Raw genomic sequence first — 57,671 nt, forward strand, 5'->3', positions numbered from 1 at the left:
ACGTCATAATGAATTTCATTATGTGTTCACTCGTGAGGCTTTGATATTTTTTTGCGTCCGGAGACGCGGATATCAATCCTGCGAGTGCCCACACAGATTGTCTGATAAATTGTTAAAGAGCATGCCGCGATTTCTCTAGCGGCGCGGGATGCGTATATTACGCTTTCCGCATTCTCAGTCAAGCATTTATTTTTGCTTTTCTGAAGGTTGCCTTGAAGACCACCTCCTGAACACTTCGCTTCGTAAGCCGTTGTTCCGTGTCAGTGGAGGCGCAGTATAGGGATTTCTTCGGAGCTGACAAGCGCTAATTTCAAATTAATTTCCGAGTGCTGATTTTTTCGTCGAAACGCCACTAAACTGCTAATTTTTCCAGCAACGGGAAGCCATAACGCTGCAAAATCGGTGACAATTTCGTCACTTCATCATCTATACGCGTACAGAACGCTAAATTCTGACCGGATGAAACCGCCTGCGGTGCTTCATGCTCTAATAACCAAACGGTACGACGCGCAATCGCCGCGCCCGAATCCACCAGCCTTGTCCCTTCCGGTAGCACCAATTGCAGCTCATCACGTAGTAAAGGGAAATGCGTACATCCGAGAACCACGGTATCAGGTGGCTCTTTCATCCGTAGCCAGGGTTGCACAGCACGGCGTACATCAGCGAGCTCAACATCTTCGCCATGCAGCTTGGCTTCCGCCAGCTCCACCAGCTCAGCAGAGCCGAGCATTTCGATTTTGCAGTCACGGGCAAATTGCGCCACTAACTCATGGGTATAAGGACGTTTCACCGTGCCGCGCGTGGCCAGCAATCCCACTACGCCGTTACGCGTCAGACGCGCAGCAGGTTTTATCGCAGGCACCACACCCACAACCGGGAATTCGAAACGTTCACGCAGAGCCGGCAAAGAGATGGTGCTGGCCGAGTTACAAGCAATGATCACCAACGCAAGCGGGAAACGCTGAGTGATAGCCGTCACCACCGCCACCACGCGCTCGACAATAAAGGCTTCGGATTTTTCGCCGTACGGGAACCCTTCATTATCAAAGGCGTAGAGATAGTGAAGATCCGGCAGTAAATGCCGGACCTCATCATAAACGGAGAGCCCACCCACGCCGGAGTCAAACACCAGCACGGTGGGACGCAGATCAGAAGCTGTAGCTGGCGCTGAGGTAGTACTCCGTTCCTGGAGTTGGATAGCCATACGCTGTCTCATAATCTTTATCGAACAAGTTGGCAATTCTACCACGAACGGTGAGCTGTGATGTGACCGGATACGAGACCGCGAGATCTACCGTGCTGTAACTCGATAAACGACGCTGCTCGCTGGCATATTCGCTGGTGTTGTTATCGTAGCGCTTACCGAAGTACTGGTAGATGACATCAATATCAAAGTCATACACCGTCATACCCAGCTGATATTTGGCCTGCTCACGCGCACGACGCGCCAGCGTTTCACCATCTGAATCACGACGCGCATCCAGATAACCCAAGGTGATCTGGTGATGAAGGAAGCGGGTATCAAAATCAGCGGTGGCTTCAATACCTTTCAGCGTAACGGCTTTTTCATTGTAATAGCCGCCCTCAAAAGTCACAGGATCAGAAGCATAGGTAATGAGATTGCTGACTTTATTGTGATACGCAGCAACACGCCAATTAACCGGACCGGTTAAACCTTCCAGCGCGGCTTCCCACTGTTTTGATTTCTCAGGATTGAGATCGGGATTAGAGCTAATACCAAAGCGCTTCAGACCATATAGCTGGCCTAACGTCGGCGCCTGGAAACCCGTGCCGTAAGAGAGTGATGCCTTGTAACCCGGCACAAACTCCCAACCCGCAGCCGTTTGCCAGGTGCCATGACGGCCAAAGTCCTGGTTATCATCGCCACGCGCCGAACCTTCAAGCGTAACATTGCCAAACTGCTGCTGAGCCGTCAGGTAAGCACCGGTGTTGTCTTGCTTGTAAACATCTTTATCACGCGGTGCGCCAGAATAGAGTTGTCCAATCGAACTCAATTTCTGCTGCTGCCAATCCAGACCGGCGCTGACCATGCCATGCCCCACCGCAAAGGTGTTGCCCCATTGCAGGTTGCGCTGCTCCATGTCATCCAGACTATTGGAATCTGCATAGCGGCTGTCAGACCCAACGTAGTTATAGATTTTGTACTTTTGATAACTGGCGGTCAGCTGCGAGGAGTATTCCTCTTTATTAAAGCGCAGACCGGTATCAAACGAGTGATTATAGATCTGTTGCTCATCCTGACCACCGACATAACCCGCGTCGTAATCTGAGTTCGCGGCGTAACCGTAACCCCGGAAGAAGCCAGAAAACGCCTCGTTAAACTTGTGGTCAACGCCAGCCCAGAACGCCTTATTGCGCCAGCCATCACGATCGCGATCGGTCGGAGACGTTGAGCCCGGCTGAACGTTGTAGCCGTTGGTGGCCTGATAAGAGCCCGCCACCGTTACGCGCGTCTGGTCCGTGACATTTTGATTGATGCCGCCGCTGTATTCCTGATAGCCCTTCGAACCAAAGCCAGCCGTCAGCGAGTTTTGATTATTCGGGTTTTGCGTAATGACATTCACCACGCCGCCAATCGCATCTGCGCCGTAAACCGCAGAGCGCGGGCCACGAATGAACTCAACGCGCTGGATGATGGAAACAGGGATTTGGTTGAAGTCAGCAACGCCGGTAATGCCAGGTTTAGAGAACGGCACACCGTCAACCAGAATTAGCGTATGGCGCGCTTCCGAACCACGTACATACATAGAAGCGCTTTGCCCAATGCCGCCGCTTTGCGCGATATCCACGCCCGGCAAGCGGCGTAACACTTCCAGTAGGTTCTTGGATTGCCACTGATCGATCTCATCACGGGTGACAACAGAAGTCGAAGCCAGCACCGACGAGACCGGCTGCGCGAAGCGGTTAGCGGTAACGATTTGCGTATCATCATTCTGCTGCGCGTAGCCAAATTGCGCCCAGAGAGACAACGCCGTTGCACTGAAGGCAAACAGCGAAGCGTGTGTTTTTTTCATTGTTATAGCATCCAAAAGACGAAGCAGGATGCCGCACGACTACGACCAATAGCTCGCGATGGTCGTATGTATTGCGACGTCACACCGGCAGGTCTTCGGGCTGAGAATCATAAATGGTGAAAAAACTTCCCATCCGGCAGGACAGTGTTTGTAATTGCCATCACCACGACATTCTTTACCGCTGCGCGTCAGCTCCAGATTCACACTGGATTCCCTTTTAACTCAAGGAGGCCGGCAGGCGCAGTCTACGGCCAGGAAGGCCGGAAATCCAGACTTCCAGCCATCTTGTTTTCCGCAGGGCTGGACATCAGCAGTTGAATGCCTACAATCGCCCGGCAAGCCAGCTTATTACCAGGATTAAAGATGACACCCGAACAGCTCCCGATTGAACAATACGACGCGCAACTGGCGGAAAAAGTCAGCCGCTTACAGGCGATGATGGTGCCCTTTGCCGCGCCCGACGTGGAGGTGTTCCGTTCGCCGGTCAGCCACTATCGGATGCGTGCCGAATTCCGCATCTGGCACGACGGAGACGATCTTTACCACATCATCTTTGATCAACAGACCAAGCAACGAATCCGCGTCGATCAATTCCCGGCGGCCAGTGAATTGATCAACCAGCTGATGCCAAAACTGATCGCGGCGATCCGTGACAACCGCGCGCTGCGTTTCAAACTGTTCCAGATCGATTACCTGTCGACGATGAGCCACCAGATTGTTATCTCGCTGCTCTACCACCGTAAGCTGGAAGAGGAGTGGACCGCCGCCGCCAGCGCCCTGCGCGACAGCCTGCGTGCCGAAGGCTTTGACGTGCAGCTGATCGGCCGCGCCACCAAAACCAAAATCTGCCTCGATCGCGATTACGTGGATGAGCGCCTGCCGGTCGCGGGGAAAGAGATGATTTATCGTCAGGTGGAAAACAGCTTCACCCAGCCAAACGCGGCGATGAATATTCAGATGCTGGAGTGGGCGCTGGACGTCACGCAGGATTCGCAAGGCGATCTGCTGGAACTCTATTGCGGTAACGGCAACTTCTCGCTGGCGCTGGCGCGTAACTTCCGCAGCGTGTTGGCCACGGAGATTGCCAAGCCGTCGGTCGCGTCCGCGCAATACAACATTGCCGCCAACCATATTGATAACGTGCAGATTATTCGTATGGCCGCTGAAGAGTTTACCCAGGCGATGACGGGCGTACGTAGCTTCAATCGTTTAGAAGGCATCGACCTGAAGAGCTACCAATGCGAAACCATTTTTGTTGATCCGCCACGTAGCGGGCTGGATGAGGAAACTGTGAAGATGGTGCAGGCCTATCCGCGCATCATTTATATCTCCTGCAACCCGCAAACGCTGTGCGACAACCTCGCGGTGCTGGGAGAAACGCATGACGTCACGCGTCTGGCGCTGTTCGATCAGTTCCCGTATACCCATCATATGGAATGCGGCGTGCTGCTGACGCGCAAGGCCTAAACAACAACGGGAACCCCAAGGTTCCCGTTTTTTCACTGCTTGCTCTTCGCGCGGCGAAAACGCATACCAATCCAGAACACCAGCGCCACCATCAGAATCGTCGGGATGAAGTTAGAGCCGATATCCGGATATTCAGCCCGCACCAGCGCGCTATAAACCAAAATACCCAGCAGGAAGAACGCCGCCGCCAGTGAAGGCATGCCGTCTGGCATATTGCGGTTGAGGTAACGCTGATGCAAACACCAGGCCGCGAGGCCAAGCGCAATCAGCGGGAATATCGAAAAGGGGACAAACGTGCTGAACAGCACCGAAAAGGAGCCGTTGATCGCTAAACCGGTGATAAAAGCCAATAAAAGCGTTCCTTTATCGCGTGGGTTTTGCTCAATCATTTCATTATCCTTATCACATTACTCTTCGGGTTTTTCCAGGGTAACCGCCAGACGCTCTTGCTCCCGGCGATACCAGTAATAAGCGCCTTTGGCGATCATGCGCAGCTGCAGCACTAATCGATCCTCAAGCTTACGGCGCTGCTCAATATCAACGTCCAGCGCTTCGGCACCCGCGCTAAACACAATCGTCACCATGGCTTCGGCCTGCGCTTCGGTGAAGCTGCGCGGCATGCGATTTTCTAATTCAAGATAATCGGCCAGTTCGGCGATGAAGTGCTGAATCTCACGCGCGACTGCGGCACGAAAGGCCGCCGAGGTTCCGGAGCGCTCGCGTAGTAAGAGCCGAAAAGCGTTGGGATTGTTCCCGATGAACTCCATAAAAGTTGCCACCGAGGTTTTAATAATGCTGCCACCCTTGGCAATACGCTGGCGCGCCTGACGCATTAACTGGCGCAGCATCAAGCCGCTTTCGTCCACCATGGTCAGGCCCAGCTCATCGACATCGCGGAAGTGACGATAAAATGAGGTCGGCGCAATCCCCGCTTCGCGTGCAACTTCGCGCAAACTCAGGCTGGCAAAACTCCTTTCTGCACTTAACTGACTGAAGGCAGCTTCAATCAGTGAACGTCGTGTACGTTCTTTTTGTAGCGCTCTGACGCCCATTTTCCCGGCCTTTTAGGTGATTTGGCAGGCACTATAACAAACTTTTCAGCGTACAGCGGTGCAAACTTTGTGAACGCCTGTGAACCTCACGCTTTGTCAAACTTCAGCAATTTACGCTGTTAGAATTCAGATGTGCGCGGCGAGATGTTAGAATCTCGTTGTAAAAATGTGATAAAAAAATAGGACGTACTGGTATGCAAAAGTCTTACGATTACGATGCCATTGTGATTGGCTCCGGTCCGGGCGGCGAAGGTGCGGCGATGGGGCTGGTGAAGCAGGGAGCGCGTATTGCAGTGATCGAACGCTACCACAACATCGGCGGCGGTTGTACACACTGGGGAACCATCCCTTCCAAAGCCCTGCGTCACGCTGTTAGCCGTATCATCGAGTTCAATCAAAACCCACTTTACAGCGATCACACTCGCCTCCTGCGCTCCTCATTCGCCGACATTCTCAACCACACCGAGAACGTGATCAGTCAGCAAACCGCGATGCGTCAGGGCTTCTACGAGCGCAACCGCTGTGAACTTTATCAGGGCGATGCCCGATTTGTTGATGCCAACACCATCGAAGTGGAACAACCCGACGGCACCCGCGAGCGATTAACCGCGGCGAAATTCGTGATCGCCTGCGGTTCTCGTCCGTATCATCCCGCAGATGTCGATTTCACCCATCCGCGCGTTTACGATTCCGACTCCATCCTCAACCTGCATCATGAACCTGGTCACGTCATCATTTATGGCGCCGGCGTAATTGGCTGTGAATATGCCTCGATTTTCCGCGGCCTGAACGTCAAGGTTGACCTGATCAACACCCGCGACCGTCTGCTGGCATTCCTCGATCAAGAGATGTCAGATTCCCTCTCCTATCACTTCTGGAACAGCGGCGTGGTGATTCGTCACAACGAAGAGTTCGAGAAGATTGAAGGCGTTGATGACGGGGTGATAATTCACCTTAAATCGGGCAAAAAAGTGAAAGCCGATTGCCTGCTGTACGCAAACGGTCGAACCGGTAACACCGATTCACTGGCGCTGGAAAACGTCGGACTGGAAGCGGATGGTCGTGGCCTGCTGAAGGTGAACAGCATGTATCAAACCGCGCTGCCGCATATCTACGCGGTTGGCGACGTGATTGGTTATCCAAGCCTGGCTTCTGCTGCTTACGATCAGGGCCGCATTGCCGCGCAGGCGATCATCAAAGGTGAAGCCACCGCGCATCTGATCGAAGATATTCCAACCGGGATTTACACCATTCCGGAGATCAGCTCAGTGGGTAAAACCGAACAGCAGCTGACGGCGATGAAAGTGCCGTATGAAGTGGGTCGTGCGCAGTTTAAACATCTGGCGCGTGCGCAGATTGTTGGCATGCACGTCGGCAGCCTGAAGATTCTGTTCCACCGCGAAACCAAAGAGATTTTAGGGATTCACTGCTTTGGCGAGCGTGCTGCGGAGATCATTCACATCGGCCAGGCCATCATGGAACAGAAGAACGGCGGCAACACGATTGAGTACTTCGTGAATACCACCTTCAACTATCCCACCATGGCCGAAGCCTATCGCGTGGCAGCGTTAAACGGCTTAAACCGCCTGTTTTAACGAGGTATCCAGATAACCCTTCATGTGGGTTTTGATTGCTTCTGCCAACTGCTCATAGCGGCTGCGCAGAGGCGATCCTGGACGATAGACCAACGCGATGGTGCGCTGCGGCACCGGCTTGTAACACGGTAAATAGCGGACGCCATCACGTTCGCGTTCATTCGGCACGGACAACGCAGGTAACAAGGTAATGCCGCTACCAGCGGCAACCATGTTGCGCAGCGTTTCCAGGCTGGTGGCGCGGAAGTGCGTATCTTCATCGGCACCGGCTTCGAAGCAGAAGCCCATCGCCTGATCGCGCAGGCAGTGCCCATCTTCCAGCATCAGTAATTTCTCACCGGCCAGATCCGACATCGGCACGCGATCGCGATCGCGCCACGGATGATCGGCATACACCGCCAGCGTCATTGGCTCATCAAACAGCGGCACCTCAATAAAGGCTTCACTCTCTTTCACCAATGCCACGATGGCGCAATCCAGCTTGCCGCTGTCGAGCTGTGCCAGCAGTTGCTGCGTCTGCGCTTCATGCAGGTACATTTCGAGTTTGGGGAAGGTTTTGTGCAGCATCGGAATGATGTGCGGCAGCAGATACGGCCCGGTGGTTGGAATCAAACCAATGTGCAGCGGTCCAGACATCGCTTCGCCTTGCTGGCTCGCCATCTCCTTCAGCACTTTCACTTCGCGCAGCACGGTTCGCGCTTGATCCACCAGCAACAGTCCAGCCTGAGTAAACAACACCTTACGGCTGGTTCGCTCCAGCAGCATCACGCCAAGTTCATCTTCCAGCTTACGAATCTGTCCACTTAAGGTAGGTTGGCTGACATGACATGCGTCAGCTGCACGCCGGAAATGGCGATGCTCTGCAAGTGAAACCAGGTATTCGAGATCACGAATATTCATTGAAATCCTCCAAACCACGATAGCCCGTGGCGATAGATAGAATAGCAATGAACGATTGGCCCTATCAAGGCGTGAGCGGGAATAATGCGCGCATCAAATGATCTGGAGCAGAACCTGCAAACTGCTTAAAACCAATCACTGTGCTGGCCGGGAGTGGCCTGCCCTTGATGATGTGCCTATAACAAAATGTAATTCCGAAGCTAGAGGTTGGCGGGCTACCGAAGAGGTGCCCGCTTTTTTTTGCTTGTCGCTCGCCTGCTGGATATCAACAGAGCGCGATAAATCGCGCCGCTACGCATTCCTGCTCATACCGCAGCGGCGCAATCCAATGCGCATAGCTTTTAACCCAAACGCTTCTGCGCTTCGCTGATGGCGAAGGCGACCTGTTGAGGAGCGACACCACCTTGCGCATTACGCTTATCCAGGCAAGATTGCAGCGACAGAATTGGATACACGTCATCCTCAATCACCGCGCTGAACTGCTTCAACTGCGCCAGAGTGAGCGCTTCCAGCGCCACGCCTTGCTTGATCGCTTCCACCACGGTTTCACCCACAATGTGGTGGGCTTCGCGGAACGGAACGCCTTTTGCCACCAGATAATCGGCCAGCTCGGTCGAGTTGGCGTAGCCCTGCTCAGCGGCTTCCTGGCAACGCGGACGTTTTACCTGAATGCCGTCCAGCACCAGCACCGACATATGCAGGCAGTCGAGCCAGGTATCCAGCGCATCGAACAGCCCTTCTTTGTCTTCCTGCATATCTTTGTTGTACGCCAGCGGCAGGCCTTTCAGCGTCATCATCATGCCGGTCAGCGCACCTTGCACACGGCCACATTTGCCACGGATCAGCTCCAGCGCATCCGGGTTTTTCTTCTGCGGCATCAACGACGATCCGGAAGTGACTTTATCCGACAGCTCAAGGAAGCCCGCTTCACCGGTGTTGAAGAAGATCAGGTCTTCAGCAAAGCGCGACAGATGCACCATGCCAATCGAGGCGTCTGACAGCAGCTCGAGCACGTGATCGCGATCGGAAACGGTATCGAGGCTGTTACGCGTGGCAGAGGCAAAACCTAACCAGCCGGCCAGCTGTTGACGATCGATCTCGTAGGCGGTACCCGCCAGCGCGCCGCAACCCAGCGGACTGACATCCATACGCTTCAGTGCATCCTGCAGACGGCTCTCGTCACGCGCCAGCATCTCAACGTACGCCAGGCACCAATGCGCGAACGTCACCGGTTGCGCACGCTGCAGGTGCGTGTAACCCGGCATCACCGCGTCCTGATTGGCTTGTGCCGTGGCGACCAGCGCCGATTGCAGCTCACGCGTCGCCTCCAGCAGCACGGCAACCTGCTCTTTGCACCACAGTTTTAGATCGGTCGCGACCTGATCGTTACGGCTACGGCCGGTGTGCAATTTCTTGCCCAGCGCGCCGACTTTGTCGATCAGCTTGCCTTCCACCCAGCTGTGAATATCTTCCGCATCGCTTTGCAGAATCTGCTCAGGATTGGCGCGTACCTCGGCCAGCAGTTCATTCAACGCGCTTTCCAGCTGTTGCTGCTCTTCATTGGTCAGCACGTTGACCGTCACCAGCGCTTTTGACCAGGCAATCGAGCCGGTAATGTCCTGCTCGGCCAGGCGATAGTCAAAACGCAGCGAGTCGTTGAACTGTTTGAACCGTTGGTCTGCTGCCTGCGAAAAACGTCCGCCCCAAAGTGCCATCTGCATTACTCCTGAATCTGTTATAGAAAAGGCGGCCCGAAGCCGCCCTTGCAAAATAGGTCGATTGCCGCGGTATTACTTCTTCTGCTCGTTCAGCGCGCGAATGCGTGAAGAGAGTGAGAACAAGCGGATAAAGCCGCCCGCGTGACGGTGATCGTAAACTTCGTCTTCGCCAAAGGTGGCGAACTCTTCTGAGTACAGGCTGTTAGCAGAGGTTTTCTGAATCGCCGTGGCCTGGCCTTTATACAGCTGCAGTACCACTTCGCCATTCACCTCTTCTGCCAATGATTCAGCTGCGGCCTGGATAGATTTACGCAGCGGCGCGAACCAGCGACCATCGTAAACCACGTAAGACATTTCATGGCCCAGCTGCTCACGCCATTTGAAGCTATCGCGATCCAGCACCAGCTGTTCAACCGCACGCAGCGCGTTAACCATGATGGTGCCGCCTGGAGTTTCGTAGCAGCCGCGGGACTTGATGCCTACCAGACGGTTTTCCACGATGTCGATACGGCCGACGCCGTGTTTGGCGCCCAGCACGTTGAGTTTTTCCAGGCACTGGAACGGGCTCAGCGTCTCGCCATTCACCGCCACCACACGACCTTTCTCCACGGTGACCGTGACATTTTCTGGCTGATCGGGCGCTTCCAGCGGATCAACGGTCCACACCCAGCAATCTTTGTTCGGTGCATTGGCTGGGCTTTCCAGCACGCCGCCTTCGGTAGAGATGTGCCATGCGTTCTCGTCACGGCTGTAGATTTTTTCCAGCGACGCGGTGGTCGGGATATTGCGCTCTTTCAGGTAATCCAGCAGCGCTTCACGTGAACGCAGGTCCCACTCACGCCATGGCGCAACCACTTTCAGTTGTGGAGCCAGCGCGGTGTAGGTGGTTTCGAAACGCACCTGATCGTTACCTTTACCGGTTGCGCCGTGGCACAGCGCATCTGCGCCCACTTTCAGCGCCAGCTCAACCTGGGCTTTAGCGATAATCGGACGCGCCATAGACGTACCCAGCAGATAAGTGCCTTCGTACAGGGCGCCAGTCTGCAGAACCGGATACACGTATTCGCTGATGAACGCTTCACGCAGATCAACCACGTGGCACTCAGACGCACCTGACTGCAGCGCTTTCTTCTCAACGCCTTCCAGATCGGCGGGATCCTGGCCAATGTTCGCCACGAACGCCACCACTTCACAGCCGCCATAGTTCTCTTTCAACCATGGAATGATGGCTGAAGTATCCAGACCGCCGGAGTAGGCCAGAACGATTTTTTTGATGTTTTGCGTGCTCATGTCTTAATCCTTGATTATGCGAGAATCCGGGTGCCAATCGACACGCCGTTGAAAAGGGTTGGCAGTTGTTCAGCATGACGCCAGCTGGCGATATCGACCGGGCGACCGAGCGTGCGGGCGGCATCAAGCGCCGCGTTCACTTTCACGATCATGCCATCGGTGATGATGCCCTGCGCAATCAGCTGCTCCGCTTTCGCGGCGGTCATCTCTTCGATGCGCTGACCTTTGCCGTCGAGAATACCGCTGACATCAGACAACAGCACCAAATTGGCACCGATGGTCGCAGCCAGCGCGGTTGCCGCCTGGTCAGCGTTGACGTTCATCAACTCGCCGCCATCGGTGATACCGATTGAGCTGATCACCGGCATATAGCCTGCACTCAGCAGCGTGTTCACCAGCGCCGGGTTGCCTGGCGTCGCGTTGCCAACGTGTCCCAGCTCTTCATCGAACTGCGCCACGTTGACCAGACCGGCATCGCCGAGGCACAAACCCACCGCGCCGATGCCATATTTCTTCGCCCACGCCAGCAGCGTTTTGTTGGCTGTACCGGCTAACGCACCGGTAATAATGTCAATCTGATCGGCTGGCGTCACGCGCAAACCGTTCTTCTTTTTCACCGGCAGCGCGAGCTTCTTCATCAGCTCGTCCACCACGCAACCACCGCCGTGCACAATGATCAGCGGACGCTGATGTTCATTGCGGTACGCCAGCAGGGCATCAAACAGACGGGCCAGCGCTTCTTCGCTATCCAGCAGCACGCCACCCAGTTTAATGATTAATGGATTCATTGCGTTATCCGTTCGTTAAATCAGAGACAGCGTTTCGGGGAAGCCGAAACGAATGTTTAAACACTGAACCGCCTGCGATGAGGCGCCTTTCAGCAGGTTATCTTCGGCAGCCACCACAATCAGGTGCTGGCCTTGCATGGCGAAGCCGATGTCGCAGAACGGCAAACCGACCACCGCTTTCAGCGCCGGTACGCCTTTGTCATAGACGCGCACCAGCGGTTTGTCGTGGTAAGCGTTATGGAAGGCATCCGCCACATCCTGCTGCGTCACGCCCGCTTTCAGGCGGCAAGTGGTGGTCGATAAAATCCCGCGTGGGAAGCTGCCCAGATGTGGCGTGAAGATCACCGGCGTACCGAGATGCGCCACAATTTCCGGGTGATGACGATGATTAAACAGGCCGTACGGCTGCAAGCTCACTTCACAGAAGCTGGTGCCAACGTTGGCTTTGCGCCCTGCGCCGCTCACGCCGCTGGTGGCGTTAATCACCGGCCACTGTGCATCGTTAAGCAGGCCCGCTGCGATCAGCGGTTTCAGCGAAAGTTGGGCTGCGGTTGGGTAGCAACCCGGCACCGCAACCAGCTCCGCATCTTTAATTTTGTCGTGCTGCCATTCGGCCAGGCCGTAAACCGCCTTGTCCAGCCAATCCTGATGCTGATGACTGAAACCGTAATATTGCGTATAGAACGCATCGTCGTTTACGCGGAACGCGCCGGAGAGATCGAACACCACGCAACCAGCTTTGAGGAATTCAGGTGCCAGATCGTGGCTGACTTCGTGGGCAGTGGCGAGGAACACCACATCCACTTTGTCGGCCCATTCGGCGGCGTCGCTCAGCGGCTGCAGCGGCAAATCGACAATGCCTTTGAGCTGCGGATGCAAATCCGACAATAACTTTCCAGCATCCGGGCTTTGCGCTGAAACCGCCAAAGCGGTTATGTTCATATGCGGATGGCGATTCAGGTAGGTGGCAAGCTCTACGCCAGCGTAACCACTGGCACCAACGATCAGCGTATTCAACATCAGGCTGTATACCTTATTACAGTCACACGTATCGGGTCGCGGCCTTGCCCCGTTGCCCAGAATGCCGTTTGCAGAAGATTTGATGCTTCACATGCAAGCGACGTTATTGTATTTTTATTCACTATTAATGCATGAATATTGATACATCCTAACCCAAGGACCGTCAACAGTGAAGACAAAATTACCACCTTTTATCGAACTCTACCGCCAGTTGATTGCCACGCCATCAATCAGCGCAACCGATAGCGCACTGGATCAGAGTAATGAAACTTTAATCAATTTGCTGGCCGGCTGGTTCCGCGATATTGGCTTCAGTGTAGAAGTGCAGCCGGTGCCTGGCACGCGGCATAAATTCAACATGCTGGCGCGCAGCGGATTGGGCGCAGGCGGCTTGTTATTGGCGGGCCATACCGACACCGTACCGTACGACGACGGCCGCTGGACGCGCGATCCGTTCACGCTGACCGAACACGACAACAAGCTGTACGGCCTCGGCACCGCCGATATGAAAGGCTTCTTCGCCTTTATTCTGGACGCGCTGCGTGACGTTGACGTGACCAAACTCAGCAAGCCGCTCTACGTCCTCGCCACCGCCGATGAAGAGACCACCATGGCGGGCGCGAAATATTTCTCTGAATCCACCCAATTGCGTCCGGATTGCGCCATCATCGGCGAGCCCACCTCACTTAAGCCGGTGCGCGCGCATAAAGGTCATCTGTCGAATGTGATTCGTATTCAGGGACAATCAGGCCACTCCAGCGATCCGTCACGCGGCGTCAACGCTATTGAACTGATGCATGAATCCATTACCCAGCTGATGCAGCTGCGTAACACGCTGAAAGAGCGTTACAACCACGATGGTTTTGCCATTCCTTATCCAACCATGAACTTTGGGCATATTCACGGTGGCGACGCCGCCAACCGCATCTGCGCCTGCTGTGAATTGCACATGGATATTCGTCCGCTGCCGGGCTTAACCCTGAGCGATTTGGATGGTCTGCTAAATGACGCGCTGGCGCCGGTAAGTGCGCGCTGGCCGGGACGTCTCACCGTAGGCGAGCTGCATCCGCCGATTCCAGGCTACGAATGTCCGGCCGATCATGAGCTGGTGCAAGTGGTGGAGAAGCTGCTGGGCGTGCCAACCGAAGTGGTGAACTATTGCACTGAAGCGCCTTTTATCCAGCAGTTGTGCCCAACGCTGGTATTAGGCCCGGGATCTATCAATCAAGCCCATCAACCTGATGAGTTTATTGATACCGCATTTATCAAGCCGACTCATGCGCTTATCACCCAAGTCGTACAGCATTTTTGTCATTGATGAACAACAAATGGGGCATTTCACTGTTAAATCAGCAAATTGCCCCGTCATTGTTCGGGATTTGATAATAAGAATAACTTATCTCGCTTCGCTGCAAGCAAATTCTTTGAATTTCCGCCATTTAGCAGCACATTTACGTAGATTTAAGGCAATTGACGCGCAGGAAGATACGTGGCTAGATAAAAGACGATGTTATGCCCGTTGGGCGTAAGAGTATTAAAAAAGACGATAAGGGTGTCAGGGTCCAATGAACGAACAATATTCCGCAATGCGAAGTAATGTCAGTATGCTCGGCAAACTGCTCGGGGATACGATTAAGGATGCACTAGGAGAGAACATCCTCGACCAGGTGGAGACCATCCGTAAACTCTCTAAGTCATCCCGCGCGGGAAATGACACTCATCGTCAGGAACTGCTGACCACGCTGCAAAATCTCTCGAACGACGAGCTGCTGCCGGTGGCGCGTGCGTTTAGCCAGTTCCTTAATCTCACCAACGTCGCTGAACAGTATCAAACCATTTCGCGTAGCGGCGATGGCGCGAACCATCCTGAACTGCTGAAAAAGACTTTCGAACGTCTGAAACAGCAAGGCGATATCAGCGAAGCGGCGATCCGCCAGTCGATTGAAGAGCTGTCGCTGGAGCTGGTGCTGACTGCGCACCCCACCGAAATTACCCGCCGCACGCTGATCCATATGCTGGGCGAAGTGAACAGCTGTTTGCAGCAACTCGATCATAGCGATATCTCTGACTACGAACGCACCCAGGTGATGCGCCGTCTGCGCCAGCTGGTGGCACAAGCGTGGCATACCGACGAAATTCGCAAATATCGTCCAACGCCGATCGATGAAGCCAAATGGGGCTTTGCCGTGGTCGAAAACAGCCTGTGGCAAGGCGTGCCAGCCTTCCTGCGTGAGCTGAATGAGCAAGTGGAAGAGACTTTTGGCATTAAGCTGCCGGTCGATTTCGTGCCGATTAAATTTACCTCGTGGATGGGCGGCGACCGTGACGGCAACCCGAACGTCACTGCACCGATTACCCGCCACGCGATGCAGCTGAGCCGCTGGAAGGCCGCGGACCTGTTCCTGCGCGATATCGGCGTGCTGATTTCCGAGCTGTCGATGTCCGAATGCAGCGACGAAGTGCGCGAGCTGTGCGGCGATGCGGAAGCGCTGGAGCCGTACCGCATGGTGCTGAAGCGCCTTCGCGGCCAGCTGATGACCACGCAGGCTTATCTTGGCCGTCGTCTTAAAGGCGAGCGCCTGCCGCGTCCGGCCGATTTGCTGGTCTCTAACGATCAGCTGTGGGATCCGCTGTTCGCTATCTATCAATCTCTGCAGCAGTGCGGCATGGGCATCATCGCCAATGGTCAGCTGCTGGACACGCTGCGCCGCGTGAAGTGTTTCGGCGTGCCGCTGGTGCGCATCGATATCCGTCAGGAGAGCACCCGCCATACCCAGGCGATTGCCGAAGTAACGCGCTATCTCGGCCTCGGTGATTACGAAAGCTGGTCAGAAGCGGATAAACAAGCCTTCCTGATTCGCGAACTGAATTCCAAGCGTCCGCTGTTGCCGCATCAGTGGGAACCAGGCGATGAGACGCGCGAAGTGCTGGATACCTGCAAAGTGGTGGCCGAAGCGCCGCAGGGTTCAATTGCTTCCTACGTGATCTCCATGGCGAAAACGCCGTCGGACGTGCTGGCCGTGCATCTGCTGCTGAAAGAAGCCGGCATTCCTTACGCCATGCCGGTTGCGCCGCTGTTTGAAACCCTTGATGACCTGAACAATGCCAACGACGTGATGACACAGTTGCTGAACATCGACTGGTATCGCGGCTTTATCAATGGCAAACAGATGGTGATGATTGGCTATTCCGACTCGGCGAAAGATGCCGGCGTGATGGCCGCCAGCTGGGCGCAATATCAGGCGCAGGACGCACTGATCAAAACCTGTGAAAGCGCGGGCATCACGCTGACGCTGTTCCACGGACGCGGCGGCTCAATCGGTCGTGGCGGCGCGCCAGCCCATGCGGCGCTGTTGTCACAACCGCCGGGCAGCCTGAAAGGTGGCCTGCGCGTGACCGAACAGGGCGAGATGATTCGCTTCAAATACGGTTTGCCCGAAGTCACCATCGCCAGCCTGTCGCTGTACACCGGTGCGATTCTGGAAGCCAACCTGCTGCCACCGCCGGAACCCAAGCGCGAATGGCAGGAGATCATGAATGGTCTGTCGGCGCACTCCTGCGCGATGTATCGCGGCTATGTGCGTGAGAATCCGGACTTCGTGCCCTATTTCCGCTCAGCCACGCCAGAGCAGGAGCTGGGCAAATTGCCGCTGGGTTCACGTCCGGCTAAACGTCGCCCAACCGGCGGTGTGGAATCGCTGCGTGCCATTCCGTGGATCTTCGCCTGGACGCAGAACCGCCTGATGCTGCCAGCCTGGCTGGGCGCGGGTGCCGCGTTGCAGAAAGCGATGGATGAAGGTCATCAGGATGAGCTGGAGAACATGTGCCGCGAGTGGCCATTCTTCGCCACACGTCTTGGCATGCTGGAGATGGTGTTCTCGAAAGCCGATCTGTGGCTGGCGGAGTACTACGACCAGCGTCTGGTGGATAAATCACTGTGGTCGCTCGGCAAGCAGCTGCGCGATCAGCTGGATGCGGATATCAAAGCGGTGCTGACTATCGCCAACGATGCGCATCTGATGGCTGACCAACCGTGGATTGCTGAGTCCATCGCGCTGCGTAACGTTTATACCGATCCACTGAACGTGTTGCAGGCTGAACTGCTGCATCGTTCACGTGCGCAGGAAGAGCGCGGTGATGAGCCAGATGCGCGTGTAGAACAAGCGCTGATGGTGACGATCGCGGGTGTTGCAGCGGGTATGCGTAATACCGGTTAATCGAGTGACATGATGTGAAAAAGGAGCCAACTGGCTCCTTTTTTATTGGATTTTGTAAGGCCGCCATTCATGGCGACCGCCAATCTTAACCTCCCATCGCCGGACGCACACCCAGCGTGTGGCAAATGGCGTAACTCAACTCGGCGCGGTTCAGCGTATAGAAATGGAAATCCTTCACCCCTTCCCGCGACAGGATTTTCACCATGTCCATCGCGACGCTGGCACCGACCATTTTGCGCGTCTCCGGATCGTTATCCAGACCTTCAAACATTGCACTCATCCAGCCCGGCACCCGCACATTGGTCATGGTAGCGAAGCGTTGTAGCTGTTTGAAGTTAGAGACCGGCAAAATACCCGGCACGATCTCCACGTCGATACCGGTTGCGACACAGCGATCGCGGAAGCGCAGGTAGCTTTCCACATCGAAGAAAAACTGGGTGATAGCGCGGTTAGCACCGGCATCAATTTTGCGTTTCAGGTTAATCAGATCGGCCTGCGCGCTTTTCGCTTCGGGATGCACTTCCGGATAGGCCGCCACCGAGATATCGAAATCGCCAACGTCTTTCAGCAGCGCCACCAAATCCGAGCCGTACATCTCCGGCTTGCCGCTGCCCGGCGGTAAATCACCGCGCAGGGCCACGATATGACGAATGCCGCTATCCCAGTAATCACGCGCGATGCTGCGTAGCTCATCACGCGTGGCATCGATACAGGTTAGATGCGGTGCGGCTTCCAGACCGGTACGATCTTTGATGCCTTTGATGATGCTGTGCGTACGATCGCGCTCGCCCGAGTTGGCACCGTAGGTGACGGAGACGAATTTTGGCTTCAGGCTGCTCAGTCGATCGATTGAGCTCCACAGGGTTTCTTCCATTTCGCTGGTACGTGGCGGGAAAAATTCGAAAGAGACATTAATTTGCCCGTTCAGCTCAGCCAGGCTCTGGTTCAACGCTTCGCGTTGATTGGCGTGAAAGAAACTCATCCTAATACCTCGTCATCACATATCGATTGTTTTGCGGCCTTCGAACATCCATACGTTTAGACGTCCAGATGCACAAAATGAACGATTCGCACGCTATCGTCAACTGAAAATTAATGAACAGGCGTGACAAATTTTCACTCAAGGTGAAAGCGTTTCATGATGCGCGAGGGGAAGGTGAAGAATGCAGACGGACGATGCCGTCTGCAAAGTGAGGCAGTTTACAGCAGCTGTGCGAGGCGGTTGATATCCGATTGCAACGCGCCGGCCGTAACGTCACGGCCTGCGCCCGGTCCGCGAATCACCAGCGGATTATCACGATACCAGCGGCTTTCGATGGCAAACACGTTATCGCACGGCAGTAACGCAGCCAGCGGATGCTCTGGTCGCACCGCTTCCACGCCGACGCGCGCTTTGCCATTGGCATCGAAACGCGCCACGTAACGCAGCACTAAGCCCATCTCTTGCGCCGCTTCCAGACGCTGCAGCATCTGATCATTCAGCTCGTCGGCGTTTTCGAAGAAGTGATCAATCGACTCACCGTCGCAAATTGCCGGCACCAACGACTCGACACGCACTTGATCCGGCTCGATGTCGTAGCCCGCTTCACGCGCCAGAATCACCAGCTTGCGCATTACGTCCTGCCCGGACAAATCCACGCGCGGGTCTGGTTCGGTCAGGCCTTGCTGCCACGCCTGATCAACCAGCTCGCTAAACGGCACCGTGCCATCAAATTGCAGGAACAGCCACGACAGCGTGCCGGAGAAGATGCCGCTGATGGCCAGAATGCTATCGCCGCTTTCGCGTAAATCGCGCACCGTATGATTGACCGGCAAACCGGCACCGACGGTGGCGTTATACAGCCAGTGACGACCGGTTTTGGCGAAAGCATCGCGCACCTGACGCCAGCTCTGACCGCTCGACGCACCGGCAACCTTGTTGGCGCTGATAACATGGAAACCGTGACTGGCGAAATCATGATACTGCTGCGCCAGCTGCTCGCTGGCGGTGACGTCCAGCACCACTAAATCATCGAACGGGTGCGCACGCATCCACAGGAACAGCGACTCTTCATCGCGCTCGACCGCTTCATCATCAAAGAACGCCAATGCGCGGCTGGCTTCCAGACCGTCGTAGCTCAGCAAACTGCGGCTGCTGTCTGCCACGCCCGCCAGCACATACTCAAATCCCGTACGCGCCGACAGCGTTTCCTGCTCGCGGGCAAACAGCTCCAGCCAGCGTGAACCGATGTTGCCTTTGCCGAACAACATCAAACCGATGCGTTTTTCTGCGCGGAACAGCGACTGATGCAGTCCCTGAATCAGGTGCTGCGTCGGGCCGACGCGCAGTACCGCCACGATGCTGATGTGATCTTCCGATTGCCAGACAAACTCCACCGGCTGATCTTTGATCTGCTGCCAGAAGCGGTGGCTGTGCAGCGGATTACGCGTCACGCCCGCGCCCACCAGCGCCACCAGCGCCAAGCCGTCGCGCAGCTGCAGATGGCCCGGCAGTGCGGCGTCCTGCAACAGGTTGAAGGCGCTATTCACCACTTCCGAGGTGTAACACAGCTGCAGCAGGCGACGATCGGGATGCACGCCGATTGCCAGCGGACGCAGCTGCGCGCGCTTCAGCAGCAGATCGATCTCTTTCTGCTGGGTTTTGAAATCGTGATTGTCGGGAATTTGAATCTCCACCAGACACACATCATCGTGGCTGGTGACGATTCGCGCGCCGGTGCCGGAGGCTAGCACGCGTTCAATACGCGTCGAGCCTTGCTCAGGTTGATAGCTGCAACGCAGCTGCAAATCGATGTCGCTGTTGGAAACCGGCTGCAAGGTGCGGGTGTGCAGCACCGGCGCAGCCAGACGCGCCAGCTCGCTGGCTTCATCAAGACGCAGCAGCGGCAGCAGGCACGCATCAGAGACTTTACGCGGATCGGCGCTGTAAACGCCTGCCACATCGCTCCAGATGGTCACGCGACCGACGCCCGCCAGCGCACCAATCTGCGTTGCCGAGTAGTCCGAGCCGTTACGGCCGAGCAGCACGGTTTCACCCGCTTCGCTGCGGCTGATAAAGCCGGTCACCACCAAACGCTTATGCGGATGCTGTGTTAACAGCTCCTGCAGCAGCGGCCAGGATTTGCCTTCATCAACCTGCGGCTGCGCGGCACGTTCAGCACGCAAGAAGTCACGCGCATCCAGCCAGGCGGCTTCGATCTCGCGCTGGCTCAAAACCGCAGCCATCAAGCGCGCTGACCAGATTTCGCCATGCCCCACCACTTCGGCATACACCGCGTCGGTGATGGTGCCATCGAGCAGCGCCGCCAGTCTTTCCAGATCGCGTATAAAGGAAGACGTCAGGGTTTCGGCATATTCAGCAGGCAGCAGCGCAGCAATTAATTCGCTGTGAAAACGCCGTAAAGCCTGTTGCACCTGATGGGCAGATAAGCGATCGCTCTGGCTCAATTTCAGCCAGCTGATCAACTGGTTAGTGGTGCTGCCTGCGGCAGAGACCACCATTAAGTCGCCTGGCTGGCTGTAATCCGCCATGATGCTGGCCACGCGCTGATAGCAACGTGCGTCGGCCAGGCTACTGCCACCAAATTTATGCAACTGCTTGATCGGCGTTCCCGCGCCCACTGAACTCGTCATGATTACTCCTCGGCTGCGATCCGGAATGCATTATCCAGATCGGCGATTAAATCTTCGTGATCTTCAATCCCAACAGAAATACGCAGCAGTGTTTCCGAAATTCCCGCTGCCGCGCGCGCTTCTGCAGACATGCCGGCATGCGTCATGGTCGCGGTATGCGAAATCAAACTCTCTACGCCGCCCAGCGATTCGGCCAGTGTGAACAGCTGCAGCGCTTTCAGGAAGCGGCGCAGGCGAGCCTCATCGGCATCGATTTCGAAACTCAGCATGGCACCAAAACCACGCTGCTGACGTACCGCAAACTCATGACCGGCATTTTCCGGCAGGGACGGATGATACAGTTTTTTCACCAGCGGTTGTTGCTTCAGGTAATCAACTATCGCCAATGCATTGCGTTGTGCGGCGGCGATGCGCGGTGACAGCGTGCGCAAACCTCGCAGCAGCAGGTAGCTATCAAACGCCGCGCCGGTTACACCAATATTATTCGCCCACCACGCCAGATCGGTGGCCATCGCTGGATCTTTCGCAATCACCGCGCCCGCCACCACATCAGAGTGACCATTGAGGTATTTGGTGCAGGAGTGAACAACCAAGTCGGCACCCAGCGCCAGCGGGTTTTGCAGCGCCGGGCTGAGGAAGGTGTTGTCTACCACGCTAATGGCGCCAGCTTCACGCGCGGCGGCGCAGATGCTGGCGATATCGACCACACGCAGCAGTGGATTACTTGGGCTTTCAACCAGCACCAGTTTTGGCTTCTCGGCCAGAGCAGCGGCCAGCGCCGCTTTGTCGCCCTGATCGACAAACTTCACGCGATAGGCGCCGCGCTTGCTCAGGCTATCGAACAGGCGATAGCTGCCGCCGTAACAGTCGTGTGGCGCCACCAGCAGATCGCCCGGCTTCAGGAACACGGTTGTCACCAGATGAATCGCTGACATGCCGGTATTGGTCAATACCGCGCCTGCGCCACCTTCCAGCTCTGCCAGCGCGCGCTGAACCACATCGCGCGTTGGATTACCACGACGTGAATAGTCATGCGCACGCGGCTCATTGAAGTCGAGGAAGTTATAGGTGCTGGAGAGATGAATCGGTGGGACAACGCAGCCATATTGCTCGTCATCATTCAAACCGCTACGTACTGCGATGGTTGCCTGTTTACGCGTCATGGTGCTTACTGTTCCTGAAGAAAAAGAAGAGCAACAGGATAACATTCCGCACATAGACGTCAATACATCTGGACATCTAAATGTCTTTGCGTATAGATTGAGCAAATCATCAATAACCGCTAAAATTGTCCGTCATCGCCTGGTGTTCAGCGCGCTTTCCTTTGCAGAAGCGGTGCTCAAGCATAAAACCTGCGGTTTAAGGGGTCAGGCATCGAAAAATCGGGCATAATCAACGGATTTCCCCATATTCAACTTTTATTGATTAAGGTAACCCATGGCTGAATGGAACGGCGAATATATCAGCCCTTACGCTGAACATGGCAAGAAGAGCGAGCAGGTTAAGAAAATCACAGTTTCTATCCCGCTAAAAGTGCTGAAGATTTTAACGGACGAGCGCACCCGCCGTCAGGTGAACAACCTGCGTCACGCCACCAACAGCGAACTGCTGTGTGAAGCCTTTTTGCATGCTTTCACCGGGCAGCCTCTGCCGAACGATGTCGATTTGCGTAAAGAACGCAGCGATGAGATTCCGGAAGAAGCGAAACAGATTATGCGTGAAATGGGCATCGATCCCGATAGTTGGGAATACTGAAGCCAGAAATAAAAAAACCCAGCCGAGGCTGGGTTTTTTCTTGCTGCCGAATCGCGAAGATTCGACGGCCAAAAATCTTATTTCTTGCTTGCTGGAACGCTGAAACGCTTGTTGAAGCGATCTACACGGCCACCGGTGTCAGCAATACGCTGCTTACCAGTGTAGAACGGGTGGCATTTGCCGCACACGTCCAGGTTCAGACCAGAAGCCATGGTTGAACGGGTGTTGATCACGTTACCGCAAGAGCAAGTCATGGTTACTGCTTCGTACTTAGGGTGAATACCTTGTTTCATGGGAGAACCTCATAAAAGGCCGTGTCGCTCTCCGTGCCAGGCTCAGCCTGCACAGCACCACACGCGGTTGAACATTAAGTGTATGCTCCGACAAGTGTTCTCATCGAAGGCGGCATAGTATACAGAAATTAACCGGTTTTAGCAAATAGCCGCTTCCTAATTAGCCGTGTACACTACTTCTCCTTAATTCAGAACCGGATAGAGATTCAGATGCCCGTTGTTCAGGTTGCCCTGCCCGTTCCGCTACCTCGCCTGTTTGATTACTTGCTGCCTGCCGATGCGCCGCAGCCGGTGGCGGGCGCACGCGTGAATGTGCCGTTCGGCAATCGCAAAATGATCGGCATTGTGATCGGTACGCGTGAGACCAGCGATCTGCCGCTGACGCAGCTCAAGCAGATAGAGAGCGTGCTCGACGATCAAAGTCTGTTCTCGCCCGCGCTGTGGCGCATTTTGCATTGGGCCGCCAACTATTATCATTCGCCGCTCGGCGAAGTGCTGAGCCATGCGCTGCCGGTGCTGCTGCGTCAGGGCAAACCCGCGCAGGAAGCGCCGCTGTGGCAATGGGTGATTAATGATGCTGGCCGTGAAGTGGCGATGGAGAGCCTGAAGCGCGCGCCGAAACAGCAGCAAGCGCTGGCGATGCTACGTCAGCGACCGCTCTATCGTCATCAGGTCAGCGAACACGATTTTACCGATGCCGCGCTGCAAGCGTTGCGCGCAAAAGGCTTGTGCGAACTGCGTGAACACACGCCGCAGATGCACGACTGGCGTACCAGCTTTGCCGTCAAAGGGGATCGCCTGCGCCTGAATACCGATCAGGCGATGGCGGTGGGCGCGATGCGCAGTGAAGACGATCACTATGCGCCGTGGCTGCTGGCTGGCATTACCGGCTCGGGTAAAACTGAAGTGTATCTCAGCGTGCTGGAGAACGTGCTGGCACGCGGCAAACAGGCTTTGGTGCTGGTGCCGGAAATCGGCCTGACGCCGCAAACCATCGCCCGCTTCCGTGAGCGCTTTGATGCGCCGATTGATGTGCTGCACTCGGCACTGAATGACAGCGAACGCCTCGCCGTCTGGCTGCGCGCGCGCAGCGGCGAAACGGCGATTGTTATCGGTACACGCTCGGCGCTGTTCACGCCGCTGGCGCGCCCCGGCGTCATCATCATTGATGAAGAGCACGACAGCTCGTACAAACAGCAGGAAGGCTGGCGCTATCAGGCGCGCGATCTGGCGGTGTTCCGTGCGCATGAGGAAGATATTCCAATTGTGATGGGTTCCGCCACGCCCGCGCTGGAAACCTTGCACAACGTGCGCGTCGGCAAATATCGCCAGCTCAATCTCACCAAACGCGCGGGCAATGCTAAACCGGCGTTACAGCAGCTGATCGATCTTAAAGGTCAGCAGCTGAAAGGCGGATTGGCGCCAGCACTGCTCGGCAAAATGCGTCAGCACCTGCAGGCCGATAATCAGGTTCTGCTGTTCCTCAACCGCCGTGGCTTCTCTCCGGCGCTGATGTGCCACGATTGTGGCTGGCTGGCCGAGTGCCAGCGCTGCGATAGCTACTACACGCTGCACCAGAACCATCGCCAGCTGCGCTGCCACCATTGTGACAGCCAGCGTCCGCTGCCGAATCAGTGCCCAAGCTGTGGTTCAACGCATTTGATGCCGGTCGGCGTCGGCACCGAACAGCTGGAACAGCAGCTGGGCACGCTGTTCCCCGACGTGCCGGTATCGCGCATCGATCGCGACACCACCAGCCGTAAAGGCGCGCTGGAGCAGCATCTGGCCGATGTGCATCGCGGCGGCGCGCGCATTCTGGTGGGCACGCAGATGCTGGCGAAAGGCCATCATTTCCCGGATGTCACGTTGGTGTCGCTACTGGATGTTGATGGCGCGCTGTTCTCGGCCGATTTCCGCGCCGCCGAGCGTTTCGCTCAGCTCTATACGCAGGTCGCGGGTCGCGCCGGTCGTGCGGGTAAACAGGGCGAAGTGTTGCTGCAGACCCATCATCCGGAACATCCATTGCTGCAAACATTGCTGCATCGCGGCTATTTCGCCTTTGCCGATCAAACGCTGCTGGAGCGTCAGTCCGTTCAGCTGCCGCCGTGGACCAGCCATGCGCTGTTCCGCGCTGAGGATATGGATAACCAACAGGCGGCGGAATTCCTCACACAGCTGCGCAATTTGCTGGAAGCCAGCCCGCTTAAAGATGAGGCGATGTGGCTGATGGGGCCGGTTCCGGCGTTGGCACCGAAGCGCAGTGGACGCTGGCGCTGGCAGCTGCTGTTGCAGCATCCGTCGCGCAAACGTCTGCAACAGCTGTTGAGCGGATCGCTGCCGCTGATCGCCACCTTGCCGGCATCGCGTAAAGTGAAATGGACGCTGGATATCGATCCCACCGAGAGCTAAGCCACGCCACAACTGCGAGCCAGATCGAAAAAAGTCGCACAAGTCACAATTTTTATGCAAATTAAGTAACAACCCGACGCGACCTTGGGTTAACAATAGTGCCGACCCGGTTGAAGCCCGGTAATGTCTGAAAATCAATGCGCTGTACCGCGTCAGGAGTTATACGTTGGACCAGAAGCAACCCTCCACCGCCGCCACCATGAAAGATGTGGCCGAGAAAGCAGGCGTTTCAACCGCTACGGTTTCACGTGCGTTGATGAATCCAGAAAAAGTCTCTGCTGCTACCCGGCTCAAGGTCGAAAAAGCCGTGATTGCCGTGGGTTATGCGCCGCACGGTTTGGCGCGCAATGCCAAACGCGGTGAAACACAAACCATTCTGGTGATTGTGCCGGACATCTGCGATCCCTTCTTCAGTGAGATCATTCGCGGCGTGGAAGTCACCGCTGCGCATGAAGGTTATCTGGTACTGATTGGCGATTGCGCGCATCAGAATAAACAGGAAAAAACCTTTCTGAATTTAATGCTGACGCGACAGATCGACGGCATGGTGCTGTTGGGTTCACAGCTGCCGTTTGAGGCGGGCATTGAAGATCAGCGCAACCTGCCGCCGATGGTGATGGGCAACGAATTTGCGCCGGAGATGGCATTACCCACGGTCCATATCGATAACCTCACCGCCGCTTTTGAAGCGGTGAATCACCTGCTGCAGCTTGGTCATCGCCAAATTGCCTGCATCACCGGGCCAGAACACATTCCGCTGAGCCAGTATCGTTTGCAGGGCTACATACAGGCGCTGCGTCGCAGCAGCATCGCCATCGACCCAACGATGATTGTGCATGGCGATTTCACCTTTGAAGCCGGCGCGAATGCGCTTAAGCAGTTGATGAGTTTGCCGCAGCCGCCGAAAGCGATTTTCTGCCATAGCGATTTGATGGCGCTGGGCGCGATGAACCAGGCGCGTAAACTTGGCATGCGCATTCCGCAGGATCTGTCGGTGGTGGGCTTTGATGATATCGAACTGGCGCAATACTACGATCCGCCGCTGACCACCGTGGCCCAGCCGCGTTTTGCCATCGGCCGAGAAGCGATGCTGCTGTTACTTGATGAGCTGCAGGGTAAACGCGTGAATAACGGTTCGCGCCTGCTGGATGCGGAGCTGCGCGTGCGCGGCAGTACGGCACCGGCGGCAAAACGGGAGAAATAGTGCGTAGACGCCTGCATTTTCAGCGGATTCTGAAGGCAGACTGTGCTGGTCAAAGTTCCAGCCCTTGCGTAACATGGCGCATTCATTGCCGGGCAATTAACAGCACATTTACATGCCCATTGGCATTTTTTTGAAGGGTAGCAGAACGAAAGTGGCACAGAAAGATTATGTAGGCCGCGGGCGTTCAACAGGGACGCGTCGCAAAAAACCCGCCAGCCGCAGCAAGAAAAGCAAAGGCGGATCAGGCACTTCAAAGCTCATGATGGTACTGGCCGCGGCCGTGCTGGTCACCTTTGCCGGTGGTTTATGGTTTATCTCGCATCATAAGAAAGAAGAGATTGAGGTCATTCCAAACCACAAAGCCAACGGTAACGGCCTGCCGCCGAAGCCGGAAGAGCGCTGGAAGTACATCAAAGAGCTGGAAAATCGCCAAATTACCGTTCCGTCGCCAACTGAGCCTTCGGCTGGTGGCGTGCAATCACAAACTCAGCTGACCGATGAACAGCGCCAGCTGCTGGAGCAGATGCAGGCCGATATGCGCCAGCAGCCGACGCAGTTGAACGAAGTGCCGTGGAACGAACAAACCCCGGCGCAGCGCCAGCAAACGCTGCAGCGTCAGCAGGTGCAGCAACAGCAGGTTCAGCAACAACAACAGCAGCAGTTGCAACGTCAGCAGCAGCAGCGCCAGCAACAGTTGCAGCAACAACAGGCCGCGCGTCAGCAGCAGCAACAGCAAGCTGCGCCGATCACGCGTGAGCCAACGCAGCAAACCAAGCCGCAGGAAACGGCCAAGGCGAAAGCGGAAGAGAAAGCCGCTTCACAACGCTGGATGGTGCAGTGTGGTTCGTTCAAAGGTACCGATCAGGCGGAATCCGTGCGCGCCGGTCTGGCATTTGAAGGATTTGAGAGCCGCATTACCACCGGCGGTGGCTGGAATCGCGTGGTGATCGGGCCGTTCAAAGATCGCAGCAGCGCCGACAGCACAGTCAAACGCTTACACAGTTCCGGCCACGGAAGTTGTATTCCCCTCGCTGCTGGGGGTTGAAACCCCTTTTTCCTACCCCATATCTGGTTGCATGATACTCCGCGCCGAGTGCGCGGAGTTCCTTTTCTACTGCAACAAGGGGTCTGCCCGTGACAACAATAGTAAGTGTACGACGCAACGGCCAGGTAGTGATTGGCGGTGATGGCCAGGCTACGCTCGGCAATACCGTAATGAAAGGCAACGTTAAAAAAGTCCGTCGTCTTTACAACGATAAAGTGATCGCCGGCTTTGCTGGCGGTACCGCAGATGCCTTCACCCTGTTTGAACTGTTTGAGCGCAAGCTGGAAATGCACCAGGGCCATCTGGTGAAAGCGGCGGTCGAACTGGCTAAAGATTGGCGTACCGATCGCATGCTGCGCCGCCTTGAAGCGCTGCTGGCGGTGGCCGACGAAAACGCCTCATTAATCATCAGCGGCAACGGCGACGTTATCCAGCCGGAAAATGACCTGATCGCAATTGGTTCTGGTGGGCCTTACGCCCAGGCAGCGGCACGCGCGCTGCTGGAAAACACCGACATTGGTGCACACGATATCGTGGAGAAAGCGCTGAACATCGCTGGCGATATCTGTATCTACACCAACCACAATATTAACTTCGAAGCATTACCGTCTAAGGCTAAGGACTAAACATCATGTCTGAGATGACTCCACGCGAGATTGTCAGCGAGCTTAACCGCTTTATCATCGGCCAGGACGGCGCAAAGAAGGCGGTCGCGATCGCCCTGCGTAATCGCTGGCGCCGCATGCAGCTCGACGAAGAGCTGCGCCACGAAGTGACGCCAAAAAACATTCTGATGATTGGTCCAACCGGTGTCGGTAAAACCGAAATCGCCCGTCGCTTAGCCAAACTGGCGAACGCACCGTTCATCAAAGTGGAAGCCACCAAATTCACCGAAGTCGGTTACGTCGGTAAAGAGGTTGATTCCATCATTCGCGATCTGACCGATTCTGCCATCAAGATGGTGCGCAGCCAGGCAATCGAGAAGAACAAGTACCGCGCGGAAGAGATGGCGGAAGAGCGCATCCTGGATGTGCTGATCCCACCCGCGAAAAATAACTGGGGCCAGGCTGAACAAGCGGCTGAGCCATCGGCAGCGCGTCAATCCTTCCGCAAGAAACTGCGCGAAGGCCAGCTGGATGACAAAGAGATTGAGATCGATCTGGCCGCTTCATCGGCTGGCGTTGAGATCATGGCGCCTCCGGGCATGGAAGAGATGACCAGCCAGCTGCAATCGATGTTCCAGAACCTCGGTGGGCAGAAGCAGAAACCGCGTAAGCTGAAAATCAAAGAAGCCATGAAGCTGCTGATTGAAGAAGAAGCGGCCAAGCTGGTGAACCCGGAAGAGCTGAAGCAGGATGCCATCGATGCGGTTGAGCAGCACGGTATCGTGTTCATCGACGAAATCGACAAAATCTGTAAGCGTGGCGGCCAGAATGCGGGCGGTCCAGACGTGTCACGCGAAGGCGTACAGCGCGACCTGCTGCCGCTGGTGGAAGGTTGCACCGTTTCCACCAAGCACGGCATGGTGAAAACCGACCACATTCTGTTTATCGCTTCCGGCGCGTTCCAGGTCGCCAGCCCGTCAGATCTGATCCCAGAACTGCAAGGCCGTCTGCCGATTCGCGTTGAACTGCAGGCGCTGACCGTCAATGACTTCGAGCGCATTCTGACCGAGCCAAACGCCTCGGTTACTGTGCAGTACAAAGCGCTGATGGGCACCGAAGGGGTCAATATCGACTTCACCGATGACGCAGTGCGGCGTATCGCCGAAGCCGCATGGCAGGTGAACGAGACCACCGAGAACATCGGTGCGCGTCGTCTGCATACCGTGCTGGAGCGTCTGATGGAAGATATCTCCTATGACGCCAGCGATCGTAACGGTGAGTCGATCACTATCGATGCCGAGTACGTTGGTAAGCATCTGGATGAGCTGGTGGCCGACGAAGATCTCAGCCGCTTCATTCTGTAAGCTTCACCCGCGAAATCTCTGCCCGGCCACTGTGCCGGGCTTTTTTTTACGCAGGATATTGATGCAACGCTTTTTTTGGCGGTTGATGATTTTGCCAACAATCGCCAGATAGCGATATACTTAGCGCTCCTGTGGCAAACAGACGAAAACCCTCATGAAATACGATACATCTGAACTCTGTGACATCTACCACGAAGCTGTGAATGTTGTTGAACCGCTTTTTTCGAACTTTGGTGGGCGCAGCTCATTCGGTGGTCAAATCACCACAGTGAAATGTTTCGAAGATAACGGCTTACTCTACGATTTGCTGGAAGAGAACGGTCGGGGTCGCGTATTGCTGGTGGATGGCGGCGGTTCGGTCCGTCGCGCACTGGTCGATGCTCAGCTGGCGAGTCTGGCGGCGCAAAATGAGTGGGAAGGCATTGTGGTGTACGGCTCGGTGCGTCAGGTTGACGATCTCGAAGAGCTGGAAATCGGCATTCAGGCGATTGCGGCGATTCCGGTGGGTGCAGCGGGTGAAGGCATTGGCGAAAGTGACGTGCGCGTTAACTTCGGCGGCGTGACTTTCTTCTCTGGCGACCATCTGTATGCCGACAATACCGGCATCATCCTGTCTGAAGACGCGCTCGACATCGAGTAAGCCGCAACAAAAACGGGTGCCGCGGCACCCGTTGGTTTAAGCATTGACGCTTAAACTTCTTCCATTTTTCCCAGCAGTGCCCGCAGACGATCCTGCCAGACATGCTGCTCTTCTTTCAGATGCTGATTTTCACGCACCAGTGCATCCTGGTTGCCTGAAGCCTGGCTGACTTCGTTTTTCAGCGTGTTGTTTTGCTCTTTCAGCTCTTCAATTTCCATCTGCAGCAGAGTGATGGTATCAATCGCCTGCTGTACTTTCGCTTCCAGTTTCTCGAACACTTCAAATGACATCTTTCTGACCTCTCCTAAATCTTGCAAGGCGTTGATGGGGCTAGTGCATGCCTTATTACAGTGCGCTCAGCCACGATGACTCGATTGTATGTAGCCAAACCCAGCAAGTCCAGCGGCACAAGGCCTGCGAGGGCAGTCTGTAACACTTTTCAGTCTATGCCTAAAAAAATGCGCATCTTCGCGCATCTGTGTGCGCGATCACGTCAGCATCGACCAGTAAAGCGCGGTGAATGGGCCTTAAAGAAACGCAAAAGACGCGAAAACGCGCATTTTTATGACACAGTACACAGTTTTCAATTTCGCTATTTCTCGTTTATGCTCGTTAACGATAAATTCACATCAACCCTACATTGATAGCTGGGCGACTCATGGATGAGAACAAAAACTGATAAAATTTAACCTCGCTTCAGGAATGCCATTATGAGTCAGACAACTAACACACTAAAAGGTCAGTGCATCGCTGAATTTCTCGGTACAGGTTTGATTATCTTCTTTGGTGCAGGCTGCGTTGCTGCACTAAAACTGGCCGGTGCGTCATTCGGTCAGTGGGAAATTTGTATTATCTGGGGTTTAGCCGTCTCCATGGCAGTCTATCTGAGCGCAGGCGTTTCCGGTGCGCATCTTAACCCAGCCGTTACCGTCGCGCTGTGCCTGTTTGCTAATTTTGAAGGTCGTAAAGTTGTTCCCTATATTCTGGCGCAGGTTGCCGGCGCGTTCTGCGCTGCCGCGTTGGTTTACGGTCTCTACTACAATCTGTTCTTCGATTACGAAGCGGGCCATCAAATGGTGCGCGGCAGTGTTGAAAGCCTCGATCTGGCCGGTATCTTCTCGACTTACCCGAACCCGCACATCAGCGTAGCTCAGGCGTTCCTGGTTGAGATGGTGATTACAGCGGTGTTGATGGCGGTGATCATGGCGCTGACCGATGACGGCAACGGTGTGCCGCGTGGTCCGCTGGCTCCGCTGTTGATTGGTCTGCTGGTGGCGGTCATCGGTGGCTCAATGGGTCCACTGACCGGCTTCGCACTCAACCCGGCGCGTGACTTTGGTCCAAAACTGTTCGCCTTCTTCGCTGGTTGGGGCAACGTCGCCTTCACCGGTGGCAAAGATATTCCTTACTTCCTGGTTCCGATTTTTGGCCCGCTGGTCGGTGCTTGCCTCGGAGCCTTTGGTTACCGTTCGCTGATTGGCCGCCATCTGCCAGTTAACGTTGCGGAAGCCAGCACAGCAGAAAAACCGGTTGCGCGCGCTCAGCAGCGTAAAGCGTAAGTTTCATCGATACCACATCAGGACAGCACAATGACTACTGATAAAAAATATATAGTTGCACTCGATCAGGGCACAACCAGCTCACGCGCCGTGGTGCTTGATCATGATGCCAACATCGTTGCGGTTTCTCAGCGCGAATTTACCCAGATCTACCCGAAAGCGGGTTGGGTGGAACATGACCCAATGGATATCTGGGCGTCACAAAGCTCGACGCTGGTGGAAGTGCTGGCGCACGCCGATATTAACTCCGATCAAATCGCGGCGATTGGTATCACCAACCAGCGTGAAACCGCCATCGTGTGGGATAAAGAGACCGGCAAACCGGTTTACAACGCTATCGTCTGGCAGGATCCGCGCACCGCAGATTACTGTAACAAACTGAAGAAAGAGGGTCTGGAAGAGTACATCCAGCACACCACCGGTTTGGTGATTAACCCGTACTTCTCCGGCACCAAAGTGAAGTGGATTCTTGACCACGTTGAAGGCGCACGTGAGCGTGCAAAACGCGGCGAACTGCTGTTCGGTACCGTTGATACCTGGCTGATTTGGAAAATGACGCAGGGACGTGTGCACGTCACCGATCACACCAACGCCTCACGTACCATGATGTACAACATCCACAAGCTGGAGTGGGATGAGCGCATGCTGGAGATCCTCGATATCCCGCGTGAAATGCTGCCAGAAGTGAAAGGATCTTCCGAAGTGTACGGCCAGACCAACATTGGTGGTAAAGGCGGTACGCGTATTCCTATCGCCGGAATCGCCGGTGACCAGCAAGCGGCGCTGTATGGCCAGCTGTGCGTACAACCGGGTATGGCGAAAAACACTTACGGCACCGGCTGCTTTATGTTGATGAACACCGGCACCGAAGCCGTGACGTCTACGCACGGCCTGCTGACCACCATCGCTTGCGGCCCACGCGGCGAAGTGAACTATGCGCTGGAAGGTGCGGTGTTTATCGGTGGTGCGTCGATTCAGTGGCTGCGCGATGAGATGAAGCTGATCAGTGATTCAACCGACTCTGAATACTTCGCGTTGAAAGTGAAAGACACTAACGGCGTATATATGGTGCCGGCCTTCACCGGTTTGGGCGCGCCTTATTGGGACCCGTATGCACGCGGCGCGATTTTCGGTCTGACGCGCGGTGCGAACGCTAACCACATCATCCGTGCCACGCTGGAGTCGATTGCTTACCAGACGCGCGATGTACTGGAAGCGATGCAGAACGATGCCGGCACCCGCCTGCAGTCACTGCGCGTGGATGGTGGTGCGGTCGCCAACAACTTCCTGATGCAGTTCCAGTCTGACATTCTCGGCACGCGCGTTGAGCGTCCGGAAGTGCGTGAAGTCACGGCGATGGGTGCGGCGTATCTGGCTGGCCTGGCCGTTGGCTTCTGGGGCGACCTGGAAGAAGTTCGCGCTAAAGCGGTGATTGAGCGTGAGTTCCGCCCAAGCATCGAAACCACCGAACGTAACGTCCGTTATGCGGGCTGGAAAAAAGCCGTCGCTCGCGCCAAAGCGTGGGAAGACGAAGAGTAACATCCTGCTGACCCGCGGTGCCCTGCCGCGGGTTTTTCCCCCGTCCCGCTTCCCCGCTGTGTTAAACTGCCTGCCTGTTTTTTGTCAGGTGCCACCATGAAACGAGAACTCGCGATTGAATTTTCCCGCGTGACTGAAGCCGCCGCTCTGGCGGGCTATCACTGGTTAGGACGCGGCGATAAAAATGCGGCCGACGGCGCAGCCGTTCACGCCATGCGGATTATGCTCAACACTATTGATATCGATGGCCAGATTGTGATTGGCGAAGGCGAAATCGACGAAGCGCCGATGCTGTATATCGGTGAGAAAGTCGGTACCGGCCGTGGCGACGCGGTGGATATCGCGGTCGATCCGATTGAAGGCACACGCATGACGGCGATGGGCCAGGCCAATGCGCTGGCGGTGCTGGCGGTTGGTGATAAGGGCAGTTTCCTGCACGCACCTGATATGTACATGGAAAAGCTGATTGTTGGACCGGGCGCACGTGGCGCCATCGACCTCAATCTGCCGCTTGATATCAACCTGAAAAACATCGCGCTGGCATTGGGCAAACCGCTCAGCCAGTTAACGGTATCGATTCTGGCCAAGCCCCGCCACGATGCGGTGATTGCCCAGCTGCAGCAGCTCGGCGTGCGCGTGTTCACCTTCCCGGATGGCGATGTCGCGGCCTCGATTCTGACCTGTATGCCGGATAGCGAAGTGGATGTGATGTACGGCATCGGCGGCGCGCCGGAAGGTGTGGTGTCGGCGGCCGTGATCCGTGCGATGGACGGCGACATGCAGGCACGCCTGCTGGCGCGTCACCAGGTGAAAGGGGATAGCGAAGAGAATCGTCGTCTGGGCGAGAATGAACTGCAACGCTGCGCCGAGATGGGCATTGAAGCGGGTCAGGTACTGAAGCTGGATCAGATGGCGCGCAACGATAACGTTATCTTCGCGGCCACCGGCATCACCACCGGCGATTTGCTGAAAGGCATCACGCGTAACGGCAACATCGCCACCAGCGAAACCCTGCTGGTGCGCGGTAAATCGCGCACCATTCGCCGCATCCAGTCAATCCACTATCTGGATCGCAAAGACGCGGCGCTGCATCAATTTATCCTGTAATCGCCTGCTTGCCGCTCTCCGGATGACGTGAGAGCGGCCACCAGCACAGCAGCATCACCAGCGACGTCGCGAACATCAGCATGCCAAGGCTGGATTGATCGTGCTGCGGCAACAGCGCAGAAAGCCACGCCACCACGCCGGAACCGAGATTCTGCAAGCCTCCGATTAACGCACCCGCGCTGCCCGCCAGCCACGCATATGGCTCCATCGCGCCCGAGGTTGCCAGCGGAAACAGCATGCCCGCGCCAAAGAAGAACAGCGCAGCCGGCACCAGCAACGTCCAGATGTTCATCACGCCAAACCAGGCCGGAACCCACATCAGCAAGCCCGCTAACAGGCAGCTGTTCACGCCGTACCACATCAGCGTGTGCCAGGATTTCTGCTCACGTCCGGCAAACCAGGCGCCAAAGAACGCCGCCGGAATCGGCAGGATAAACAGGATGCTGACGGTTAATCCATCCAGCCCCAACACGCCGCCCATCAGCACGCCACAGCTGGCTTCAAACACCGCGATGCCCGCCAGCGCGCCAATCAGTAGCAGCAGATAACGCACAAAGTTGCCGTCGCTCAGCAAAGTGGCATAACGGCGCAGGAACGGCGTGGCGGGCGTATCCGCTGGACGCGTTTCCGGCAGCCAGCGCGCCATCGACGCGGTGACGCCGACGCACAGCAGCAGCAGGAAGGCAAAACAGGCGTGCCAGCCAAACAGATGCGTCAGCAGCGCGCCAATCACCGGAGCCAGCAGCGGGCTGACCAGAATGCCCATATTAAGCAAGCTGTTCGCCTGGCGCAGCGCGATGCCGGAGTAGAGATCGCGCGGCATGGTGCGCGCCATCACGCCCGCCACGCCGGTACCTAAACCTTGTACCGCGCTGCCCAGCACCAAAATATCCAACGAGGGCGCGAACATAGCGATCAACGCGCCGACGGCAAAGATCGTCATGCCAATCAGGATCACCGGACGGCGGCCAAAACTGTCCGACAGCGGGCCGTAGATCAACTGCGATCCGCCGTAGGTCATCAGATAGGCGGCCATCACCTGCTGGATCGCCCCGCTGCGCACATTAAGCGTTTCGGCCATGTGGGCCATGGCTGGCACATAGATGGTTTGCGCCATCTGCCCAACCGCCACCAGCACGATCAGCATGAATAACAGAAAGCGATTTTGCGTTTTACTTATCAACATGGAACAAAATGTCTGCCTGAGAAACAAAGAATAAGCAGCACAAAACAGGCCGCCTCGGATTTATGGCGGCAAAAATATCAGGATTCAGTGACAAATCGAGAGGCGCAGGCAAAGCTGTATGTCTCAAGCCGTCAAGCTGTTTGTCCAGATTGTAAACCGCCCGCTACAGTTGCTGATCTGTGCGCTGCGTTTGTCGCTGAGAGCCCTTTGCCCGTGCATGGACTGGAAATCCGTTAGGCCGATGGCGATGATGTACCTAACTAAACAATATTAAGGAGCCAACATGGCAGAGTGGATCAATGCTGAAGTGAAAGAGGTAAAAAACTGGACCGATGCACTGTTCAGCCTGCGCGTTGCAGCGCCGATTGATACCTTTACCGCGGGACAATTTGCCAAGCTGGCTCTGGAGATTGACGGTGAGCGCGTGCAGCGTGCCTATTCGTACGTCAACGCGCCGCAGGATCCGCTGCTGGAGTTTTATCTGGTCACGGTGCCGGAAGGCAAACTGAGCCCGCGTTTGCAGGCGCTGCAGCCCGGCGAGCAGGTGATGATCACTAAAGAGGCGGCGGGTTTCTTTGTGCTCGACGAAATTCCAGATTGCCAAACGCTGTGGATGCTGGCGACCGGCACGGCGATCGGCCCCTATTTATCGATCCTGCAACAGGGCGAAGATCTGGATCGTTTCGACAATATTGTGCTGGTACACGCCGCGCGCTTCGCCAATGATCTGAGCTTCCTGCCCTTGATGCAGGCGTTGCAGCAGCGCTATCAGGGCAAGTTACACATCCAAACGGTGGTGAGCCGCGAAGAGATCGCCGGTTCGCTGCACGGCCGCGTACCGCAGTTGATTGAAAGCGGAGAACTGGAGCGTGCGGTTGGCTTGCCGCTGACGGCAGAAACCAGCCATGTGATGCTGTGCGGCAATCCACAGATGGTGCGCGATACCCAGCAGCTGCTCAAAGATACGCGTGAGATGCGCAAACATTTCAAACGCAAACCCGGCCACATGACCAGCGAGCATTACTGGTAATCGGCGCGGAGCGAATAATCTGAGATTTTTCCCAGTGTGGGTTTTGACTTTGCCCGGTAAAAACCGTTCTAATCGTGGGCTAAGTGAATGATTTAGGGCCGAAGCAATGAATAACCTGCCAGTCGCGCTGCTGCTTGGCCTCGCACTGACATTTCCCGCCTGGGCGGACGATGCACCCGCGTTGGATCGTAGCGATCATCTGCCTGCAGCGCCCTATCTGCTCGCGGGTGCGCCGACGTTCGATATGACCGTTGCTCAGTTCCGTGAGAAGTACAACGCGGCTAATCCCAATGCATTGCTGCAGGAGTATCGCGCGATTGATAGTCGCGGCGATAAAAGCAATCTGACGCGTGCCGCCAGCAAAATCAGCGAAACGCTGTATGCCTCAACTGCGCTGGAGCAAGGCACCGGAAAAATCAAAACCCTGCAAATCACCTGGCTGCCGGTTCCCGGCCCCGATATGAAAGCCGCGCAGGCTCGCGCCATGGATTACATGACCGCCCTGCTGCGCTTCTTCATTCCCGGCTTGTCGCCTGAAGAGGGGCGTAAAAAACTCGATTCCCTGCTGAGCGCCGGTAAAGGTGCGCGCTATTTTGCCCGCACCGAAGGTGCATTGCGTTTCGTGGTGGCAGACAACGGCGACAAGGGTTTGACCTTCGCCGTTGAACCGATAAAACTGGCGCTCGCGACGCCCTGATCGCACCGGCAAAAATGACGAAAAGCAAAGCCAGCAACACATTTGATCTCTATACTGTCTCGCAGACATCGCTGCCCGATGGCAGCGCTATTTCATGAATCGCGTTATGCGGAGGAAAGAATGCGACATCCACTGGTTATGGGTAACTGGAAACTGAACGGTAGCAAGCAGATCACCAAAGAGCTGATTGAAGGCCTGCGCAAAGAGCTGTCTGGTGTTGATGGTTGTGGCGTCGCGATTGCACCGCCAGCCATCTATCTGGACCTGGCGAAACACGCCATTTCCGGTAGCCACATTGCTCTGGGTGCTCAGAACGTTGACGTTAATCTGTCTGGCGCATTCACTGGCGAAACTTCCGCAGACATGTTGAAAGACGTTGGCGCGAAATACATCATCATCGGCCACTCTGAGCGCCGCACCTACCACAAAGAGAGCGACGAGTTCATCGCGAAGAAATTTGCCGTAGTGAAAGAAGCGGGTCTGGTGCCGGTTCTGTGCATCGGTGAAACTGACGCAGAAAACGAAGCGGGCAAAACGGAAGAAGTGTGCGCACGTCAGATCGACGCCGTGCTGGAAACGCAGGGCGCCGCGGCGTTCGAAGGCGCAGTCATCGCTTATGAGCCAGTTTGGGCTATCGGTACCGGCAAATCTGCTACGCCAGCGCAGGCTCAGGCGGTGCATAAATTCATTCGTGACCATATCGCGAAGAAAGATGCGGCTATCGCTCAGCAAGTGATCATTCAGTACGGCGGTTCGGTCAACGACAAAAACGCCGCTGAGCTGTTCACCCAGCCAGATATCGATGGCGCGCTGGTTGGCGGTGCTTCACTGAAAGCGGATGCTTTTGCGGTGATCGTGAAAGCGGCAGCAGCAGCGAAAAACGCGTAACTTAGCGTTTAGGTGCAGATTAAGGCGGCTGATTAGCCGCCTTTTTTATTGGCCGCTATTAATTGCGCCCCTACGAAAAAAGGGTTATTGCGGCAATATGCTGCAGTTATGATCCTGCAGCTCTTCCGCCGAACCGCTGTTCAGTTTCAGCCAGTTACGTTCCAGCGCCAGCAGCGCTAAACGGCCATCCGGCAGCTGTGCCAGCGCCAGGCCATATTTCCCCATCTCGCTGCGCGCATGCGGCACTTCATCCGCCAGACGGATAAACGCACTCTGCTGCGCCAGCTCTTGCTTAGAAAGCGCCCGCACCAGATAACCATGCTTACGCAGCGTTTCACTCTGCCACTGCGCATTCAGTCTCGGTGCCAGCGCATCCAGCTGCTGGCGCACATCCGGACGCAGACAGGAAATATGAATATGCAGCTGATTCTGCGTACGCCCGTATTGCGCATTGATGGCCAGCGACAGCGCGCTATCGGGAATCGGCGCGCCGTGCCTTTGCGCCAGTAATGCGCGCTGTTGCCAGGCCTCGGCAAACAGATTTGGTGTAGCAGGTTCAAGAATGATGGGACTTTCCATGCCGGTGATTTTTTCGATCGGCATCAGCAGATACTGCAACGGCCCGTTGAGATCTTTCAGCGTGACGTAACCCTGCGCGCTATTCACCTGCTGGCATGGCGCTGGGTTGCCCGTCGCCGCCATATTCGGCACGCACTTTTCGCTGATGATCTGCCATAAGGCGTTAGAGTTTTTATGGAAATGGATGGCGCCGGCGATCAGTCCGACAATCAACAGCACCAATAAAGCGGTAAGTAACTTCAGGGTACGACGACTGCCCTGCATAGCCCGATTCCTCTGTTCATCACCTGCCAGCATCCTCGCCTGGCAGGTGATGAAAGTCACGGACTAATCCTCCGCGCCACGCAGGATGGCGTCGAGTTTTTCTGGCTGCAAACGAATCTGCGCTGCACGACGATGCGCCTGCATCCCTTCGGTACGGCTCTGGCGCACCGCAGGAGCAGCGATGGCGGCGATGCCCTGATCGTCAATCCATTGATGCGTGCAGGTTTTCAGATACGCACCGACCCACAATCCGCCGGTGTAACGTGCCGCCGCCATGGTGGGCAGCGTGTGGTTGGTGCCGCAGCATTTATCAGAAAACACCACGCTGGCGTTTTGCCCGATAAACAGCGATCCGTAATTGCGGATGCGCGCCGCCAGCGCATGGGGATCGCGCGCATGGATTTGCAGATGCTCAGTGGCGATCTCATCGGTGTACGCCACCATCGCATCCTCGTCGGCACAGAGAACAATTTCGCCCTGACGCTGCCACGCCTCACCAGCCGTTTTCGCCGTCGGCAAGGATGCCAGCTGCGCCTCAATTTCCCGCAATGTTGCATGCGCCACGCGCTCGCTGGTGGTGGCCAGCCCAACACGCGTGCGCACGTCATGCTCCGCCTGCGCCAGCAGATCCGCTGCCAGCACGCGCGGATCAGCACTGTCATCGGCGACGATAAAGATTTCGCTCGGCCCCGCCAACGCATCAATACCCACTTTGCCAAATACCTGACGCTTCGCCTCATTGACGAAAGCGTTGCCCGGCCCGACGATCTTGTCCACCGCCGGCAGCGATGCGGTGCCGTATGCCATCGCGGCAATGGCCTGCGCACCACCAACTTTGAAAATGCGGTGCGCTCCGGCCAAGTGGCAAATTGCAATCATTGCCGGATGAGCGCCCGGCGGCAGACAGGCGATGATGTTATCGCAGCCCGCCACCACCGCTGGCACGATAGACATCACCGGCGCGGAGAGGATCGGATAGCGTCCGCCCGGCACATAGCAGCCCACGGTTTCAATCGGGATGATGCGATGCCCCAGATGAACGCCCGGCAACGTCTCAATCTCCAGCGGCTGCAAGGTGGCGCGCTGCGCTTCGGCGAAGCGGCGCACCTGCGCAATGGCAAACTCACTGTCCTGGCGGGTTTGATCGGCGAGTTGCGCCAGCGCCTGCTCGATCTCTGCTGCCGAAACTTCCAGCTGCTCCGGCGCGACACCATCAAATTTCTGCGAGTAATCACGCAGTGCCGCGTCTCCGCGCTGACGCACGTTGCTAATAATGTCGCTCACGGTGGCGATCAGGCTGGCATCCGCCTGCGCATCCTCGCCCGCGGCTTGCTTGATAAACTGCACGCGTTGTTTGCTCATGCTTCCGTCTCCGCCAGTTGTCCCAATTTGATCTGCGCCAGCATCGCAAGGTGATCGTAAACCACCCATTCATCAACAATTTTGCCGTTCACCACGTGATAGTGGCTCATACCCATCACCAGCAGACGCTGTCCCGTTGGTTTACCCAACTCGCCGTAGCCAAGATGATGCCCTTCCATTACCCAGCGCACCGCCACTTTGGTGCCGCCCTCTTCACATGGATTGGAGCAGATATGCTGCGGCATCCATGCGCCGTCTGGGATCATGCCGATCAGCGCCAGCGTCTGATGGATCACCGATGCCTGACCATATAACTCTTTCATCAGTGGGCCGTGCCACTGCACATTGCTGGCGTAAACCTCTTTCACTTTGCCCAGCATGCGTTTGTTGTAAATCTCGTGCAGCCAGCCCAGCACCTGTGCTTCGGTATCAGTGTGCGCCAGCGTGTAATCCGGATCGCTTTCTGGCGGATACTGGCCGAGCAGACGACGGTTTTCGCCAATCTCCGTCAGTCGGAAACCCTTATCAAACTGCTCTTTCGCCATGTTGTACGCGATCTGGTCGGTATCCAGCCCCAATTGACGCATCAGCGACATGTTGTCGCTCACCACCCATTCGCGGTAAATCTTGTTTTCCAGAATCATGCAGTCCGCCACGGTGCGCGTGGTGAAGGTGCGGTTGGTGGGTTTACCGTATTGGCTTGATTGTGTATGCCGGCCGCTACCGGTAACCAGATGCGAGGTGTAAAAACCGTCAACGTCGTTGCCGTTCCAGATCACCTGCGTTGCCATGCCGCGACGTTCCGGGAAGGCGACCAAACGTTGCAAGGTATCGAGCACCACTTGTTCACGGGTATAAATGGTGCCCAATGCGTTGTATAACACGCAGTTATGGGTGTAATGGCTGTAGATCAGCCCGACATCGCGCTCATCCCAGATCTTGTGGGTACAACGCACAATGTAATCAACGATATCGGTATAGCAGGGATCGAAACCGCGCATTGGCTGCACCCGCGCGCGGTTTTCTGGAACCAGATCGACAAAATCCCGTCGCTCAACCTGCAAAACCGGTTCGGCCTGGGTGCGTGCTGAGGTTTTTTCTGCGCTCTTTTCACTGGCGGTGGCTTTATTAGCCGTGTCCGTTGTAGACATAAACACTCCTGCTTTTGACGAATTAAGGGTGAGCGCGGTCCTCGCAATCAAGCGCTGCCGATTCACCCGGCTGAATTCAGGGTGCAGAACGCCGTCGGTAATTAAGGGATTAATTGCCGTGACGTGATGCGTTATTTAAAAGTGCTGATTAATCAGCTGAGTAGCTGTAACCAGATTGAGAGTTCATCGATACCTAAATATTCCCGCATGATGACGCCATCACGTAATTCCAAATGAGAAATACCGGAAATACACACTGGCTTGCGCGACGGCGGACCAAACTTTCCGTAGCCGTCATGCCAGCTCAACAGTGACCAGCGCAGGCTGATGCGCACCGGTTCGTTGGCATCGCGGCGCACCACCAAATGATGCAGCTGCGTTTCGCTGTCAGCGAATGAGGCGCGATAGCCGGAAAGGAAGCTGCCAATCTCCAGCTCGCCGGTAAAGCTGCTGTGGCCCGGTCCGTGCAAGGTGGCGGCGGGATGATAAACACCAGGCACCACACCGCTGTTGCCGCCGGCCCACATGCTGAGATAGCGCTCAATCAAACCCGCGATGGTTCCTTCGGCATCATCGCCATCCGGGCCGCCAGCCCAACGCGCTTCCAGCTCTTCGGGCGCGGGCATCTCCAGCCCTTGCTGCTGGCGCATCTGCGTTAGATGCTGGGCAAACTCCGCCACGTTGGTACCAATCTGCGCAAGAATGCCCGCGCGATCCTGCAGCAGCCACTCTTGCTCCACCAGCCCATCACGACAAATACGATCGGCGAAAGTACGTACCCAAACCGTTTTGCCACTCGGCGCGCCAAAGAAGCCTTCGCCCAGATGCTGAATACGTGCCTGCGTGCGCTGCGAGGCGTACCAACAGGTATCGCCTTCACGCGCGGTGAGAATATCTTCGGTCAGCACCTGACGCTGCGGGAAGCAATGTAACGCTTCCAGCGTCAAACGCATGAAATCGCTGAGTTCGGTCAGGCGCTTTTCCGGCGTGTGAAATACCACCGGCGTGGCGTAGAAATCAGCCAGCTGCCCGATATCCTTCTGCTCCCATACCACGTGGGTTAACGTCAGAATAAACTGCTGAATAGAATCAAACTGGGGACTGAAACCCGGCAATCGCATTACTCAACCTCCTCTGAACGAAATAGCAGCTGGCCGTTCTCTTCTACCACGCCGTGACGCGGACGCCGCGCGGAGTGGCGTACTACCAACGTGCCGGGAATAACAATTTGCTCGGGTGCCATCACCGCGCTGTCGATTTGCTGCATTAGCAGGCCAATGGTGCGTTGCACCATCACTTCAACCGGCTGACAGATAGACGTCAGCGCATACGAAGGCCAGCCCGCTGGACCAACATCGTCATAACCCACCACCGACACATCCTGCGGAATGCGCAGACCAAACTCGTAACGCGCCACATCCATAACCGTCAGCGCCATATGATCGTTGACGGCAAACACCGCATCGGGCGGCGTGCCGCTGCTGAACAATTGACGCGCCGCCTGTGCGGTTTGCTCGCTGTCGTTTTGACCCGCTAACACCGTGACGTCGATGTTGCGCGCGCGCAATGCCTCGCGAAAACCGTCCAGCCGTAGCTGATTTACCGAAGCGTTGTCCGCGCCGGTAATGCAGGCAAAGCGTTGATGTTCGCCTGCCAACAGAAATTCGGCGATCTGACGTGCGGCGGCACGGTTATCGGTATTCACGCTTGACGCCATTTCGCTTTCGGCGGTGCGGTTGAACAGCACCACCGGAATGCCCGCGCCGTGGCACTCTTCGGATAACGCATCGGATAACGCGCCGGATGCCAGCACAATGCCATCCACGCGGTACTGCATGATCTGATCGAAAATGCGGTCAACATTGCTATCCCGATCGCTGACGAACAGCAGCAGATGGTAGTTAAGCGCATCCAGTTCACGCCCCAACGCTTCCAGCACATGGGGATAAAACGGATTATCGAAACAGGAGATCACCACACCAACGATGCGCGAACGTGCGGTGTTCAGCGATCGCGCCAACGCGTTGGGTCGATAACCCAACTCACGGGCAGACTGCAGCACCTTTTCACGCGTGGCCGGTGAAATACTGGCGCCCGGCGTGAAGGTACGCGATACCGCAGACTGTGAAACGCCGGCGTGCTGCGCAACTTGTTGTGAGGTCACTGGACCGAAGGTCTTACGTTTCATGGCGTTATCTTCCTGTTTAGCACACTGATGCACGGGTGACTGCCGGGCATTGTAGCCAATTTCATCAACCGGACTCACCTGCTTCGGTGTGTGTTTTTTACTCTTACACCTTTTTTGCATGCGTATGCAACACTCAATAACTTTTTTTTCACATTGCCAAGCACACACTTTACAAACATGAAATCATTTCGTAACTTCGGCCATTGAATACGTATTCAATGCATGCAACATAACCGACCCGGACTCAGGATGAAACCCGCGTTTTTAGTCACTTATCTGCGTTGATAAGAGGTTTAACATGTTTCGAGCACTGTTTAGCCGTCCCGAGCTGTTGACGTTTTTCACCATGAGCGTGCTGTTTTTTATCTGCATTCACGGCTTCGATGCCTTCATGGCGCCTTACATGGTGAGATTAGGCATTGAACCGCAAACCATCGGCATGATCATGGGCGCCTCTGGTTTGGCATCGCTGTGTATCCGTTTTCCGCTCAGCGTCATCTCTGACGTGATGAAAAATCGCAAAGTGTTTATGCAGTTCGCCCTGCTGCTGCCGGTGATTGCCTGGCCGCTGGCATGGATGTTCCCCGCTGCGCTGACATTCTGGCTGGCCAAGCTGGCCTGCGGCATCGCTGCCGCGAGTTGGGTGCTCTACAACATCATTTTCATCCGCTATTTTCCTCGTGATGACGCGCCGGCTGCAGTGGCGCTGTTGGCATTGGCCGGGCCGATTGGCGTATTTATTAGCAATGCCATTTGCGGTGCCGTTGCCCTATGGCTGGGCAGTACGCAGGCGTTTTTTGTGCCAGCGATTGCCGGTTGCCTGGCGCTGCTTCTCAGCCTGCGCGTTCGTGAAGAGGAAGATAGCCACAAAGCGCCGCACCTCAAAGCCTGTATCGACAGCGCTAAACGCCAGCTAGCGGACCGCTCAATTTGGTTTATTGGGCTGCTGGCGACGGTGGTGATTTTGGTCCCGTTTGCCACTCGCGACACGCTCACGCCCATATACGCTCAGCAGTTAGGTGCCAAGGCGGGCACGCTGGCAGTGCTGAGTAATATCCACTTGTTGTTTTATGGTGTGGCCGTGGCATTGTGCAGTTCCGTGTTTTATCAGCGGCTGGGCTTGGTTAACACCGCGCTGGTGGGCATCGGATTACAAATCATCTCGTCAATTTTCGTCCCCTTGACCAGCAACATGTGGCTGATTTACCTGTGGCAAGGTCTGGCCGGTTTTTCCTTTGGCATGGCGTTTGCCGTGTTTATGTCCTTAAGCGTGGTTAACACTTCGGAACATGAACAAACCACCCGGATGGGGCTGTTTCAAACCATCTATTCGTGCGGCATGTTTTTCGGCCCGGTGCTGATGGGCGTGTTGTTGCAACACGTCAATGTCTACGCGGGTTATTGGGTGATTGGTGGCTTGTGTCTGATCGCTGGCGTGTTAACACCGCTAGCGGCAAAACGGGTGCAGCAGCGTCAGTTGCCGCCAGCGGCACGTGAAGCGAGCGGCATGCTGTCGCAGGATGCGGTGAAATGAGTGCCGCGCGTCTGCAACCGCAGCGCAACAGTGCGGAAGAGGTTGAACGCCGCTTAGCCGCTATCAACGCAGGTCGCGCGCTCAACGCGATTATCAGTATTAATCCCCAGGTGATGAAAGAGGCACAGCGCTGCGATCGCTTATGGCGTAGCGGCGCGCCGGTTGGCGTGCTGCACGGCATTCCGCTGGTGATAAAAGATAATATTGATTGCGTCGGCATGGCTACCACGCTCGGCTGCCGGGCGCTGGCCGAAGCACAGCCACGTGCAGATGCGCGCGTAATTGCACGCCTGAGAACTGCGGGTGCGCTGATTCTCGCCAAAGCGAATCTGTCTGAGTTCGCCTTTGACGTACGTTCGCGCAGTTCGCTCGGCGGCGATGTGCGCAATCCCCTGAATCCACAGCTGACCGCCGGTGGCTCAAGCGGCGGCAGCGCAGCGGCGGTGGTGGCCGGTATGGCGGATGCGGCACTCGGCAGCGATACTGGCGGATCGATCCGCATTCCCGCGGCATGGACCGGTCTGGTGGGACTGCGTCCGGCATTTCGCCGCCGCCAGCTGCGCGGCGTCGCGCCGCTTTCGCTCAGCAAAGACACCGTTGGGCCGATGACATGGTGCGTGGCTGATGCGGCGCTGCTGCATCAGGTAACGCATGGGCTGCCGGTGCGCCCGCTAGCGCAGCGAACCTTGCGGGGTGTGCGGCTGGGCATGGTTAGCGATCTGCCAGGCGATGATGACGCGCAACGTCAGGCATTAGCACAGGCTTTCTCTCGTCTGCGGCGGGCGGGCGCCACACTGATTCCGCTGCGGTTACCGCTATCATCGCGCGTGGCGCAGGAACCTTGTCTCAGCCTGCGCGAATTCCATCCGGCGATGTCCCGCTGGCTAAGCAAAATGGACCATGCGCCTGCTTCGCTTTCGGATCTGCTGGCACGAGGCGAACATCTCGCCGAGTTCGATGAACTGCTGCAATTACACCTCACGCGCAGCGCGCTGGTGTGTGCCGCATGGCGCGAGCAACGCCGTTTTCAACGCCATTTGCGTCAGCAACTGCAACAGCAGATGCAGGATCAGCGGCTGGATGCGCTGATTTATCCCACCAGCCAGCGCACTCCGATTTCACTGGAGAAGATGCCGCCGGGCTGGGCGCCGGAGCTGGCGGCCATCAGCGGCTTACCCGCCGTAACGTTGCCGTTTGGTCAATTAGCTAACGGTTTGCCGCTGGGGCTGGAACTGCTCTATCCAGCGCCTGATGAAGAAGCATTGCTGGCGCTCGCTTTGGCGATAGAGCGACTGTAAAACCAGAAAATTCATCATGTTAATCCCCGTTCTGCGGGGCTTTCTGCTGCCTGCAATTTGAAAAAACTGCGCACATTCTCACTTTTCATCTTTTCCCCTTTCAGCCTCTTTACGCTCTTTGCATACGTATGCAAACCTGATTAACAGCAATCAATGATGAGGAAAAGAGCATGGCAATCTGGTTAAAACAGGCGGCAGCGAAAGCAGAACGCCAACAGCAGCAACAGCGCGTTCGCAGCGATGTGGAAGCAGTGCTGGCGCAAATTGAAGCGCGCGGCGATGACGCGGTGCGCGAACTCTCGATTAAGTTCGATGGCTTTGCCCGCGATGATTTCCGCTTAACGCCGCAGGAGATCAATGCCTGCCTGCAACAGCTGACCAAACAAGATATTCGCGACATCGAATTCGCTCAGGAGCAGGTGCATAACTTCGCTCAGGCGCAAAAAAATTGCCTGACCGATTTGGCGATTGAAACGCGTCCGGGCGTGATACTTGGCCATCGCAACATTCCCATCAGCAATGTCGGCTGTTACGTGCCGGGCGGCAAATACCCGCTGCTGGCTTCGGCGCATATGTCGATCATTACCGCCAAAGTCGCAGGCTGCGATCGCATCGTGAGCTGCGCCCCGCCGTTTCACGGTAAACCGGCTGCAGCCATTGTTGCGGCGCAGTCGATGGCCGGCGCCGACGAGATCTATGCGCTCGGCGGCATTCAGGCGGTGGGCGCCATGGCGATTGGTACTGAGCGGATTGCGCCGGTCGATATGTTAGTCGGGCCGGGCAACGCGTGGGTGGCCGAAGCCAAACGCCAGCTATTTGGCCGCGTTGGCATCGACCTGTTCGCTGGCCCGACCGAAACGCTGGTGATCGCCGATGACAGCGTTGACGGTGAACTCTGCGCAACCGATCTGCTCGGCCAGGCGGAACATGGCCCCACCTCACCCGCGATTCTGCTGACCTGCTCGCGCCAGCTGGCACAGGAGACCGAGCGCTATATCCACCAGCTGTTGCTGCAACTGCCTACCGCCGATGTGGCGCAACAAGCCTGGCACGATTATGGCGAAATCATTCTCTGTGCCGATCACGATGAGATGCTGGCAGAAGCCAACCGCATCGCTTCTGAACACGTGCAGGTGATGACCGATCGCGATGACTGGTATCACCAGAACATGCGCAATTACGGCGCGCTGTTTCTCGGGCCGCGTACCAATGTGGCTTATGGCGACAAGGTGATCGGCACCAACCATACGCTGCCCACGCTGGGTGCATCGCGTTATACCGGCGGCTTGTGGGTGGGCAAATTTATGAAAACCTGCACCTGGCAGCGCGTCACCAGCGATGCGGCTTCGGCAGAAATCGGCGCTTACTGCTCGCGCCTGGCGCTGCTGGAGGGCTTTGCCGGTCATGCCGAACAGGCCAACATTCGCGTGCGCCGCTACGGCCAGCAGGAAGTGGCCTACGCCGCACCCGCGCCGGTTACGGTGAAATAAGGAGGCGCGCATGGTTCCGACTACCCCTTTATTTCGCCTGGATGGACAGCGCGCGCTGGTGACCGGCGGCTCGCGCGGTATCGGTTTTGCCGCCGCTATCGCGCTGGCCGACGCCGGAGCGCAAGTGTGGATTGCCGCGCGCGACGCCGATCGCCTGGCGCACGCCGTGCAGCAGGCGGCGAGCGCCGGCCTGACATTGCATCCGCTGCCGCTCGACGTCTGCAACACGCGCGCGGTGCGCCAGACACTACACGATTTGCCGAGCTTTCATGTGCTGGTCAACAGCGCCGGGCTGGCGCGCCATCAGCCGTTTAGCGAGGTCAGCGAAGCCAACTTTGATGCGGTGATGGACGTAAACCTGCGCGCCACGTTTTTCCTGTCGCAGCGGGTCGCGGCCGGTATGCAGGCCGCCGGACAAGGCGGCAGCATTATCCATCTCTCTTCGCAGATGGCGCACGTCGGCGGCCCGCAGCGCAGCGTCTACTGCGCATCAAAAGCGGCGCTGGAAGGGCTGACGCGTGCCATGGCGCTGGAGCTGGGACGCGACGGCATTCGCATCAACACCTTGTGCCCCACCTTTATCGAAACCGAACTGTCGCAGGCCTCGCTGGCAGATGAAGCGTTTCGCCAGCAGGCGCTGCGCCGCATTCAGATTGGTCGTCTTGGCACGCTGGAAGATGTGATGGGGCCGGTGGTGTTTCTGGCATCACCGGCCGCAGCGTTGGTCACCGGCAGCTCGCTGAAGGTGGATGGCGGCTGGACGGCTTATTGAGGAACTCATTATGAAAGCGTTATTGCGTCGTGATGTGCTGCTGTTTTTCATTATTAGCTTGCTGTTTTTTATCAGCATTCACGCCTTTGATCCGTTTCTCGCCCCCTACATCATGTCGCTGAATGTCGAGGCGCGCGTGATGGGAATCATCATCGGTGCTACCGGATTGGCCTCGATGCTGTTGCGTTTTCCGACCGGCATTCTGTCGGACCGCTTTCGCCGCCGCAAACGCATTATCCAGATTGGCTTATTGTTTACGCTTATCGCCTGGCCGGTGGTTTACCTTTGGCCGACACCGGAAACACTGTTTATCGCCAAGCTCGCCGATGGCGTCACCAGCGCGACATGGGTGGTGTATAACGTGATGTTCGTGGCTTACTTCCCGCCGCTGGAAGCCGCCGCCGCGATCGCCATGCTGAGCGTCACCTCGCCGGTAGGCACTTTTATCGGGATTTCGGTGGCGGGATTTATTGCCCGTCATTTCGGTGCCGAATCGAGCTTTTTGGTGGCGTCCGCTGCCGCGCTGCTGGCTTTTTTGCTGACATTCTTTATCCGTGAAAAACGCCCGGAAGCGATGCCCACGGCACAACGTCTCTCTGCGGTTCGCACTCAGCTGCGTGATCCTTCGGTGTGGTATCTCGGCGGACTCTGTGCACTGGTGATGATGGTGCCATTTGCCACGCGCGACACGCTGACGCCGCTGCTGGCAGAAGGCTTTGGCATGGCGGCCGCCTCGCTGGCTACGCTAAGCGGTATCCATCTGTTCTTCTATGCGCTGGCCACCGCGCTGTGCGCGCCCTTCTTCTATCGCCTGCTGGGCTTACGCAACACGGCAATTATCGGCGGCGTGCTGCAAGGGGCCGTAGCGATAGCCATGCCTTACGCGCCCAATATCTGGCTGCTGTATGGCTTGCAGGCGCTGGCGGGCTGTGCCTTCGGCATGATCTCCACCGTGCTGAATTCTCTGATCGTCACCCGCACGCCCGCCTGGCAGCAATCCACTCGCGTTGGGCTATATCAAAGCATCTACTCCGCCGGGATTTTCTTTGGCCCGGTGCTGGTCGGCTACATCAAATATTACTTCGCGATGCAGCAGGGCTTTATGGTGATTGGCATTATTTCATTGCTGTCGCTGCTGCTGGTGCGCCATGTGATGCGGATGGTGAATGCCCGTCCTGTGGCGGAGGGCTAATCATGTCACTGCCTTTGGTGTTACTGGGCGGTACCTTGTGCGACGGCGCGTTGTGGCAACCGCTTTGCCGCCATCTACCGCCGCAGCCGATGATCATTCCCGAGATGAGCGGTGCTGACAGCGCCGAACAGCTCGCGGCGCAGCTGCTGACTGACTTGCCGGCGCGCTTTTTACTGGTGGGATTCTCGCTGGGTGCGCTGGTGGCGCTGGAGATGCAGGCGCAAGCCGCGCAACGCATCGCGGGCCTCGCGCTGCTGGCGGTGAATCCGTTGGCGGATGCGCCGGTCAACGCTGCGGGACGTATTGCCTTGCTTGATCGAGCTGCGAAAAACGGTATGCGATCGGTGATTGAGCAACTCTGGCCGCGCTATGTGCATGCATCGCGGCTGGCGGATCGCGAGCTGCTTGGCGCGCTGGTGACGATGGCAGAACGCAGCAGCGTTGAGCGCTTTCGTCAACAGACCGCCATCGCCATACAACGTCGCGATTTACGGCATACCTTACCGGCGCTGCAGGCACCGCTGTTGATCCTCAACGGCGACAGCGACGCCATCTGCACCCCCGAACACCATCACCTGCTTGTCAAAGCGGCTCCCGCCGCACGCCACATCACGCTTGAACAGTGCGGACACTTTCTGCTGCTGGAGCAGCCGCAAGCCTGTGCCCGCGCGCTGCAAACCTGGATTAAGAGGAGTGAATTATGCGTATCAACCCTTTAAAACAACGCCGTGAACCGATTATTAACGGCTGGCTGGCGATCCCCAGCAGCTACAGCGCCGAGATTGCCGGGCATCAGGGCTTTGATGCAGTCACCGTTGACCTGCAACATGGCCTGATCGATTTCGCCGCCGCGCTCAGCATGTTGCAGGCGCTATCCTCCACACCCGCGACGCCGCTGGTGCGCGTCTCGCACAACGAGCCGGCGCAGATTATGCGCATGCTGGATGCCGGCGCCTACGGCATTATCTGCCCGATGATCAACGATGCCGCCGAAGCGCAGCAGTTTGTCGATGCCTGCCGCTATGCGCCGCAAGGTTCGCGCTCGTTTGGTCCAGCGCGTGCGCTGCTGTATGGCGGCAAAGATTATCCGCAGCATGCTAACCAGCAAATTCTGACGCTGGCGATGATTGAAACACGCGCGGGGTTGGCCAATCTTGATGCCATTCTCGACGTCGAGGGATTGGACGGCGTGTTTATCGGCCCCAACGATCTGTCTCTCACGCTCACCGGCCAGGCCAGCGCCGAATCGCAGCATCCTGAGATGTTAAATGCCATTGAACGGGTGCTGAGCCGCACCCGCGCCGGCCACAAACTGGCCGGTATTTTTTGTACCAGCGGAGAAGCCGCCGCACAGCGCATCGCACAGGGCTTTCAGTTGGTGACCCCCGCCAATGATGTGATGCAGCTAACGCATGCCGCACGCCACGCTGTCGCCACCGCGCGCGGTGAGGCGTTGCCTGTTCGTTCTGGTTCGGGTTATTGAGGAGAAGAAGATGAAACAGCAAACATTGTCCGCTACAGCAGCACGTGCGCGCCTGATCGCGCCGCAAGATATGGTGTCGTGCAATCTGGCGTTTATCGACTGCAAACTGCCGGGTTCGCATCTCAAGCAGAATTACTCATTTATCGGGCCGGGCGTGACGCAGTCGTCTGAGCAGGTGATCAATATTCCTGAAGCGCACGGTTTTAACATTGGCGCGGCAGCGATGCCAAAAGGCGTGACCAATAATCTGCATCTGCATTTCACTGCCGAAGTCTTCCTGATCCATGAAGGCCGCTGGCGTTTCCGCTGGGGGAATAAAGGCGAAGAGTCGCTGGAGCTCGACGCTCCGGCGATTGTCAGCCTGCCAACATGGATTTTCCGTGGCTTCACCAATGTGTCGGCTACCGATACCGATGGCTGGGTATTTACCGTGCTGGGCGGCGATAACACCGGCGGCATTATCTGGCATCCCGATGTGATGTCGGCGGCGGCGGAATATGGACTCTATCTCAGCCCCAATAACATGCTGATCGATACCTCAACCGGCGCGGCGATCCCGCCGGTTGCAGAGCGTATGCCGCCGCTGCCCGAGGCGGAGATGGCGCAGTTACAGCATTTTACGCCCGCGCAGATGGCGCAGTTTGCCGTCACTGGTGAGCAGCGCGCCTGGAGCGATCACGCGCTACTGGATGCCATGTTGCCAGGTCACGGTGCGCGTATGGCGCCCGTCATCGGCTATGGCATTAATCAGGATCGTCAGGCCGCTCCGCCCATCAACACGCCACACGGCTTCTCGGTAGAGTGGCTGGCTTTGCCACAAGCGGGCGAGATGGGTACGCACCGCTGCGCACAGGTGCAAGTACTCATGGTGTTTAAGGGCACGCTTACTGTGACCTTCAATCGTGATGGTGAAGAAGTGACGATGACCGCGCCGGAGCGTTCGGTGATTTCCGTGCCGGCAGGCAGCTGGCGTCGCTATCAGGCATCCGATCATGCGTGTGAAGTGGTGATTACCACTGCGGGTGACGGACGGAAAAAACTGGAATGGGATAAAGCGATTGTCGATGCCGCTGCTGCGTTAGGTTGGGGGCTGGATCCAGATGGCTATCTGGTACGTCAGGCATTGTTGCCGCTGGTGGCCCAGCGTGCCGGTCGGCGGTTGGCGACGCAAGAGGCGTAATGGTATGTAAAAAGGTCGCCATAAATGGCGACCTGACAATGTACGTTATGGCTTCATCACCTGGTCGTAGCTGCCGCCATCGGCGAAGTGAGTTTTCTGGGCTTGCGTCCAGCCACCAAACTTGTTGTCGATAGTGAACAGTTTTACCGGGGCGAATTTATTGGCAAATTTCTCCGCAACGGCTTTATCACGTGGACGATAGAAATTTTCCGCCGCGATAGTCTGACCTTCCGGCGAGTAGAGATACTTGAGGTAATCTTCAGCTACTTTGCGGGTGCCCTGCTCGTCGACCACTTTATCCACCACCGAAACCGTTGGCTCTGCCAGAATAGATTCGCTTGGGGTGACGATCTCAAACTTGTCTTTACCCAGCTTATTTACCGCCAGATAGGCTTCGTTTTCCCACGCTATCAGCACATCGCCAATGCCGCGTTCCACGAAGGTGTTAGTGGCACCACGTGCGCCAGAATCCTGCACTTCTACGTTCTTAAACAGCGATTTCACGTAAGCCAGCGCTTTGGCTTGATCGCCGTTGTTTTGATCCAGCGCCCAGCCCCATGCAGCCAGATAATTCCAGCGTGCACCGCCTGACGTTTTCGGGTTTGGCGTGATGACGGAAACGCCCGGTTTGATCAGATCTGGCCAATCATGAATGCCTTTCGGGTTGCCTTTGCGCACCAGGAACACGATGGTTGAGGTGTAGGGTGCGGAGTTGTCCGGCAGGCGCTTAATCCAGTCTTTATTGATACGACCACGGTCAGCAATAGCATCGACATCAGATTGCAGCGCCAGCGTAACCACATCAGCACGGATGCCATTGATCACTGAGGTTGCTTGTTTACCTGAACCGCCGTGCGACTGGCGAATCACCACGTTGTCGCCGGTTTCCTGCTTGTAATGCGCGCTAAACGCTTTGTTGTACTGCTCGTACAGCTCACGGGTTGGATCGTAAGAGACGTTTAACAGCTGAATATCCTTTGCCAGAACACTGGTTGAAGCCAGTAACAGGGTGACACCAATACTCCACTTATTCATTGCTTGCTCTCCCGAGGTCGTTATAGAACAAGACTGACACAAACTTATCCACGGATTAAAGAATTAAAAATAAGCTGTTATAACCGCACGGAATATGAGCAGGCATAAAAAAGGCGCGAATCGCGTCGCGCCTTGATGCTGAATAATCAGTAGAGTTTTTTCGCGGTATCCAGCCAGTCGCGTTTGAATGGACGCTTCATATTTTCAATCGCATCGATGATGTCGTGATGCACCATCTTCTCGTTCTGAATACCGACGCAGCGGCCGCCGTAGCCTTGTAGCAGCAGCTCGATGGAGTAGGAACCCATGCGCGAGGCCAGAATGCGGTCATAGGCACAAGGTGCGCCGCCACGCTGAATGTGACCGAGAACGGTAGCGCGGGTTTCGCGTTTGGTTTCAGCTTCGATGAAGTGCGCCAGATCGTCGATATCGCAGATGTGCTCGGTGATCGCCACGATGGCGTGCTTTTTACCTTTGGCAATGCCGGCTTTGATTTCAGCAACCAGCTCTTCGCGGGTATACGGGATTTCAGGCAGCACGATAAACTCGCAACCACCGGCAATCGCTGCCGCCAGGGTTAAATCGCCGCAGTAACGGCCCATCACTTCCACGATGGAGATACGCTGGTGGGAAGATGAGGTGTCACGCAGGCGGTCAATCGCTTCAACCACGGTTTCCAGCGCAGTGAAATAACCGATGGTGTAATCAGTACCTGCTACGTCGTTATCAATGGTGCCAGGCAGGCCGATGCACGGGAAGCCCATTTCAGTCAGGCGCTTAGCACCCATGTAGGAACCATCACCGCCGATAACCACCAGCGCATCAATACCACGCTTTTTCATGTTATCAATCGCGGTCTGGCGCACTTCATCGTTGCGGAATTCTGGGAAGCGGGCGGAACCGAGGAAGGTGCCGCCGCGGTTGATCATGTCTGACACGCTGTAGCGGTCAAGGTTGATCATGCGATCTTCGTACAATCCCAGATAGCCGTCGTAAATACCAAAAACTTCCAGTCCTTCACTCAGCGCGGAACGTACAACTCCGCGAATGGCTGCGTTCATGCCTGGGGCGTCGCCGCCGCTGGTCAGTACTCCGATTTTTTTGATCATGACAACCTCTGGATTGTTCAAAAACTAAGGATTATTCCTGCCATGTGTCCGGCGTGGACCAGCTCGCGATCGCATGGCTTAATAGTTGCAAAATAGTATATCAAACGCTTGATGCTGAATTGATTCAGGTCAGACAAGTTTTCGCTAATTTTTTACAGAGTTGTTAGCGTTACGTCACTTTTTTTGTGTAATTGCATGATTTTAAGTCGCTAACCTTGAAAAAATCCATGTTGATTGCTCGGCACAACAGAACAGGGATCTTGATGGATGATGACGTCTGAGCCGGGAAACCTCTTGAGTAACGCCTGCTCAATTTGATCGGCCACATGATGGGCCTGCACCAGCGGCAGCTGATCTTCCATCTCCAGATGCAGCTGGATAAAACGCGTGGGGCCCGATTGTCGCGTGCGTAATGCATGCGCGCCACGTACGCCCGGCCAGTTGGTCACCATGTTGATAATCTCCTGCGTTTCATGCTCGGGCAAAACACGATCCAACAGCGCCTGTACCGCGTCATAACCCATCCGCAACGCGTTATAGAGAATGTAAACGCCGATGCCGAGCGCGAACAACGCATCCGCCCGTACAAAACCATAGCTGCTCAAACCGAGAGCGACCAATATTGCGCCGTTCATCACCACGTCAGATTGATAGTGCAGCATGTCTGCGCGAATCGCCTGGCTGCGCGTGCGTCGCACCACCCAGCGCTGGAAAGCAACCAACGTCAGGGTTGAAAACAGCGCAATCACCGTCACCACAATACCCACCAGCGGCGCATGTAAGGTTTCGGGTGAGGCCAGATGCTGAATGCCGGTGAGAAACAGAAACAGCGCCGAGCCGGAGATAAACATGCTTTGCGCCAGCGCGGCCAGGGATTCGGCTTTACCGTGGCCGAAGGTGTGATCGTCATCGGCCGGCTGCAGTGAATAGCGCACCACCAGCAAATTGGTGAGTGAAGCGGCGATATCCACCAATGAATCTACTAACGCCGCCAACATACTGACTGAACCGGTATGCCACCAGGCGAAAATTTTTACGATTAACAGCAATGTCGCCAGCGTAGTTGCCGCCAGCGCCGCCCGATTCACTAACTTTGCATAGGAAGAATCCATGCTATGCCTCGCCGGGTCGCACGCTTCATAGGTGCGGCCTTTAGGTCTCAAGATGGCTAAAGTTTATCATCGGCATAAGTGTGCTGCGTGATTGAATTTTAAGGCAATGATGTTAGAGAGAAATGACAGGCAAAAAAAACCCCCGCATCATGCGGGGGAAGACAGGGATGGTGTCTATGGCAAGGAAAACAGGGATACTATGTTACTGGTTACTGCTGGTACTACTCACTGCTTGCAGCGGTGATGATGGCTGCAATCCTGAGAGCCGACGAACTTCAGCTAATCGTCGCTCATAATTTTTCTGCAATGTCGCTTGCTGTGCAGGCGTTAGCAGGTGATACATCTGATTACGAACCCGAGCCATCTCGACTTGCTGTTCTACCGCTGCGCGGGCTTGTTTCTCTGCCTGCTGTCGGATAGCCGATTCGTTAAATTTGTCTGCAATGACAAGGTCATGCATAGTTTCTATATCTTGAACGCTGATGGTTGGGCGTTCGTGTCGCGCTTGCTGCATCAGGTCTCGCATCTGTTGCCGCTGTTGTTCAGTCAGCTCAATGCCATCGAACATGTAGCTTTGCGGATTTTGCGTCATACTGCCTGTCGTCAATCCGCTGTTCGGATGCATCTCGTCAATCGTCGTCGTGTCTGCTGCTTCGGCGCTGGCGTGACTGAGAACCATCGCTGAGGCAATGACGACGGCGGTTAAGTAGCGCATCGTTAACTCCCAGTTCGTTCCGTTTTGCGATTCAACGAGAGCCAGTGTACGGCGGTGGCTGCAAACATCCGTCAGGGGGTGTAAAACTACGTAAAGCGTTGGATTGCAAGTCAAGGAACACGGTATTTTGCCTGCGGAGGGCAATAAAAAATGAATAAAATCCTGTTGGTTGATGACGACCGCGAATTAACTTCGCTGCTTAAAGAACTGCTTGAGATGGAAGGTTTTGAAGTCATTGTGGCAAGCGATGGTGAGCAGGCGCTTAACCTGCTAGACAACACCGTGGACTTGCTATTGCTTGATGTGATGATGCCGAAGAAGAACGGTATCGACACTTTGAAAGAACTACGCCAACAGCACCAAACTCCGGTCATTATGCTGACTGCACGTGGCAGCGAACTGGACCGCGTTCTGGGCCTTGAACTGGGCGCAGATGACTATCTGCCTAAACCGTTTAACGATCGTGAACTGGTAGCGCGTATTCGTGCCATTCTGCGCCGTTCAAACTGGAGCGAGCAGCAACAGCAGCACGATAACAGCTCACCAACGCTGGAAGTCGACTGCCTGCGCCTGAATCCGGGTCGTCAGGAGGCCAGCTTCGACAGCGAAACTTTGGATCTCACCGGCACCGAGTTCACCCTGCTCTATTTGCTGGCACAGCATCTGGGTCAGGTGGTATCGCGTGAGCACCTTAGTCAGGAAGTGCTGGGCAAACGTCTGACACCGTTTGACCGCGCTATCGATATGCACATTTCTAACCTGCGTCGTAAATTGCCGGAACGTCGTGATGGTCATCCGTGGTTTAAAACCCTACGCGGACGCGGCTATCTGATGGTTTCGGCATCATGATTGGAAGTTTAACCACCCGCATCTTCGCCATCTTCTGGCTCACGCTAGCGTTGGTGTTGATGCTGGTTCTCATGGTGCCTAAACTCGATTCGCGCCAGATGACCGCGTTACTGGAAAGCGAGCAGCGTCAGGGCACCATGATTGAACAGCACGTTGAAGCGGAGCTGTCTCAGGATCCGCCGAACGACTTAATGTGGTGGCGTCGCCTGTTCCGCTCCATCGACAAATGGGCGCCGCCCGGTCAGCGTTTATTATTAGTGACCAGCGAAGGCCGGGTGATTGGCGCGCAGCACAATGAAATGCAGATCATCCGCAACTTTAT

51 protein-coding genes and 1 riboswitch (1 of these 52 running past the window's edge) are annotated in these 57,671 nt (G+C 56.2%); of the genes, 27 read left to right on the top strand and 24 right to left on the bottom strand.

The features are described from left to right. Positions 1-352: 352 nt before the first annotated feature. Positions 353-1,204 (bottom strand): glutamate racemase, encoded by an 852-nt coding sequence (gene murI, locus PZBJ_RS00005; RefSeq protein WP_101760629.1) that lies wholly within the window; start codon positions 1,202-1,204, stop codon positions 353-355. After that, positions 1,149-3,035 carry a TonB-dependent vitamin B12 receptor BtuB gene (gene btuB / locus PZBJ_RS00010; RefSeq protein ID WP_101760630.1) on the bottom strand — a complete coding sequence of 629 codons (1,887 nt, stop codon included), beginning with the start codon at positions 3,033-3,035 and terminating at the stop codon, positions 1,149-1,151. Before btuB ends, murI begins: the two co-directional genes overlap by 56 nt. Positions 3,036-3,103: 68 nt before the next feature. Continuing rightward, a riboswitch (cobalamin riboswitch) is annotated at positions 3,104-3,286 on the bottom strand. Positions 3,287-3,398: 112 nt separating this feature from the next. On the opposite strand from btuB, the gene trmA reads away from it, so the two are divergent. After that, the gene (trmA, locus tag PZBJ_RS00015; RefSeq protein WP_101760631.1) at positions 3,399-4,502 is read left to right on the top strand and encodes a tRNA (uridine(54)-C5)-methyltransferase TrmA; all 1,104 of its coding nucleotides are present in this window, start codon (positions 3,399-3,401) and stop codon (positions 4,500-4,502) included. 32 nt (positions 4,503-4,534) lie between these two features. Here trmA and PZBJ_RS00020 read toward each other — a convergent pair whose 3' ends face one another. Further along, positions 4,535-4,891: a YijD family membrane protein gene (locus PZBJ_RS00020; RefSeq protein WP_061720276.1), complete on the bottom strand. Its 357-nt coding sequence runs from the start codon at positions 4,889-4,891 to the stop codon at positions 4,535-4,537. 18 nt (positions 4,892-4,909) lie between these two features. Next, the gene (gene fabR, locus PZBJ_RS00025) at positions 4,910-5,554 is read right to left on the bottom strand and encodes an HTH-type transcriptional repressor FabR (RefSeq protein ID WP_008109648.1); all 645 of its coding nucleotides are present in this window, start codon (positions 5,552-5,554) and stop codon (positions 4,910-4,912) included. A 194-nt stretch (positions 5,555-5,748) separates the two neighbouring features. On the opposite strand from fabR, the gene sthA reads away from it, so the two are divergent. Further along, on the top strand, positions 5,749-7,149 hold the full coding sequence (gene sthA, locus PZBJ_RS00030; protein WP_101760632.1) for a Si-specific NAD(P)(+) transhydrogenase: 1,401 nt from the start codon (positions 5,749-5,751) through the stop codon (positions 7,147-7,149). Here the strand turns inward: sthA and oxyR are convergent. The 5 genes from oxyR to argC all read right to left on the bottom strand — a co-directional run bounded on the left by oxyR (position 7,132) and on the right by argC (position 12,865). Then, on the bottom strand, positions 7,132-8,049 hold the full coding sequence (gene oxyR, locus PZBJ_RS00035) for a DNA-binding transcriptional regulator OxyR (RefSeq protein WP_101760633.1): 918 nt from the start codon (positions 8,047-8,049) through the stop codon (positions 7,132-7,134). The genes sthA and oxyR overlap by 18 nt on opposite strands. A 341-nt stretch (positions 8,050-8,390) precedes the next feature. Then, complete coding sequence (gene argH / locus PZBJ_RS00040) at positions 8,391-9,764, bottom strand: argininosuccinate lyase (protein WP_101760728.1); 1,374 nt, start codon at positions 9,762-9,764, stop codon at positions 8,391-8,393. Positions 9,765-9,839: 75 nt separating this feature from the next. After that, complete coding sequence (locus PZBJ_RS00045; RefSeq protein WP_101760634.1) at positions 9,840-11,057, bottom strand: argininosuccinate synthase; 1,218 nt, start codon at positions 11,055-11,057, stop codon at positions 9,840-9,842. Positions 11,058-11,071: 14 nt separating this feature from the next. Beyond that, positions 11,072-11,845: an acetylglutamate kinase gene (gene argB, locus PZBJ_RS00050; protein ID WP_101760635.1), complete on the bottom strand. Its 774-nt coding sequence runs from the start codon at positions 11,843-11,845 to the stop codon at positions 11,072-11,074. A 15-nt stretch (positions 11,846-11,860) separates the two neighbouring features. Further along, positions 11,861-12,865, bottom strand: coding sequence for an N-acetyl-gamma-glutamyl-phosphate reductase (argC, locus tag PZBJ_RS00055; protein ID WP_101760636.1), 1,005 nt, complete (start codon positions 12,863-12,865; stop codon positions 11,861-11,863). 169 nt (positions 12,866-13,034) lie between these two features. Between argC and argE the strand changes: the two genes are divergently transcribed. Together argE and ppc are read left to right on the top strand one after the other, a co-directional pair. Further along, the gene (argE, locus tag PZBJ_RS00060; RefSeq protein WP_101760637.1) at positions 13,035-14,183 is read left to right on the top strand and encodes an acetylornithine deacetylase; all 1,149 of its coding nucleotides are present in this window, start codon (positions 13,035-13,037) and stop codon (positions 14,181-14,183) included. Between the two features lie 247 nt (positions 14,184-14,430). After that, positions 14,431-17,082 (top strand): phosphoenolpyruvate carboxylase, encoded by a 2,652-nt coding sequence (ppc, locus tag PZBJ_RS00065; protein ID WP_101760638.1) that lies wholly within the window; start codon positions 14,431-14,433, stop codon positions 17,080-17,082. 85 nt (positions 17,083-17,167) lie between these two features. Here the strand turns inward: ppc and metF are convergent, their stop codons facing one another. From metF to metB, 3 genes are all read right to left on the bottom strand, one after another. Beyond that, entirely contained in the window at positions 17,168-18,064 is an 897-nt protein-coding gene (metF, locus tag PZBJ_RS00070; protein WP_101760639.1) for a methylenetetrahydrofolate reductase, read from the bottom strand. A gap of 218 nt (positions 18,065-18,282) precedes the next feature. Beyond that, complete coding sequence (locus PZBJ_RS00075; RefSeq protein ID WP_008109663.1) at positions 18,283-20,715, bottom strand: bifunctional aspartate kinase/homoserine dehydrogenase II; 2,433 nt, start codon at positions 20,713-20,715, stop codon at positions 18,283-18,285. Between the two features lie 2 nt (positions 20,716-20,717). Continuing rightward, positions 20,718-21,878: a cystathionine gamma-synthase gene (gene metB / locus PZBJ_RS00080; protein ID WP_101760640.1), complete on the bottom strand. Its 1,161-nt coding sequence runs from the start codon at positions 21,876-21,878 to the stop codon at positions 20,718-20,720. Between the two features lie 274 nt (positions 21,879-22,152). Between metB and metJ the strand changes: the two genes are divergently transcribed. Next, positions 22,153-22,470, top strand: coding sequence for a met regulon transcriptional regulator MetJ (metJ, locus tag PZBJ_RS00085; protein WP_007885403.1), 318 nt, complete (start codon positions 22,153-22,155; stop codon positions 22,468-22,470). 77 nt (positions 22,471-22,547) lie between these two features. Here metJ and rpmE read toward each other — a convergent pair whose 3' ends face one another. Next, a complete protein-coding gene (gene rpmE, locus PZBJ_RS00090; RefSeq protein WP_007885402.1) occupies positions 22,548-22,763 on the bottom strand; it encodes a 50S ribosomal protein L31 in 216 nt (71 codons plus the stop codon). Between the two features lie 210 nt (positions 22,764-22,973). On the opposite strand from rpmE, the gene priA reads away from it, so the two are divergent. From priA to rraA, 6 genes are all read left to right on the top strand, one after another. Then, a complete protein-coding gene (gene priA / locus PZBJ_RS00095; protein WP_101760641.1) occupies positions 22,974-25,172 on the top strand; it encodes a primosomal protein N' in 2,199 nt (732 codons plus the stop codon). Between the two features lie 166 nt (positions 25,173-25,338). After that, positions 25,339-26,376 (top strand): DNA-binding transcriptional regulator CytR, encoded by a 1,038-nt coding sequence (cytR, locus tag PZBJ_RS00100; RefSeq protein WP_061720292.1) that lies wholly within the window; start codon positions 25,339-25,341, stop codon positions 26,374-26,376. Positions 26,377-26,527: 151 nt separating this feature from the next. Continuing rightward, entirely contained in the window at positions 26,528-27,421 is an 894-nt protein-coding gene (ftsN, locus tag PZBJ_RS00105; RefSeq protein ID WP_101760729.1) for a cell division protein FtsN, read from the top strand. A gap of 89 nt (positions 27,422-27,510) precedes the next feature. After that, the gene (hslV, locus tag PZBJ_RS00110) at positions 27,511-28,047 is read left to right on the top strand and encodes an ATP-dependent protease subunit HslV (RefSeq protein WP_101760642.1); all 537 of its coding nucleotides are present in this window, start codon (positions 27,511-27,513) and stop codon (positions 28,045-28,047) included. A gap of 5 nt (positions 28,048-28,052) precedes the next feature. After that, positions 28,053-29,390 carry an ATP-dependent protease ATPase subunit HslU gene (gene hslU / locus PZBJ_RS00115; protein WP_007885388.1) on the top strand — a complete coding sequence of 446 codons (1,338 nt, stop codon included), beginning with the start codon at positions 28,053-28,055 and terminating at the stop codon, positions 29,388-29,390. 154 nt (positions 29,391-29,544) lie between these two features. Beyond that, entirely contained in the window at positions 29,545-30,030 is a 486-nt protein-coding gene (gene rraA / locus PZBJ_RS00120) for a ribonuclease E activity regulator RraA (protein WP_061720294.1), read from the top strand. A gap of 50 nt (positions 30,031-30,080) precedes the next feature. On the opposite strand, the gene zapB is transcribed toward rraA, so the two are convergent. Continuing rightward, the gene (gene zapB, locus PZBJ_RS00125) at positions 30,081-30,320 is read right to left on the bottom strand and encodes a cell division protein ZapB (protein WP_007885384.1); all 240 of its coding nucleotides are present in this window, start codon (positions 30,318-30,320) and stop codon (positions 30,081-30,083) included. A 420-nt stretch (positions 30,321-30,740) separates the two neighbouring features. Here zapB and PZBJ_RS00130 point away from each other — a divergent pair, with 420 nt between their 5' ends. The 3 genes from PZBJ_RS00130 to glpX all read left to right on the top strand — a co-directional run bounded on the left by PZBJ_RS00130 (position 30,741) and on the right by glpX (position 34,235). Beyond that, positions 30,741-31,589 (top strand): MIP/aquaporin family protein, encoded by an 849-nt coding sequence (locus PZBJ_RS00130; RefSeq protein WP_061720295.1) that lies wholly within the window; start codon positions 30,741-30,743, stop codon positions 31,587-31,589. A gap of 30 nt (positions 31,590-31,619) precedes the next feature. Then, positions 31,620-33,128, top strand: coding sequence for a glycerol kinase GlpK (glpK, locus tag PZBJ_RS00135; RefSeq protein WP_101760643.1), 1,509 nt, complete (start codon positions 31,620-31,622; stop codon positions 33,126-33,128). Positions 33,129-33,224: 96 nt separating this feature from the next. Then, entirely contained in the window at positions 33,225-34,235 is a 1,011-nt protein-coding gene (gene glpX, locus PZBJ_RS00140; protein ID WP_101760644.1) for a class II fructose-bisphosphatase, read from the top strand. Here the strand turns inward: glpX and emrD are convergent. Continuing rightward, a complete protein-coding gene (gene emrD / locus PZBJ_RS00145) occupies positions 34,225-35,421 on the bottom strand; it encodes a multidrug efflux MFS transporter EmrD (RefSeq protein WP_101760645.1) in 1,197 nt (398 codons plus the stop codon). The two genes, glpX and emrD, sit on opposite strands and share 11 nt — an antisense overlap. Positions 35,422-35,704: 283 nt before the next feature. On the opposite strand from emrD, the gene fpr reads away from it, so the two are divergent. From fpr to tpiA, 3 genes are all read left to right on the top strand, one after another. Next, a complete protein-coding gene (gene fpr / locus PZBJ_RS00150; RefSeq protein WP_101760646.1) occupies positions 35,705-36,451 on the top strand; it encodes a ferredoxin--NADP(+) reductase in 747 nt (248 codons plus the stop codon). Positions 36,452-36,557: 106 nt separating this feature from the next. Beyond that, positions 36,558-37,148, top strand: coding sequence for a YiiQ family protein (locus PZBJ_RS00155; RefSeq protein WP_101760647.1), 591 nt, complete (start codon positions 36,558-36,560; stop codon positions 37,146-37,148). A 120-nt stretch (positions 37,149-37,268) separates the two neighbouring features. Continuing rightward, a complete protein-coding gene (tpiA, locus tag PZBJ_RS00160; RefSeq protein WP_008109693.1) occupies positions 37,269-38,036 on the top strand; it encodes a triose-phosphate isomerase in 768 nt (255 codons plus the stop codon). 84 nt (positions 38,037-38,120) lie between these two features. Here tpiA and PZBJ_RS00165 read toward each other — a convergent pair whose 3' ends face one another. The 5 genes from PZBJ_RS00165 to PZBJ_RS00185 form a co-directional block, all read right to left on the bottom strand. After that, a complete protein-coding gene (locus PZBJ_RS00165; protein WP_101760648.1) occupies positions 38,121-38,879 on the bottom strand; it encodes a CDP-diacylglycerol diphosphatase in 759 nt (252 codons plus the stop codon). A 63-nt stretch (positions 38,880-38,942) separates the two neighbouring features. Further along, the gene (gene hisD, locus PZBJ_RS00170) at positions 38,943-40,241 is read right to left on the bottom strand and encodes a histidinol dehydrogenase (protein WP_101760649.1); all 1,299 of its coding nucleotides are present in this window, start codon (positions 40,239-40,241) and stop codon (positions 38,943-38,945) included. After that, entirely contained in the window at positions 40,238-41,392 is a 1,155-nt protein-coding gene (locus tag PZBJ_RS00175) for a nuclear transport factor 2 family protein (protein WP_101760650.1), read from the bottom strand. Before PZBJ_RS00175 ends, hisD (PZBJ_RS00170) begins: the two co-directional genes overlap by 4 nt. 152 nt (positions 41,393-41,544) lie before the next feature. Beyond that, complete coding sequence (locus PZBJ_RS00180; protein ID WP_101760651.1) at positions 41,545-42,513, bottom strand: nuclear transport factor 2 family protein; 969 nt, start codon at positions 42,511-42,513, stop codon at positions 41,545-41,547. Further along, entirely contained in the window at positions 42,513-43,580 is a 1,068-nt protein-coding gene (locus tag PZBJ_RS00185; protein WP_101760652.1) for a LacI family DNA-binding transcriptional regulator, read from the bottom strand. Before PZBJ_RS00185 ends, PZBJ_RS00180 begins: the two co-directional genes overlap by 1 nt. A 298-nt stretch (positions 43,581-43,878) precedes the next feature. Between PZBJ_RS00185 and PZBJ_RS00190 the strand changes: the two genes are divergently transcribed. From PZBJ_RS00190 to PZBJ_RS00225, 8 genes are all read left to right on the top strand, one after another. Next, the gene (locus PZBJ_RS00190; protein WP_101760653.1) at positions 43,879-45,114 is read left to right on the top strand and encodes an MFS transporter; all 1,236 of its coding nucleotides are present in this window, start codon (positions 43,879-43,881) and stop codon (positions 45,112-45,114) included. Continuing rightward, the gene (locus PZBJ_RS00195) at positions 45,111-46,412 is read left to right on the top strand and encodes an amidase (RefSeq protein WP_101760654.1); all 1,302 of its coding nucleotides are present in this window, start codon (positions 45,111-45,113) and stop codon (positions 46,410-46,412) included. Before PZBJ_RS00190 ends, PZBJ_RS00195 begins: the two co-directional genes overlap by 4 nt. Positions 46,413-46,582: 170 nt before the next feature. Continuing rightward, positions 46,583-47,902, top strand: a complete 1,320-nt coding sequence (hisD, locus tag PZBJ_RS00200; protein WP_101760655.1) for a histidinol dehydrogenase — start codon at positions 46,583-46,585, stop codon at positions 47,900-47,902. 10 nt (positions 47,903-47,912) lie between these two features. Further along, positions 47,913-48,674, top strand: coding sequence for an SDR family NAD(P)-dependent oxidoreductase (locus PZBJ_RS00205; protein ID WP_101760656.1), 762 nt, complete (start codon positions 47,913-47,915; stop codon positions 48,672-48,674). Between the two features lie 10 nt (positions 48,675-48,684). Next, positions 48,685-49,866, top strand: coding sequence for an MFS transporter (locus PZBJ_RS00210; RefSeq protein ID WP_158238591.1), 1,182 nt, complete (start codon positions 48,685-48,687; stop codon positions 49,864-49,866). A 2-nt stretch (positions 49,867-49,868) separates the two neighbouring features. Next, entirely contained in the window at positions 49,869-50,585 is a 717-nt protein-coding gene (locus tag PZBJ_RS00215; RefSeq protein WP_101760658.1) for an alpha/beta fold hydrolase, read from the top strand. Beyond that, the gene (locus PZBJ_RS00220; RefSeq protein ID WP_101760659.1) at positions 50,567-51,349 is read left to right on the top strand and encodes an HpcH/HpaI aldolase family protein; all 783 of its coding nucleotides are present in this window, start codon (positions 50,567-50,569) and stop codon (positions 51,347-51,349) included. Before PZBJ_RS00215 ends, PZBJ_RS00220 begins: the two co-directional genes overlap by 19 nt. Before the next feature lie 10 nt (positions 51,350-51,359). Beyond that, a complete protein-coding gene (locus PZBJ_RS00225) occupies positions 51,360-52,529 on the top strand; it encodes a cupin domain-containing protein (protein ID WP_101760660.1) in 1,170 nt (389 codons plus the stop codon). A gap of 45 nt (positions 52,530-52,574) precedes the next feature. Here the strand turns inward: PZBJ_RS00225 and PZBJ_RS00230 are convergent, their stop codons facing one another. The 4 genes from PZBJ_RS00230 to cpxP form a co-directional block, all read right to left on the bottom strand. Further along, a complete protein-coding gene (locus tag PZBJ_RS00230; protein ID WP_101760661.1) occupies positions 52,575-53,564 on the bottom strand; it encodes a sulfate ABC transporter substrate-binding protein in 990 nt (329 codons plus the stop codon). Positions 53,565-53,710: 146 nt separating this feature from the next. Next, complete coding sequence (pfkA, locus tag PZBJ_RS00235) at positions 53,711-54,673, bottom strand: 6-phosphofructokinase (RefSeq protein WP_101760662.1); 963 nt, start codon at positions 54,671-54,673, stop codon at positions 53,711-53,713. A gap of 209 nt (positions 54,674-54,882) precedes the next feature. Continuing rightward, positions 54,883-55,785: a CDF family cation-efflux transporter FieF gene (gene fieF, locus PZBJ_RS00240; protein WP_101760663.1), complete on the bottom strand. Its 903-nt coding sequence runs from the start codon at positions 55,783-55,785 to the stop codon at positions 54,883-54,885. Between the two features lie 202 nt (positions 55,786-55,987). Continuing rightward, positions 55,988-56,500, bottom strand: coding sequence for a cell-envelope stress modulator CpxP (gene cpxP / locus PZBJ_RS00245; protein WP_101760664.1), 513 nt, complete (start codon positions 56,498-56,500; stop codon positions 55,988-55,990). Positions 56,501-56,650: 150 nt separating this feature from the next. Between cpxP and cpxR the strand changes: the two genes are divergently transcribed. Further along, complete coding sequence (cpxR, locus tag PZBJ_RS00250; RefSeq protein WP_007885339.1) at positions 56,651-57,349, top strand: envelope stress response regulator transcription factor CpxR; 699 nt, start codon at positions 56,651-56,653, stop codon at positions 57,347-57,349. Further along, positions 57,346-57,671 carry the 5' end (the start) of an envelope stress sensor histidine kinase CpxA gene (gene cpxA, locus PZBJ_RS00255; RefSeq protein WP_101760665.1) on the top strand. It continues 1,051 nt past the right edge of the window, so 326 of the gene's 1,377 nt are visible here — the first part of the coding sequence; the start codon lies at positions 57,346-57,348; its stop codon lies beyond the right edge, outside the window. The genes cpxR and cpxA overlap by 4 nt, the downstream gene beginning before the upstream one ends.

This window comes from Pantoea endophytica, from assembly GCF_002858935.1.
Taxonomy (GTDB): Bacteria; Pseudomonadota; Gammaproteobacteria; order Enterobacterales; family Enterobacteriaceae; genus Pantoea; species Pantoea leporis.

Excerpts from the sequence above, each read along its gene's own strand:
- argB (WP_101760635.1), bottom strand. The coding sequence starts at position 11,845 with ATGAATCCATTAATCATTAAACTGGGTGGCGTGCTGCTGGATAGCGAA.
- metB (WP_101760640.1), bottom strand. The coding sequence starts at position 21,878 with ATGACGCGTAAACAGGCAACCATCGCAGTACGTAGCGGTTTGAATGAT.
- PZBJ_RS00220 (WP_101760659.1), top strand. The coding sequence starts at position 50,567 with ATGCGTATCAACCCTTTAAAACAACGCCGTGAACCGATTATTAACGGC.
- PZBJ_RS00205 (WP_101760656.1), top strand. The coding sequence starts at position 47,913 with ATGGTTCCGACTACCCCTTTATTTCGCCTGGATGGACAGCGCGCGCTG.
- fieF (WP_101760663.1), bottom strand. The coding sequence starts at position 55,785 with ATGGATTCTTCCTATGCAAAGTTAGTGAATCGGGCGGCGCTGGCGGCA.
- hisD (WP_101760655.1), top strand. The coding sequence starts at position 46,583 with ATGGCAATCTGGTTAAAACAGGCGGCAGCGAAAGCAGAACGCCAACAG.
- fabR (WP_008109648.1), bottom strand. The coding sequence starts at position 5,554 with ATGGGCGTCAGAGCGCTACAAAAAGAACGTACACGACGTTCACTGATT.
- metF (WP_101760639.1), bottom strand. The coding sequence starts at position 18,064 with ATGAGTTTCTTTCACGCCAATCAACGCGAAGCGTTGAACCAGAGCCTG.
- tpiA (WP_008109693.1), top strand. The coding sequence starts at position 37,269 with ATGCGACATCCACTGGTTATGGGTAACTGGAAACTGAACGGTAGCAAG.
- ppc (WP_101760638.1), top strand. The coding sequence starts at position 14,431 with ATGAACGAACAATATTCCGCAATGCGAAGTAATGTCAGTATGCTCGGC.
- zapB (WP_007885384.1), bottom strand. The coding sequence starts at position 30,320 with ATGTCATTTGAAGTGTTCGAGAAACTGGAAGCGAAAGTACAGCAGGCG.
- sthA (WP_101760632.1), top strand. The coding sequence starts at position 5,749 with ATGCAAAAGTCTTACGATTACGATGCCATTGTGATTGGCTCCGGTCCG.
- PZBJ_RS00225 (WP_101760660.1), top strand. The coding sequence starts at position 51,360 with ATGAAACAGCAAACATTGTCCGCTACAGCAGCACGTGCGCGCCTGATC.
- PZBJ_RS00195 (WP_101760654.1), top strand. The coding sequence starts at position 45,111 with ATGAGTGCCGCGCGTCTGCAACCGCAGCGCAACAGTGCGGAAGAGGTT.
- btuB (WP_101760630.1), bottom strand. The coding sequence starts at position 3,035 with ATGAAAAAAACACACGCTTCGCTGTTTGCCTTCAGTGCAACGGCGTTG.
- oxyR (WP_101760633.1), bottom strand. The coding sequence starts at position 8,049 with ATGAATATTCGTGATCTCGAATACCTGGTTTCACTTGCAGAGCATCGC.
- PZBJ_RS00075 (WP_008109663.1), bottom strand. The coding sequence starts at position 20,715 with ATGACGAGTTCAGTGGGCGCGGGAACGCCGATCAAGCAGTTGCATAAA.
- PZBJ_RS00215 (WP_101760658.1), top strand. The coding sequence starts at position 49,869 with ATGTCACTGCCTTTGGTGTTACTGGGCGGTACCTTGTGCGACGGCGCG.
- PZBJ_RS00185 (WP_101760652.1), bottom strand. The coding sequence starts at position 43,580 with ATGAAACGTAAGACCTTCGGTCCAGTGACCTCACAACAAGTTGCGCAG.
- hisD (WP_101760649.1), bottom strand. The coding sequence starts at position 40,241 with ATGAGCAAACAACGCGTGCAGTTTATCAAGCAAGCCGCGGGCGAGGAT.
- rpmE (WP_007885402.1), bottom strand. The coding sequence starts at position 22,763 with ATGAAACAAGGTATTCACCCTAAGTACGAAGCAGTAACCATGACTTGC.
- trmA (WP_101760631.1), top strand. The coding sequence starts at position 3,399 with ATGACACCCGAACAGCTCCCGATTGAACAATACGACGCGCAACTGGCG.
- cpxR (WP_007885339.1), top strand. The coding sequence starts at position 56,651 with ATGAATAAAATCCTGTTGGTTGATGACGACCGCGAATTAACTTCGCTG.
- PZBJ_RS00130 (WP_061720295.1), top strand. The coding sequence starts at position 30,741 with ATGAGTCAGACAACTAACACACTAAAAGGTCAGTGCATCGCTGAATTT.
- cpxP (WP_101760664.1), bottom strand. The coding sequence starts at position 56,500 with ATGCGCTACTTAACCGCCGTCGTCATTGCCTCAGCGATGGTTCTCAGT.
- PZBJ_RS00165 (WP_101760648.1), bottom strand. The coding sequence starts at position 38,879 with ATGCAGGGCAGTCGTCGTACCCTGAAGTTACTTACCGCTTTATTGGTG.
- PZBJ_RS00190 (WP_101760653.1), top strand. The coding sequence starts at position 43,879 with ATGTTTCGAGCACTGTTTAGCCGTCCCGAGCTGTTGACGTTTTTCACC.
- argH (WP_101760728.1), bottom strand. The coding sequence starts at position 9,764 with ATGGCACTTTGGGGCGGACGTTTTTCGCAGGCAGCAGACCAACGGTTC.
- glpK (WP_101760643.1), top strand. The coding sequence starts at position 31,620 with ATGACTACTGATAAAAAATATATAGTTGCACTCGATCAGGGCACAACC.
- emrD (WP_101760645.1), bottom strand. The coding sequence starts at position 35,421 with ATGTTGATAAGTAAAACGCAAAATCGCTTTCTGTTATTCATGCTGATC.
- PZBJ_RS00230 (WP_101760661.1), bottom strand. The coding sequence starts at position 53,564 with ATGAATAAGTGGAGTATTGGTGTCACCCTGTTACTGGCTTCAACCAGT.
- metJ (WP_007885403.1), top strand. The coding sequence starts at position 22,153 with ATGGCTGAATGGAACGGCGAATATATCAGCCCTTACGCTGAACATGGC.
- argC (WP_101760636.1), bottom strand. The coding sequence starts at position 12,865 with ATGTTGAATACGCTGATCGTTGGTGCCAGTGGTTACGCTGGCGTAGAG.
- PZBJ_RS00180 (WP_101760651.1), bottom strand. The coding sequence starts at position 42,513 with ATGCGATTGCCGGGTTTCAGTCCCCAGTTTGATTCTATTCAGCAGTTT.
- PZBJ_RS00175 (WP_101760650.1), bottom strand. The coding sequence starts at position 41,392 with ATGTCTACAACGGACACGGCTAATAAAGCCACCGCCAGTGAAAAGAGC.
- hslU (WP_007885388.1), top strand. The coding sequence starts at position 28,053 with ATGTCTGAGATGACTCCACGCGAGATTGTCAGCGAGCTTAACCGCTTT.
- priA (WP_101760641.1), top strand. The coding sequence starts at position 22,974 with ATGCCCGTTGTTCAGGTTGCCCTGCCCGTTCCGCTACCTCGCCTGTTT.
- pfkA (WP_101760662.1), bottom strand. The coding sequence starts at position 54,673 with ATGATCAAAAAAATCGGAGTACTGACCAGCGGCGGCGACGCCCCAGGC.
- PZBJ_RS00210 (WP_158238591.1), top strand. The coding sequence starts at position 48,685 with ATGAAAGCGTTATTGCGTCGTGATGTGCTGCTGTTTTTCATTATTAGC.
- murI (WP_101760629.1), bottom strand. The coding sequence starts at position 1,204 with ATGGCTATCCAACTCCAGGAACGGAGTACTACCTCAGCGCCAGCTACA.
- PZBJ_RS00045 (WP_101760634.1), bottom strand. The coding sequence starts at position 11,057 with ATGAGCACGCAAAACATCAAAAAAATCGTTCTGGCCTACTCCGGCGGT.
- rraA (WP_061720294.1), top strand. The coding sequence starts at position 29,545 with ATGAAATACGATACATCTGAACTCTGTGACATCTACCACGAAGCTGTG.
- glpX (WP_101760644.1), top strand. The coding sequence starts at position 33,225 with ATGAAACGAGAACTCGCGATTGAATTTTCCCGCGTGACTGAAGCCGCC.
- PZBJ_RS00155 (WP_101760647.1), top strand. The coding sequence starts at position 36,558 with ATGAATAACCTGCCAGTCGCGCTGCTGCTTGGCCTCGCACTGACATTT.
- fpr (WP_101760646.1), top strand. The coding sequence starts at position 35,705 with ATGGCAGAGTGGATCAATGCTGAAGTGAAAGAGGTAAAAAACTGGACC.
- PZBJ_RS00020 (WP_061720276.1), bottom strand. The coding sequence starts at position 4,891 with ATGATTGAGCAAAACCCACGCGATAAAGGAACGCTTTTATTGGCTTTT.